General features: G+C 43.0%; 72 protein-coding genes (1 of these 72 only partly in view). 64 read left to right on the top strand and 8 right to left on the bottom strand.

Annotation, left to right across the window (positions count from 1 at the left end):
- From H8716_RS11320 to H8716_RS11275, 10 genes are all read left to right on the top strand, one after another.
- Nucleotides 1–149 carry the 3' end of a YmfQ family protein gene (locus tag H8716_RS11320; protein ID WP_249308945.1) on the top strand. 829 nt of this gene lie to the left of the window's left edge, so the window shows 149 of its 978 coding nt (coding positions 830–978); the start codon falls outside the window, past its left edge; it ends in the stop codon at nt 147–149.
- Nucleotides 149–529: a phage tail-collar fiber domain-containing protein gene (locus H8716_RS11315; RefSeq protein WP_249308944.1), complete on the top strand. Its 381-nt coding sequence runs from the start codon at nt 149–151 to the stop codon at nt 527–529. Before H8716_RS11320 ends, H8716_RS11315 begins: the two co-directional genes overlap by 1 nt.
- Before the next feature lie 17 nt (nt 530–546).
- Nucleotides 547–2235, top strand: coding sequence for a hypothetical protein (locus H8716_RS11310; RefSeq protein WP_249308943.1), 1689 nt, complete (start codon nt 547–549; stop codon nt 2233–2235).
- A gap of 310 nt (nt 2236–2545) precedes the next feature.
- A complete protein-coding gene (locus tag H8716_RS11305) occupies nt 2546–4144 on the top strand; it encodes a reverse transcriptase domain-containing protein (protein ID WP_249308942.1) in 1599 nt (532 codons plus the stop codon).
- The gene (locus tag H8716_RS11300; protein WP_249308941.1) at nt 4086–4724 is read left to right on the top strand and encodes a DUF4376 domain-containing protein; all 639 of its coding nucleotides are present in this window, start codon (nt 4086–4088) and stop codon (nt 4722–4724) included. The genes H8716_RS11305 and H8716_RS11300 overlap by 59 nt, the downstream gene beginning before the upstream one ends.
- Nucleotides 4721–5158: a putative ABC transporter permease gene (locus tag H8716_RS11295; RefSeq protein WP_249308940.1), complete on the top strand. Its 438-nt coding sequence runs from the start codon at nt 4721–4723 to the stop codon at nt 5156–5158. The genes H8716_RS11300 and H8716_RS11295 overlap by 4 nt, the downstream gene beginning before the upstream one ends.
- Nucleotides 5159–5338: 180 nt before the next feature.
- The gene (locus H8716_RS11290; RefSeq protein ID WP_249308939.1) at nt 5339–5719 is read left to right on the top strand and encodes a hypothetical protein; all 381 of its coding nucleotides are present in this window, start codon (nt 5339–5341) and stop codon (nt 5717–5719) included.
- A gap of 137 nt (nt 5720–5856) precedes the next feature.
- Nucleotides 5857–6060: a holin gene (locus H8716_RS11285; RefSeq protein ID WP_249308938.1), complete on the top strand. Its 204-nt coding sequence runs from the start codon at nt 5857–5859 to the stop codon at nt 6058–6060.
- 63 nt (nt 6061–6123) lie between these two features.
- Nucleotides 6124–6264 (top strand): hypothetical protein, encoded by a 141-nt coding sequence (locus H8716_RS11280; protein ID WP_249308937.1) that lies wholly within the window; start codon nt 6124–6126, stop codon nt 6262–6264.
- The gene (locus H8716_RS11275) at nt 6251–7816 is read left to right on the top strand and encodes a phage tail tip lysozyme (protein WP_249308936.1); all 1566 of its coding nucleotides are present in this window, start codon (nt 6251–6253) and stop codon (nt 7814–7816) included. Before H8716_RS11280 ends, H8716_RS11275 begins: the two co-directional genes overlap by 14 nt.
- Nucleotides 7817–7968: 152 nt before the next feature.
- Here H8716_RS11275 and H8716_RS11270 read toward each other — a convergent pair whose 3' ends face one another.
- From H8716_RS11270 to H8716_RS11260, 3 genes are all read right to left on the bottom strand, one after another.
- A complete protein-coding gene (locus tag H8716_RS11270) occupies nt 7969–8835 on the bottom strand; it encodes a DUF5655 domain-containing protein (protein ID WP_249308935.1) in 867 nt (288 codons plus the stop codon).
- Nucleotides 8836–8866: 31 nt separating this feature from the next.
- On the bottom strand, nt 8867–9331 hold the full coding sequence (locus tag H8716_RS11265; protein WP_249308934.1) for a hypothetical protein: 465 nt from the start codon (nt 9329–9331) through the stop codon (nt 8867–8869).
- A 256-nt stretch (nt 9332–9587) separates the two neighbouring features.
- The gene (locus H8716_RS11260; protein WP_249308933.1) at nt 9588–9815 is read right to left on the bottom strand and encodes a helix-turn-helix domain-containing protein; all 228 of its coding nucleotides are present in this window, start codon (nt 9813–9815) and stop codon (nt 9588–9590) included.
- Between the two features lie 184 nt (nt 9816–9999).
- Here H8716_RS11260 and H8716_RS11255 point away from each other — a divergent pair, with 184 nt between their 5' ends.
- The 34 genes from H8716_RS11255 to H8716_RS11095 all read left to right on the top strand — a co-directional run bounded on the left by H8716_RS11255 (nt 10000) and on the right by H8716_RS11095 (nt 24867).
- On the top strand, nt 10000–10353 hold the full coding sequence (locus H8716_RS11255) for a hypothetical protein (RefSeq protein WP_249308932.1): 354 nt from the start codon (nt 10000–10002) through the stop codon (nt 10351–10353).
- Nucleotides 10354–10355: 2 nt separating this feature from the next.
- Complete coding sequence (locus tag H8716_RS11250) at nt 10356–10550, top strand: hypothetical protein (protein ID WP_249308931.1); 195 nt, start codon at nt 10356–10358, stop codon at nt 10548–10550.
- An 18-nt stretch (nt 10551–10568) separates the two neighbouring features.
- On the top strand, nt 10569–10838 hold the full coding sequence (locus H8716_RS11245) for a hypothetical protein (protein ID WP_249308930.1): 270 nt from the start codon (nt 10569–10571) through the stop codon (nt 10836–10838).
- Nucleotides 10839–10855: 17 nt separating this feature from the next.
- Nucleotides 10856–11044 carry a hypothetical protein gene (locus tag H8716_RS11240; protein ID WP_249308929.1) on the top strand — a complete coding sequence of 63 codons (189 nt, stop codon included), beginning with the start codon at nt 10856–10858 and terminating at the stop codon, nt 11042–11044.
- Nucleotides 11044–11472: a DUF6291 domain-containing protein gene (locus tag H8716_RS11235; RefSeq protein ID WP_249308928.1), complete on the top strand. Its 429-nt coding sequence runs from the start codon at nt 11044–11046 to the stop codon at nt 11470–11472. Before H8716_RS11240 ends, H8716_RS11235 begins: the two co-directional genes overlap by 1 nt.
- A gap of 269 nt (nt 11473–11741) precedes the next feature.
- Nucleotides 11742–12035: a hypothetical protein gene (locus H8716_RS11230; protein ID WP_249308927.1), complete on the top strand. Its 294-nt coding sequence runs from the start codon at nt 11742–11744 to the stop codon at nt 12033–12035.
- Nucleotides 12032–12409 carry a hypothetical protein gene (locus H8716_RS11225; protein WP_249308926.1) on the top strand — a complete coding sequence of 126 codons (378 nt, stop codon included), beginning with the start codon at nt 12032–12034 and terminating at the stop codon, nt 12407–12409. Before H8716_RS11230 ends, H8716_RS11225 begins: the two co-directional genes overlap by 4 nt.
- Nucleotides 12375–12608, top strand: coding sequence for a hypothetical protein (locus tag H8716_RS11220; RefSeq protein WP_249308925.1), 234 nt, complete (start codon nt 12375–12377; stop codon nt 12606–12608). Before H8716_RS11225 ends, H8716_RS11220 begins: the two co-directional genes overlap by 35 nt.
- A 16-nt stretch (nt 12609–12624) precedes the next feature.
- Nucleotides 12625–12873: a hypothetical protein gene (locus H8716_RS11215; protein ID WP_249308924.1), complete on the top strand. Its 249-nt coding sequence runs from the start codon at nt 12625–12627 to the stop codon at nt 12871–12873.
- A gap of 158 nt (nt 12874–13031) precedes the next feature.
- Nucleotides 13032–13619 (top strand): hypothetical protein, encoded by a 588-nt coding sequence (locus tag H8716_RS11210; protein ID WP_249308923.1) that lies wholly within the window; start codon nt 13032–13034, stop codon nt 13617–13619.
- Between the two features lie 32 nt (nt 13620–13651).
- Nucleotides 13652–13897, top strand: coding sequence for a Lar family restriction alleviation protein (locus tag H8716_RS11205; RefSeq protein WP_249308922.1), 246 nt, complete (start codon nt 13652–13654; stop codon nt 13895–13897).
- Between the two features lie 12 nt (nt 13898–13909).
- Nucleotides 13910–14320: a hypothetical protein gene (locus H8716_RS11200; RefSeq protein WP_249308921.1), complete on the top strand. Its 411-nt coding sequence runs from the start codon at nt 13910–13912 to the stop codon at nt 14318–14320.
- Nucleotides 14321–14423: 103 nt separating this feature from the next.
- Nucleotides 14424–14627, top strand: a complete 204-nt coding sequence (locus H8716_RS11195) for a hypothetical protein (protein WP_249308920.1) — start codon at nt 14424–14426, stop codon at nt 14625–14627.
- Entirely contained in the window at nt 14628–15410 is a 783-nt protein-coding gene (locus tag H8716_RS11190; RefSeq protein WP_249308919.1) for a DUF1281 family ferredoxin-like fold protein, read from the top strand. It abuts the gene before it with no gap.
- Between the two features lie 43 nt (nt 15411–15453).
- On the top strand, nt 15454–16143 hold the full coding sequence (locus H8716_RS11185; RefSeq protein ID WP_249308918.1) for a hypothetical protein: 690 nt from the start codon (nt 15454–15456) through the stop codon (nt 16141–16143).
- Entirely contained in the window at nt 16136–16801 is a 666-nt protein-coding gene (locus H8716_RS11180; RefSeq protein ID WP_249308917.1) for a hypothetical protein, read from the top strand. Before H8716_RS11185 ends, H8716_RS11180 begins: the two co-directional genes overlap by 8 nt.
- Complete coding sequence (locus H8716_RS11175) at nt 16773–17495, top strand: hypothetical protein (RefSeq protein ID WP_249308916.1); 723 nt, start codon at nt 16773–16775, stop codon at nt 17493–17495. Before H8716_RS11180 ends, H8716_RS11175 begins: the two co-directional genes overlap by 29 nt.
- Nucleotide 17496: 1 nt before the next feature.
- On the top strand, nt 17497–17907 hold the full coding sequence (locus H8716_RS11170) for a hypothetical protein (protein WP_249308915.1): 411 nt from the start codon (nt 17497–17499) through the stop codon (nt 17905–17907).
- 10 nt (nt 17908–17917) lie between these two features.
- Nucleotides 17918–18286: a DUF551 domain-containing protein gene (locus tag H8716_RS11165; RefSeq protein WP_249308914.1), complete on the top strand. Its 369-nt coding sequence runs from the start codon at nt 17918–17920 to the stop codon at nt 18284–18286.
- Nucleotides 18283–18552: a hypothetical protein gene (locus H8716_RS11160; RefSeq protein WP_249308913.1), complete on the top strand. Its 270-nt coding sequence runs from the start codon at nt 18283–18285 to the stop codon at nt 18550–18552. The genes H8716_RS11165 and H8716_RS11160 overlap by 4 nt, the downstream gene beginning before the upstream one ends.
- Entirely contained in the window at nt 18545–18991 is a 447-nt protein-coding gene (locus tag H8716_RS11155) for a single-stranded DNA-binding protein (RefSeq protein WP_249308912.1), read from the top strand. The genes H8716_RS11160 and H8716_RS11155 overlap by 8 nt, the downstream gene beginning before the upstream one ends.
- 151 nt (nt 18992–19142) lie before the next feature.
- On the top strand, nt 19143–19442 hold the full coding sequence (locus tag H8716_RS11150; protein WP_249308911.1) for a hypothetical protein: 300 nt from the start codon (nt 19143–19145) through the stop codon (nt 19440–19442).
- 15 nt (nt 19443–19457) lie between these two features.
- Nucleotides 19458–20135 carry a DUF2786 domain-containing protein gene (locus H8716_RS11145; RefSeq protein ID WP_249308910.1) on the top strand — a complete coding sequence of 226 codons (678 nt, stop codon included), beginning with the start codon at nt 19458–19460 and terminating at the stop codon, nt 20133–20135.
- A 1-nt stretch (nt 20136) separates the two neighbouring features.
- Complete coding sequence (locus H8716_RS11140) at nt 20137–20406, top strand: hypothetical protein (protein ID WP_195978165.1); 270 nt, start codon at nt 20137–20139, stop codon at nt 20404–20406.
- Nucleotides 20396–20689 (top strand): hypothetical protein, encoded by a 294-nt coding sequence (locus H8716_RS11135; RefSeq protein ID WP_249308909.1) that lies wholly within the window; start codon nt 20396–20398, stop codon nt 20687–20689. The genes H8716_RS11140 and H8716_RS11135 overlap by 11 nt, the downstream gene beginning before the upstream one ends.
- Nucleotides 20686–21186 carry a hypothetical protein gene (locus tag H8716_RS11130; RefSeq protein ID WP_249308908.1) on the top strand — a complete coding sequence of 167 codons (501 nt, stop codon included), beginning with the start codon at nt 20686–20688 and terminating at the stop codon, nt 21184–21186. Before H8716_RS11135 ends, H8716_RS11130 begins: the two co-directional genes overlap by 4 nt.
- Before the next feature lie 2 nt (nt 21187–21188).
- Complete coding sequence (locus H8716_RS11125; RefSeq protein ID WP_249308907.1) at nt 21189–21428, top strand: hypothetical protein; 240 nt, start codon at nt 21189–21191, stop codon at nt 21426–21428.
- A 166-nt stretch (nt 21429–21594) separates the two neighbouring features.
- Nucleotides 21595–21861, top strand: a complete 267-nt coding sequence (locus H8716_RS11120; protein ID WP_249308906.1) for a hypothetical protein — start codon at nt 21595–21597, stop codon at nt 21859–21861.
- 20 nt (nt 21862–21881) lie between these two features.
- Nucleotides 21882–22907, top strand: coding sequence for a phosphoadenosine phosphosulfate reductase family protein (locus H8716_RS11115; RefSeq protein WP_249308905.1), 1026 nt, complete (start codon nt 21882–21884; stop codon nt 22905–22907).
- A gap of 13 nt (nt 22908–22920) precedes the next feature.
- Nucleotides 22921–23667, top strand: a complete 747-nt coding sequence (locus tag H8716_RS11110) for a hypothetical protein (protein ID WP_249308904.1) — start codon at nt 22921–22923, stop codon at nt 23665–23667.
- A complete protein-coding gene (locus H8716_RS11105; protein ID WP_249308903.1) occupies nt 23658–24017 on the top strand; it encodes a hypothetical protein in 360 nt (119 codons plus the stop codon). Before H8716_RS11110 ends, H8716_RS11105 begins: the two co-directional genes overlap by 10 nt.
- Complete coding sequence (locus H8716_RS18070) at nt 24008–24226, top strand: DUF551 domain-containing protein (RefSeq protein WP_408610892.1); 219 nt, start codon at nt 24008–24010, stop codon at nt 24224–24226. Before H8716_RS11105 ends, H8716_RS18070 begins: the two co-directional genes overlap by 10 nt.
- Nucleotides 24219–24428: a hypothetical protein gene (locus H8716_RS11100; protein ID WP_249308902.1), complete on the top strand. Its 210-nt coding sequence runs from the start codon at nt 24219–24221 to the stop codon at nt 24426–24428. Before H8716_RS18070 ends, H8716_RS11100 begins: the two co-directional genes overlap by 8 nt.
- 4 nt (nt 24429–24432) lie before the next feature.
- Nucleotides 24433–24867, top strand: coding sequence for a GIY-YIG nuclease family protein (locus H8716_RS11095; protein WP_249308901.1), 435 nt, complete (start codon nt 24433–24435; stop codon nt 24865–24867).
- A 782-nt stretch (nt 24868–25649) separates the two neighbouring features.
- Here H8716_RS11095 and aroA read toward each other — a convergent pair.
- On the bottom strand, nt 25650–26930 hold the full coding sequence (aroA, locus tag H8716_RS11090; protein ID WP_249308900.1) for a 3-phosphoshikimate 1-carboxyvinyltransferase: 1281 nt from the start codon (nt 26928–26930) through the stop codon (nt 25650–25652).
- Between the two features lie 58 nt (nt 26931–26988).
- Nucleotides 26989–28089 (bottom strand): prephenate dehydrogenase, encoded by a 1101-nt coding sequence (locus H8716_RS11085; protein ID WP_249308899.1) that lies wholly within the window; start codon nt 28087–28089, stop codon nt 26989–26991.
- A 439-nt stretch (nt 28090–28528) separates the two neighbouring features.
- Between H8716_RS11085 and H8716_RS11080 the strand changes: the two genes are divergently transcribed.
- The 14 genes from H8716_RS11080 (at nt 28529) to H8716_RS11015 (ending at nt 44203) form a co-directional block, all read left to right on the top strand.
- Nucleotides 28529–30619 (top strand): elongation factor G, encoded by a 2091-nt coding sequence (locus tag H8716_RS11080; RefSeq protein ID WP_249308898.1) that lies wholly within the window; start codon nt 28529–28531, stop codon nt 30617–30619.
- Nucleotides 30620–30805: 186 nt separating this feature from the next.
- The gene (locus tag H8716_RS11075) at nt 30806–31696 is read left to right on the top strand and encodes a L,D-transpeptidase family protein (protein WP_249308897.1); all 891 of its coding nucleotides are present in this window, start codon (nt 30806–30808) and stop codon (nt 31694–31696) included.
- 1 nt (nt 31697) lies between these two features.
- Nucleotides 31698–32666, top strand: a complete 969-nt coding sequence (locus H8716_RS11070; protein ID WP_249308896.1) for a tRNA dihydrouridine synthase — start codon at nt 31698–31700, stop codon at nt 32664–32666.
- Complete coding sequence (locus H8716_RS11065) at nt 32644–33132, top strand: DUF5721 family protein (protein ID WP_249308895.1); 489 nt, start codon at nt 32644–32646, stop codon at nt 33130–33132. Before H8716_RS11070 ends, H8716_RS11065 begins: the two co-directional genes overlap by 23 nt.
- A 160-nt stretch (nt 33133–33292) precedes the next feature.
- On the top strand, nt 33293–35362 hold the full coding sequence (htpG, locus tag H8716_RS11060) for a molecular chaperone HtpG (protein WP_249308894.1): 2070 nt from the start codon (nt 33293–33295) through the stop codon (nt 35360–35362).
- Nucleotides 35363–35561: 199 nt separating this feature from the next.
- Nucleotides 35562–36401 (top strand): DegV family protein, encoded by an 840-nt coding sequence (locus tag H8716_RS11055; RefSeq protein WP_249308893.1) that lies wholly within the window; start codon nt 35562–35564, stop codon nt 36399–36401.
- A 121-nt stretch (nt 36402–36522) separates the two neighbouring features.
- Nucleotides 36523–37290 carry a 5'-nucleotidase C-terminal domain-containing protein gene (locus tag H8716_RS11050; protein ID WP_249308892.1) on the top strand — a complete coding sequence of 256 codons (768 nt, stop codon included), beginning with the start codon at nt 36523–36525 and terminating at the stop codon, nt 37288–37290.
- A gap of 171 nt (nt 37291–37461) precedes the next feature.
- Nucleotides 37462–37698: a hypothetical protein gene (locus H8716_RS11045; protein WP_249308891.1), complete on the top strand. Its 237-nt coding sequence runs from the start codon at nt 37462–37464 to the stop codon at nt 37696–37698.
- Nucleotides 37699–37754: 56 nt separating this feature from the next.
- Nucleotides 37755–38660 (top strand): leucine-rich repeat protein, encoded by a 906-nt coding sequence (locus tag H8716_RS11040; protein ID WP_249308890.1) that lies wholly within the window; start codon nt 37755–37757, stop codon nt 38658–38660.
- Nucleotides 38661–38673: 13 nt separating this feature from the next.
- A complete protein-coding gene (locus H8716_RS11035; RefSeq protein ID WP_249308889.1) occupies nt 38674–40056 on the top strand; it encodes a vWA domain-containing protein in 1383 nt (460 codons plus the stop codon).
- A 12-nt stretch (nt 40057–40068) separates the two neighbouring features.
- A complete protein-coding gene (locus tag H8716_RS11030) occupies nt 40069–41580 on the top strand; it encodes an ATP-binding protein (protein WP_249308888.1) in 1512 nt (503 codons plus the stop codon).
- A gap of 128 nt (nt 41581–41708) precedes the next feature.
- Entirely contained in the window at nt 41709–42272 is a 564-nt protein-coding gene (locus H8716_RS11025) for a methylated-DNA--[protein]-cysteine S-methyltransferase (RefSeq protein ID WP_249308887.1), read from the top strand.
- 139 nt (nt 42273–42411) lie between these two features.
- Complete coding sequence (locus H8716_RS11020) at nt 42412–42903, top strand: RNA polymerase sigma factor (RefSeq protein WP_249308886.1); 492 nt, start codon at nt 42412–42414, stop codon at nt 42901–42903.
- Entirely contained in the window at nt 42893–44203 is a 1311-nt protein-coding gene (locus H8716_RS11015) for an anti sigma factor C-terminal domain-containing protein (RefSeq protein WP_249308885.1), read from the top strand. Before H8716_RS11020 ends, H8716_RS11015 begins: the two co-directional genes overlap by 11 nt.
- A 79-nt stretch (nt 44204–44282) precedes the next feature.
- Here the strand turns inward: H8716_RS11015 and pyk are convergent, their stop codons facing one another.
- The 3 genes from pyk to H8716_RS11000 all read right to left on the bottom strand — a co-directional run bounded on the left by pyk (nt 44283) and on the right by H8716_RS11000 (nt 47472).
- Nucleotides 44283–45713: a pyruvate kinase gene (gene pyk, locus H8716_RS11010; protein ID WP_249308884.1), complete on the bottom strand. Its 1431-nt coding sequence runs from the start codon at nt 45711–45713 to the stop codon at nt 44283–44285.
- A gap of 90 nt (nt 45714–45803) precedes the next feature.
- A complete protein-coding gene (locus H8716_RS11005) occupies nt 45804–46622 on the bottom strand; it encodes a Cof-type HAD-IIB family hydrolase (RefSeq protein WP_249308883.1) in 819 nt (272 codons plus the stop codon).
- Nucleotides 46612–47472: a PHP domain-containing protein gene (locus H8716_RS11000; protein WP_249308882.1), complete on the bottom strand. Its 861-nt coding sequence runs from the start codon at nt 47470–47472 to the stop codon at nt 46612–46614. Before H8716_RS11000 ends, H8716_RS11005 begins: the two co-directional genes overlap by 11 nt.
- Nucleotides 47473–47683: 211 nt before the next feature.
- Here H8716_RS11000 and H8716_RS10995 point away from each other — a divergent pair, with 211 nt between their 5' ends.
- From H8716_RS10995 to H8716_RS10970, 6 genes are all read left to right on the top strand, one after another.
- On the top strand, nt 47684–49537 hold the full coding sequence (locus tag H8716_RS10995; RefSeq protein ID WP_249308881.1) for a sensor histidine kinase: 1854 nt from the start codon (nt 47684–47686) through the stop codon (nt 49535–49537).
- On the top strand, nt 49497–51107 hold the full coding sequence (locus H8716_RS10990; protein WP_249308880.1) for an AraC family transcriptional regulator: 1611 nt from the start codon (nt 49497–49499) through the stop codon (nt 51105–51107). The genes H8716_RS10995 and H8716_RS10990 overlap by 41 nt, the downstream gene beginning before the upstream one ends.
- Before the next feature lie 112 nt (nt 51108–51219).
- The gene (locus tag H8716_RS10985) at nt 51220–52362 is read left to right on the top strand and encodes a sugar ABC transporter substrate-binding protein (protein WP_249308879.1); all 1143 of its coding nucleotides are present in this window, start codon (nt 51220–51222) and stop codon (nt 52360–52362) included.
- A 179-nt stretch (nt 52363–52541) separates the two neighbouring features.
- Nucleotides 52542–53480 carry an ABC transporter permease gene (locus H8716_RS10980; RefSeq protein ID WP_249308878.1) on the top strand — a complete coding sequence of 313 codons (939 nt, stop codon included), beginning with the start codon at nt 52542–52544 and terminating at the stop codon, nt 53478–53480.
- 12 nt (nt 53481–53492) lie between these two features.
- Entirely contained in the window at nt 53493–54989 is a 1497-nt protein-coding gene (locus H8716_RS10975) for a sugar ABC transporter ATP-binding protein (RefSeq protein ID WP_249308877.1), read from the top strand.
- 12 nt (nt 54990–55001) lie between these two features.
- Nucleotides 55002–55967 (top strand): ABC transporter permease, encoded by a 966-nt coding sequence (locus H8716_RS10970; protein WP_249308876.1) that lies wholly within the window; start codon nt 55002–55004, stop codon nt 55965–55967.
- Nucleotides 55968–56250 lie beyond the last annotated feature (283 nt).

Raw genomic sequence — 56250 nt, 5'->3', positions numbered from 1 at the left:
CGATTGTTAAGGAAACATATCGCATGGATATAGGCGCACAGGAAGATATCGGAGTAAATCTTTTTATTCCAGCGCACGCAAAGCCATTGAATGGAGATTTTGCGCTGGACGGAACTATAAATCTTAACTCTGGAAGGGAGGAACTGTAATGGCAGGAACAACCGTTACGACAAGAGCAAAGAAGAAAATGTTGGAAGCAAGAGCTGGTATCGCAGCGCTTCCCAAAATTGTAGGAATGGCATTTGGTACCGGCGGCGTAAATTCCGCCGGTGAAATTGTGACACACTCACCGGATCAGAATGCACTTCACAAGGAAGTTCTGAGAAAGGACATCGACGGCTATACCGTGGTGTCTGATACAAAAATCCGGTATAGCTGTACACTGACAGCCAGCGAGCTTGCCGGTGAATATATTTCCGAAGTTGGCCTGTATGACGCACAGGGCGACTTTGTTGCATTTAAGGCATTTATGAAAAAAGGCAAAGACGGCGATATGGAAGCAATCTTCGAATGCGACGATACATTCTAAAATAAGGAGGCTACAAAATGAGCTTTTTTGATGTGAACAATGCGGTATTCAACGAATATCTGCGAAAGCTGGAAACAACTGACCGTAACCATGCGGACGTTTTCAATGAACTGTTTGGACAGCTCATTCAGAATGATGTTGCTCTAAAAGAAGCGGTCACAAACTTTGCCGGTACAAAAAATGAGCAGGCGTTATTCCTGCTGAATCTGCATAAGGATGGCAAGAAGTACGGCGTACATTTCGACAATTACGATGTGACACCGGCAAGCACTGGAACCCGACTTTATGATGCGGTTGGCATGACAGCAGCTCCGTCTACGAATACCGTTCGTGCGAAAAATGATTTCGATGGACGCGGCTGTTTTGCATATCTGGAAGTTAATGGATCTGTTAATGAAAACGGAGATTTTCAGGTTCAGTATATCAAGGATATTGATAATGAATTCTCCCGAACAAAATATGATACATGGTGTCTGTATCTTACCCAGTATGTATATCGCAAATTTGATGCAAACGGCGAGGACACTGTTGTTTCTGATACCAGACACTCTGCAGAATGGCTGCCAGAGGGCGGCGCAATCAGACCGGACGGAACAATCCGACCATTTGTGGCGATTGCAAAATATATGTCTGGTGACAATGCGGACGGTGTTGCGTCCTCGATCAGTGGTGTATCTCCGAAAAACTACAGCTTCCAGAGTTCCTTGACAAAGTTCCGGGCAAAAGGCACACAGTATTGTGCTGAGACTTCTCAGGATTCAGAGAGAATGACACGACTTATGGAGATTGCCTTCGCTACCAGACATAGCCAGTCGGTGATGGCAGGTTGTAACTGGTGGTGGACACAGACAACTGCCACTGTGCAGGAAAACGATGTGGAAAGAATCATTATTTCTAAAAGTGCGGCCAAAGAGTTTGTTGTTGGAGGAACTGTTTCCATAGGAAATGCCAACAGCCTTACAAGTGAAGGAAAGGCGAATAACGACCGAGGATCGAGTGGACTTCACGCAAAAGCGAATAAAGTAAAGATCACAAAGATTGAAGATTATGACAGCAATAATGCGGCTGTATATGTTGATAATGGAGGACAGAAATTTTCTACAGCGCCGACTTCTGTATCTGGCGTGACGTGTGAAACAATTATCAGTACGATGCCGTGGAACACAGGCGGATGTGATGATGTGCTTGGTTCTTGCGGATCCCCTGTGAGCAACACCAGCGGAAAAGAGCCATACATTTTGTTCGGCGTGGAAATGTCTTCTGGATTCTGGGAACCGAAAGGAAATACAGTCATGAAGATTGAAAATCATGTGATGCGTCCATATATCTGCTATGACTGTACGAAAATGACTACCGCAGGAGCTACAACTGACGATTGGATTGCTCTTGGTTATGCAATTCCGGACAACAAAGGCAGCTGGAAATATATCAGCAAGCTTGGTTATTCCGCTGATGATCCAGAAGTGCGTTATCCAGTTGAGGTTGCAGCAACTTCCAGCACTGGTTATGCTGATGGGCTTTACACAGAGAACCTCGAGACGACTGGCGATAGCCAGCGAGAGGTTCTTGGCTCGGGCTACCTGGGCTGCGGTGCGTCGGGCGGCCGTCGGTTTGCGCTCCTGACCGATGGGCTTTCCTACTCGGACTGGACCTGTGCCGCTCGTCTTTCTGCCTGCGGGCGTTGCGGACGCAAAGCGGCTGCGTAACGCCGGGGGTGAATTGCGATAGCAAGAGGGGATCTCCCCTTTTAAGGCAACATAAGAAATTGTAACTATCAACGATATTTCAACAGGACTTACAGCACAGTGGCTTCCGTTCTTGGCTCGGGCAACCTGAACAACGGTGCGAATGACGGCCGTCGGAATGCGAACCTGAACAATGGGCTTTCCAACTCGAACTGGAACTATGCCGCTCGAATTTCTGCATAACTTAGAGGTGCTGTATTTCGTTCCCTTAAAGGGAACTCCGAAAGGGCTGGGGCGGAATGCCCGAAATTGACGAACCAGCACCGGAGGCATGGCAACATGTCTCTGGCTCTGTGGCGGAAGTGGACACAGATGGGGGCTAGTAGTAAACCCGAACGTCCTTGAAGCAGAAAGAAAGAGAAACATGAAAACATATTGCAAGAGACTTGTGGTTTCGGACACAGACAGGATTTATGATGTAATCACAGATTATATGCACGATAAATACAGAAAGAATAGCTCTGTGAGGTTCTTTGCCTGCTATACCGGGGAAAGCCGGGAGCATGTAAAACAGTATCTAAAGCCGCAACTGACGAACCTAGAGCCGGTAGACCGTAAAGAGTTTGCGGCACTTAGCGTTGGCAATCTCCCTGAGAATGATTTCTGGAGGGCGGCACATTACAAGCTGGCGTTGGAAATGGCATATCATATCCGTACCAGAACCGTTAGGGAACATTTGTTGGCGAACACTTACGGACAGCCGTTGATCCGCTATACAAAGATCAATGACCCGGGAAGTGGAAAGGAACGTATGCTTGGGCTGGAAACAATATTGTTTCGCTTATATGAGCAGGTTGCAGCAAAGGCGGCGGAACCGTTGTTCAAAGCAAAGCTGGGAACATATCAGTGCGCTTCCATCAAAGGAAGAGGCCAGAACTATGGCAAGAAAGCAGTCCTGCGTTGGCTCTCTAATGATGTTGAAGGTACAAGATATAGCGCAAAGGCTGACGTAAAGAAATGCTATCCGTCAATCCGGCATGGAAAACTGTTGGAACTGCTGAAAAGAGATCTGCACAAATCGGATGAGTTGCTATATCTGTTTACTGTATTTATAGAGCTATATGAGGAATGGCCGTCGCCGGAAGCGTTGGCACCGGACAGAGGTATTCTGATAGGCTCTCCTGTATCAAAGGATTTATGCAATTATTTTCTCTCATACGCTTATCATTATGCAAGCGAGCGACTGGTTAAAGAAACCTGCCGGAGAGGGCAGACGAAAATCAAAAGGTTAATAGCACATGTCATTTTCTATATGGATGATATAACGATGTATGCAGCGAATAAAACCCATTTGAAGCAGGCAGTCAAAATGATGATCGCCTATATGCTGGAATTTCTCGACTTGAGAATTAAGCCAGACTGGATTATGCAGAAAACCATGTATGAGGATCAGGTTGGAAAAACAAAGGGTTCCCTACTGGATTTCATGGGATTTCGGTTTCATGGTGGAGATGTAGAAATGAAGTCGTATTTTGGGAGACAGAAAAAGCACAAGAAAGTATGGGTAACAATCCGCAGGAACATTTTTCTTACCGCACGACGGAAGATGAATAAATTTCTGAAACTGGTAAAACACCATGTTGCTGTAAAAATCAAATTTGTGAGGTCGGTCATATCTGCATATGGCTGGTTCAAAAATACCAATATGGTGAAATATCGGATCAGAAACAAGGTAGATGAACTTATGCGGATTGCAAGGAAAATTGCAAGCGATCACGACAAAGGAAATGGCTATGTTGAGAAAAAATATTTCAATATGTGGAGGCGATATTATGTACAAGGTTCAAAGTCCCGAAAAAATGGAAAAGGTAGTGTACAAGGCAAAACCGAATGGCGTAGCAGATGTGTGGCTCAGGAACAACCAGCATGAAATTGTACAGGAAATAGAAGATGGCCCGACAGGATATGAGGCTGATGAGATTTTTTGCAGGGTAGACGTAGCAGTAATTTCAGAAAAGGAAATTGCTGCTGATTTTGGTTTCTGGTTTTCTATGTTGGAACAGATTCCTGACTTAGATGCAAATGAACTTGGGATTGAAGCAAGAAGAGCTGCAAAGTTGTCGGAAGTGTCTGCAGCGTGTGAAGAAAAAATTGTTTCCGGCATCGACGTTAAAATTGGAGAAGAAACGCAGCATTTCAGCCTGACTATTCACGATCAGCTCAATCTCTTTGGCAAACAGGCTCAGCTCAACGCCGGCGCTGAAAAATGCGAATACCACAATGACGGCAATCCATGCAAGTTCTATACTGCCGAAGAAATGGGGCTTGTCGTAAAGGCTGCGATGGAGCATGTGTCTGTCCAGACCACCTACTGCAATAGTATGTACGACTGGGTAAAATCATGTACGAAAGCTTCCGAGATTGAAGCAATCCAGTACGGTGATGAAATTCCGGTAGAGTATCAGTCGGAAGTTCTGAAAGAATATTTGAAGGAGGCGGAGGTAAAATGAAGTTATTCCTGAAGAAGTTGTATAAGACCATGTATCTGTGGGCAATAGGAGGACTTCTTTATTGCCTTTTTGAATTGATTTTCAGAGGGCATACGCACTGGACGATGTTTGCCGTCGGGGGCTTCTGTTTCGTTATGTGTGGGCTTTTGAATGAGCATATCGGATGGGATATGCCACTTCCGTTGCAGATGTTGATTGGCTGTCTGGTTATTACCGGTACAGAGCTGATTGCAGGTGTTGTTCTGAATATCTGGCTTGGTCTGAATATCTGGGACTACAGCAATATGCCGCTGAATTTGTGGGGGCAGATCTGCTTACCGTTTTCATTCCTGTGGTTTTTCCTGTCAGCCGTAGCAATCGCACTGGACGACGAATTGAGATATAACATGTTCGGAGAAGAGAAACCACATTATTATTTCTGGAGGAAGAAATGATTAAGATAATCTCCCGGCTCTGGTCGAGCATTTATGACCTCTTGCTTTTGGTAAAAGGACAGGGAAATAAGACACTCGAACAGATTGAGCAAGACCTTGATGTACTCGAAATGCTTTGCCGTCCATACGCAGGCGTTGACGAGTCTGAGGATATATTCTTAGGAGAGGAGGTAAAAGCCAATGAGCATGAAAGAGTTCGTAGAGACTGGCGGAAGTGTCCTGCTGATTGTCCTCACGCTGGTACAGGTTGCTCCCATTAGAATCAACCCTTGGAGCGCAATCGCGAGGACGATTGGGAAAGCGCTGAATGCGGATCTCAACGAAAAAATGGATGCAAACGAGGCGAAAACTGCCCGGTATCGCATCCTTCGGTTTGATGATGAAATACGTCATAAGATGCGGCATTCAAAAGAACATTTCGATCAGATTATCGAAGATGTTGATACCTACGAGCGCTACTGTCAGGATCACCCCAGATTTCCAAACGGAAAGGCAGTATCTGCGACAGACAATGTGAAAAGGACTTACGAAAAATGCAAAGATGAGAACTCATTTCTGTAAAACTTACAGGAACGTGCAGAATAGCTCAAATTCGTTAGTTTTATTGTAGGTGATAATTTATGCACCAAAAGGAAAAAGAACTGCGCTGTGGGCTGTGACAAGCTCACGGCAGCATTATAAACAGGAGGAACATATCTATGAAGAATTTTAAAGTATGGATCAAAGCAGCAGGCATTCGCGCAGCGAAAACAATGGCGCAGACCGCAGTAGCATTACTGCCGGCGTCAGCGACCATTTCTGCCGTAGACTGGAAAGTTGTTGTGGGAACAGCGGCACTGGCAGGCGTGGCATCAGTGCTGACATCTCTTGCGGGACTTCCGGAAATTGAGGAAACTAAATAACGAGTTGAATAAACTCATAGATCAACTGAGGGGCGAGTAATCGCCCCTTTTTGGAGCAAAAACATGAAAACATTTGCGACGATTATTCTGGTGGGGCTGGTCTGCGTGGGCGGCTTCACTTTTTTATTAGCCCGGGAGCTCGGACGATTTATAGATGATGTGTGTCCTTATGGACGGAAAGGAGAACATGATGGCGACGATTAACATTGAAGCAGAGAAAAAGGCTTATAAGAAATTTATTGCTGCTGGCATGACACCTGCCGGAGCCTGTGGTTTGCTTGGCAATCTGGAAGCAGAAAGTGACGGATTTTATCCGAACAGGGTAGAGTACCTGTGCATTAAGCGGCTGAAAGAAAATGGGAAAACATATACACACGAGAGCTATACCACTGCGATTGATACCGGAAAAATCTCATGCGAAGAGTTCCTTCACCCATTAGCTGGGAAACAGTATGGTTACGGTCTGGCACAGTGGACAAGCCCGGGAAGAAAATCAAGACTGTGGAACTATGCGAAACAGAATGGAACGTCCATTGCGGATCTTGAAATGCAGCTTGAGTTCCTGCTGAAAGAACTGCGAGAAAGCTACAGCCCTGTGCTTGCGATTCTGAAAACTGCAACAACAATCCGGCAGGCATCTGATGTTGTCCTGAAGAAATTTGAGATTCCGGCAAATACTGGCGAAAGCGTATGCGCCGGCAGAGCGGCAAGAGGACAGAAGTTTTATGACACCTATGTGAAAGGAGCAAAGGAAATGACAGTACAGCAGAGAATTGAAAAGGCGATTTCATGGATGGAGCAGACTGCGAATGATGATAGCCATGGATATTGTCAGGATCACAGATGGGGAAGTGATGGAGATTATGACTGTTCTTCCGCAGTTATTACTGCATGGGAAAATGCAGGCGTTCCGGTCAAAACAAAAGGAGCAACTTACACAGGAAATATGCCCGGCGTATTTACGGCAAACGGATTTGAAGTTGTTACCAATGCTGTAAACCTTGCGACAGGATCCGGGCTGAAACGTGGTGATGTGCTTCTGAATACCACGTATCATGCCGCTATGTACTGTGGAAATGGAAAAGAGGTCGAGGCATCTATCAACGAGAAAGGCACTGCACATGGAGGCAAGCCGGGAGATCAGACTGGAAAAGAATTCTTGATCCGCAGCTACAGAAATTATCCATGGACACATGTTCTGAGATATACCGGCGGAGAAACCGCACAGGCTACCAAAAGAAATTATCTGATGAAAGGTGACACAGGGGTGGCAGTCAAAACCATGCAGCTCATGTTAATTGATCTTGGATACTCTTGCGGTTCCAGTGGCGCAGATGGCGATTTTGGAACCAATACAGATAAAGCACTCAAAAAGTTCCAGAAAGTAAACGGCCTTGAAGTTGATGGAAAATATGGCTCTGCTTCAAAGGCAAAACTGGTTGCATTACACAATGCAAAGGCTGCCGGAACAGGAAATTCAGCCAGCAAGACCCCTACATATACGGTTGGAAAGATTTATACTACCGCGGTAGATAATCTGAGAGTTCGGAAGGGCGCAGGTACAGATTACTCCGCAAAGAAATGGCAGGACCTCACCAAAAATGCGAGAGAACACGCTTACACGTCTGGCGAACTGAAAAAAGGAACCGAAGTTTCTTGTCTTGAAATCAAAAATGACAGCGCAGGAAATATCTGGATGCGGATTCCGTCCGGCTGGATCGCAGCGTATTACAAAAAGAAAAAATATGTCCAGTGAGAAAAATGTACCCCGGAGGCAATGTGCTTCCGGGGGCTTTTGACGTTGTGATAACCGTTCGGTTTTCTTGGATAATTCAAAAAACCCAAAAAACCCGATACAGATACGGATACAGAAAAGGATACAGACAAAGATACAGATACAGAAAGCAATTATTGCGCTGCATTATATGCAAGATTTAAAAGTGGCTTTGCCTTTTCATAGTCTTTTGCCGTTCTGATCGTAACCTGCAGGTCACCGGTTCCATAATGTCCAATGTTTCTCATATCTCTGGTAAATCCTTCTTCCAGCTCTATATCATCTGGATTTATTTTAAGGTGCAGCAGGATCATTTTCCTAAAAATCTCAATGCAGATAATGTTCTTTGTCTTGCGGTACGCGAGATATAATTTTAACTGGTTCGGAACAATATCGTCCCCAAGAGATTCTATGTAGTCACAAAGAGAGCGGTATATATCCTGCAATTCGCGCGGCGCAGCAGACAGCTTTTCCAGATGTGTTTTCTGATCGCCTGACTTCTTGGCAGCGGAACTGTTCGGAAAATCCGAATTGTTGAGCGGAATAGGCGGCACAGCAGGAGCGTTCAGATGTTCAAACAAAACCAGATCATTTCCGTATTTCTGATATCGCACCAATTTGATATTGCGCTGCATTTGATTTACGGCGTGGAGATCATATTTTGTGAAGCCACTTGCAATACAGATCACACATGGCATTGACCAGTCTATGGAAGTGGCAGTATCCTGTCCGAGAATATCCGCAACAAGGAGTTGAAAATCTGCCTTGTGATCCAGCAACCAGTCCAAATAGAAAAGCCCCTGATTTATGACATTTTCATTACTACTTCGCTTATATTCAAATATGACCGGGCAATTATTTTCATCTATGCCTATACTATCCATTCTGCCATTTGTAATGACGTATTCACTTTTTAGAAAACGCACACCAAAGAATGTGTCCATGTTATTTTCAATCAAAGTCTGCAATTCTCTTTCAAGAAGCACTTCTGAAGCAACCATTTGCCGGACCTCAGGGTTGACGGAAAAGAGTTTAATATCCGACATATCCATCACCGGCTTTCTGCAATTCTCTATCAATATCAATTTCGTGGAATTTCTCCAAACTTTCCGAAAACAGATCTATTATGGATTCATCATTCTGGAAGTACAAGAGTCCTAACATTTCTGAGACAAGAATCACATTCTGGCTATCGTCAATCCACATAGAGCAGCCGCCCCAACCGGTTGACGACTTCTCAATATCTGGATTTCCATACTTTTCCGAGATTCCATCGCATATATCCTCATAATTGGAATCGTCAATATCCATATCATATCCGCCCGACACCAGCTTATCGTTCAGAAACAGATATTCAACGTTGGTATCGTATGTATCCACAGAACCATTGCATATACACAGGTCTGTAAGTCCATCCACACTTCCTACTTCATCAATTCTATAATCTCTGTATTCCAGCATATCTGATGTGATTTCTTTGCTCTTTATATCGTCCAATGTTGTTCCCCAGTCATACCCTCGAAAGGAATCAATCTGGGATATTTCAGCGGCGGGTTCAGCCAATACCGTTGAACAGCCAGCAAAACAGAGACACAGGGAAATTTTTGCTATATTCAGAGAATTGTGCAAAAATTTCCGGGGGGGGGGTAAAATAAAATGTGATATTTTTTTCATACACTCTCTCCTTTGTGAGTTCACTTTTTTCTATCATCATATCCCAAAAACAGAAACTCTACAAGGAGAAAAGCACATATTATTCTGAATCAGATTCGCTGCCTTCGTCTGGAATATATTCCATAAGGTCCCCAGGCTGGCAATTAAATGTCCGACAGATTTTATTCAGAGTCTTGCTGTCAAGTCCGCCGGACTGATTCCGCAGGCGAGTAAGAGTTCCCTGCCCGATCAGTTTCTCTTGGCGCACCCGGTAGAAAGACCAGCCTTCTTCTCTCAATTTATCAAAAAGTTTCTGATAGCTTATCATGGCGATTTTCTCCCTTCAATCTGAATGAATGACTTTTCTATAATACAGATTCTAACACAAAATATGCACTCAAACAAGTGTATAATTTTGACAAGTTTAGACACTTAACTTTGTGCATGTCACCTATGGACTCGGCACTCAATCTAGTGTAGAGTAGAGATATAAAGAACAGGAGGACATGAACATGAAATTAAGAATTTATGATTGCTACTTAAATATTACAAACCGTGAGGACGTGCAGGAATGCACAGAAGAAAAGCTGGAGAAATTAGATGAAATGCTCAATGAGTTTGGAGTGTCACATTGCTTTTCACTGACCGGTACGCAGGAGGTTGAAGCCATCGAGAAATCAGGCAGAGAGTATTGCGTTACTGTAATGTATGAAGGAAGCGACGAAACAGTATTTGAAATGGTATACATGCTTTGGAGCAAAATTCATAGAGACGTAAGCGACGAGATGATTTACAAGGCTATGAAGAAAGTAAGTGCAAGAAAGGTTGGAGAGGCAGGTAAGAGCTGCTTCTCAGAAAGGAGTTAGCAATGGCAGTTATGACAATGAGACGGGTTATTGCAGCGGTCAATGATAAAACGGAGATTAAGATTTACAAAGATGGCACATTACTGGCTAAAGGTAATTGGTTTCAGGATCAGATTCTTGAGTACGTTGCGGAAAAAATGGTAGAAGCGGATTTAGATGGAGCTTGCAACAAGTGCAAGGTAACAATTTTGCGATAAAGAAAGGGGCTGCGAACAATGAAAAAGCCAGAATCACTGAATACAATTACAGTAGCACAGACAAGAGAAAAATACAGAAACAACCAAAAGTCACTTGACAACATGATGTACCTTGTGGCGACAGGGATTTACGAGGAGATTAAGGGAATTGCTGGCGAAAGCATTATAAATCAGGTAATGACAGAAATTTTAGTGCAGCAGGAATATATTCGTGAAAGAGAAAAAGCGAATTGGGGATGGGATAAAGAAAGCGTTGACTTTAGCAAACATAAAGACAGAATTGCTTGATTGAAAGGAGACAAAGGATGCTGGAAATGTTGATGAAGAGCCCGGAGGGCGCAGAGTGTGTGCTGGGGGCTATGGTAAAAATGTTTGGTGTACAGGATCTGGTTTGGTGCATTTATGATACGTTCTGCGAATCAGATCAGCAGGAATTTGTGACAGCAGCGGTACAGGCCTACGAGAAAACGCATAGCGGAAAGGAGAATGGCTGATGGTAGATAAGAAAAGTGCTTTCAAGATTTATGGTAGCTATGCAGAACAGGTTAACGCACTGACCGACAGCGAGGCAGGCAGATTGTTTAAGGCATTGGTGAATTATAAGAACGGCGAGGAGCCAAAGAACCTCAGCGGCATGGAACAGATTGCGTTCCTGTTTATCAGGCAGCAGATGGATTATGATTGTGAGAAATATGAGCGCCGCTGCGAGCAGAACAGAAAGAACGGCATGAAAGGCGGCAGACCACGCAAGGGAGCGAAAAAGATTGAAGGGGTATTAGAGACCACAAATGCAGAAAAGAGCGTTCCTGTGGACTGTGGCGCAACTACAGCGCAGATGGCAACTGACAGTGGCAACGATATACCGAAAGCAGTAAATATACCAGAGAAAAGCTATTTGCTGACCTTGCAGGAAGTTGGATAAGAAAAACCGGACGGTATGATTTATACGGCTGAAAAACCACTCGGTTTTCTGGGATATTTCCGAAAACCCAAAAAACCCGATACGGATACGGAAACAGATACAGACACGGTGACAGATAAAGATACAGATACCGAAACGGATAAGGAGATCAACTTACCTGTGTAAGCTATAAATCAAAAATAAATCACAAAAGTAAGTTATTTCTATTTACAAACTTACAAATGTATGCTAGAGTAGAGATAGAAATAAACGGAAGGAGGATATAGGAAATGGCACTGGTATCAATGCAGTTTTATGAAGACCACCGAGTTGTTGGACGGTGTGTATCAAGCACAAAGGCTGCACAGGCGATTCTTGTGGAAAGAGGGAAAAGAGCGGCAAAGCTATTAAGAGAAACCGGCGCACAGCACGTTCTCTATGGCTGCAAAATTTATTCTGGCGATACGCTGGTAGCTGTGCAGCTCTACATGATACCAATGGACGATGCAGAATTTGAAAGAGTTACCGGAAAAGCAAATCAGGTTATTGTTTATGCTATTCACAGACATGGGGAGGCAGTATGACGGAAGTAGGAAGAAAGAAAAGAAAGCAGCAGAAGAAAATTGAGATGCTGCATGAGAAAAAGCAGCAGGGCTTTAATGTTGATGCGGATCTTGAAATTGCTTACGACGAGCTGACGAGATTGGAGTGCATGGAATCTATGGGAATCCAGTGCGAATCCGAGGTGCCGATAACAGAAGATGAAGCGGAAAAGCAAGGGATGTCGGATCATGACATTGCTTTGGGCTTTATGGATGGAACTATAATTCCGACAAAAGATCATAAAACACCTGCAGAAAAATTGCATGGTGAAATCGTAGGATGGCGAACTGAACCGTACCATGATGTAGCAATTTATGAAGATGGCTACGAAGAATACAACTATATTGGAGATTAGAAAGGGAAAAGCCATGGCGTATAAGCGGAAGACCAAGGACAGATGGGACATTATGACAAACTGGGGATATGGCTGGGAGTGTGAAAACAGCGAATATACCCGGGAGGATGCAAAGAGAAGTCTGCGTGAATATCGAGAAAATTTGGCAGGAAGAGCAGATGTTAGAATGGAAAAGCATAGAGAGCCAATAATGGCATAACAAGGAGGAAAAGACTATGGCAGAAGAAAAGAAAAAAATTAATGAACAGGAAATGGAAGCACTGTGCAAGGATCTGTGGCCTCACATTGCAGAGATTCGCGAGCTGCTGGTAAAGCATGGCGTGGAAAAGACAATTTCATTGTCGGTATCGGCGGACGGCTATGTTAGTTTCGATCCGAGCGATTGTGACTGGGAGTTGGTTCAGATTTCGCCGGAAGATGGCCCTGATCTTCGCTGCACGATAAGAAGGAAATTGCTGGCATAAATGCAGGCTGTATTTGCTATGCTTGTACGACCAACAAATGTAAGTAAATTCACAAAAATAACTTAAAAAAGTATGTGAAAAGTATTGACAAACTTACATATGTAAGCTAGAATAGAGACAGATAAAAACAAGAGAGCTTTTACAAGGAGGATACGAGCATGGCAAATACAACATTAAGATTTAAGGATATGACTTTTGAAAAGGTTGAAAACTATGATCCTGAAAACACAGCAGCGGACAAGAACGGCATTGTTTCTTACTGGGCAGCAAAAACGCCGGATGGCGAGCAGGTGGTTACTGGCGAGAACAAGAAGAAATGTATTTCAGCAGCCAGAGCTTATGTGCATGAAGTCAATGAAGCTACTGAAACGGCAGAAACCAGCGAAGTTGTCGAAGAACAGGCAGCGGAACAGCAGGTGACAGAGCAGCCGGAAGTCATTGAGGAAGAAACGCAGGAAGTTGTTTCCGAAGAGGAAAAGGAAGAAATTACTGAAGCGGAAACCAGCGAGGCGGCAGCAGAAGAATCTGCTGAAGAGCCGGAGATCAATATGTGGCTTATGGGATATATCCCAAAGAAAAAGCAGCCGGCAATCTTAATGCTCCGAAAGGACGACGAGGGCTACTGGTGCAGAATTGGTAATGGCTTCATTGTAGAAACCGGAAAAGGTGAGGATGACGATATTATCCATGAAGCAAAGTGGAAAGAATTTCTGAAATCATTAAGAAATGTTGTCAAGGCGGCGTAAGCTGCATTGACAACAGAAAGAGGTGCTGATATATGAGTTGCGGTCACTTCAAACGAATCATTTTTGACGATTCAAAATTACATCGGTGCGAATTCTGCGGAGGAGCTGCACATTTTGAAATTAAACCCGATGGCAATTTTATGATTGGGTGTGAAAGTTGCAGTTATCATTTAGAAGAAGTGGAAGTGCTGGACGACAAGACTATTGATGAAAGAATAGAACATATTGCAAAGGTATGGAACCGAGGTTACTTTTATACTTTAAACAATACATTTTAGGAGGCAGAACAGATGGAAACAAGCAGAAAGAAGATGAAAGAGGAAGCGGTCCGCAGACTGCTGAAATGGGGACTGCACCCGAATGTGGTGCGTGAGTTCAAAGAGGAAGGCAAGCTGAACAGATCCGAAGGACCGGGACTGCTTTACTGGCTGACGGACGAAGAACAGCAGATTGTAAAAAGGTTTGAAAAAGACCATAACAAGATAGTGTATCACTTGATTAAAACTCCGACGAGCATAGGAATGTTGTACAATATCCTGTATGTTGGAGCTGATGTGGGCGAATGGACACTGGATAATGATGATTTGATGGCAGGCCAGCAGTTGGTGTATGTAAAAAATATGGACGCAGACGATTGCAGCGAATTTGGCAGCATTGGAATAAAAAGAACAGTAGCCGGAGGGCTTGAAAGAACATGGTAATACCGAAGTAATGCAGCGGTCTATTTTTTTACGGCAATGACTTACAAATGTAAGCTGAAATAGCTGTATAAGCATACAAAAACGAGCAGAAGGGAGGGCGAACATGTTCAGAATGGAGATTGAAACCGACGGTGCTGCATTTAAAGATCCAGAAACCGGCGGCGAAGATAAGGCTTTTGAAGGAATTGAAATTTCAAGAATCATGAGAAAAGTAGCGGCAGAGCTGCGAGAAGGAAAAGAGTCTGGATCAATTATGGATCTCAATGGAAATAAAGTTGGATATTGGACAAGGGAGGATGAAGAATAAATGCCAAATCATGTAAGAAATGTAATTAAAATGCAGGGAATAACAGAGTTTCCATTATTCCGAACATATGACGACGGAAGCAAGGGATTTGATTTCAATAAAATGATTCCAATGCCAGAGAGTCTGAATATGGATAGTGGGTCTATGGTAGACGACTATGCAATCTATTATTTAACTGATAGATGTACAGTGCCAGTAAGCAGAGTTTCAGCAGAGAAGAAAGCTGTGATCGCAAAAATAATCGCAAACAACATGTTTGGAAGCGAAGAATGGATTCAGAGGATGTTCAACAGGGTTATGGAGCAAGCGTTTGATGAAACAGAGTCAAAGCGCAAGAAAATGTATGAGGATGGAAAAACCTATGTGGAAAATCTCGAAAATTATGGCTACGCCTCATGGTATGACTGGTGCATTGCAAACTGGGATACAAAATGGAACGCTTACGACAACGAGACAGAAGGAACGGACTGTATTAAGTTCAGCACAGCATGGGCGAATCCAGAACCGGTAATCAGAAAGCTGGCAGAAATGTATCCGGGAATAAAGATTGAGCATTGGTGGGCTGATGAAGATACCGGAAACAATACCGGGTACAGAATTTTTGAGAACGGCAAAGAGGCAGAGGAATCAGTTGGATATTATGAAAATTGCTCAAAAGAAGCCTATAGCTGCTATGAGTTGTGCTGGGGTGAAATGTCAAAATGCTACCACAAGGACGAGAACGGTAACTGGGTACAGCATGACTGTAAAGGTTGCACAGGGTGCAGTTTGGGTACAGTATGATTGCAAAGATCACGCAGGAGGCAATTAAAGAAAGGAGAAAACTATGGGACAGTATTATAAGCTGGTAAATTTTGATAAAAGAGAATTTGTAGAGCCTTGGCCGCTGGATTGCGGCGCAAAGTTGATGGAATGGTCGTATTGCAGAGCTGGCATGGCCTGCGCTCTTATGAACTTGATCGCTGGAAGCTGGAAGGGCGACAGGGTGTATGTGGTTGGAGATTATGCGGATCTGGAATATAGCAATGAAAATTGGTTCGCTGAATACAAGGAAATGGCGGATAAACTTGGAACTGATAATGTATATGGCTATGCAACAGAGAATTTCAAGGATATTACAGAGGAAGTGGACGCAGAGTTCCATGACTGGAAGAGAATTTATAACCACCGCAAGAAGCAGTTTATTGATCTGAGTAAATGCCCGGTTGAATGGGTGTGGTGGGACGACGAAGCAAAGAAACCTGTTCTTTCAAGCGTTGCGCCGCTGGGCTTGCTGCTGGCAATGGGAAATGACAGAGGTGGCGGCGATTACAGTAGAAGAAATGGAGAGAATTTTAATCTGGTTGGAAGCTGGTGCAGCTCTACGAGATACATAGAGGTTTCCAATGATGAATGTACACCGACAGGATATGAAGAGTTTGCACCAGACTTTACAGAGAATGATCCGCTGATTCCATATACCAAAGCAGAGGAACTGATGGAAAAACTGAGAAAAGAGAAAATGAAAGATGATTGATGATCTGAGAAAAAATGGCTCTGGCTATTATGATGAAACTGCTTATAAGGCAATCAAAAATACAATGAAAAATCCAACAGGGGGGGGCTACACCATGAACAAGGGAGAATTTTTAGAGAAAGACATCGTAACTGTTGAATGCACAAATGGCGCACAGGACTTCTTGCTGTTGAAATGCCATGAAGATTATGCTACCGCTTTGCTGCTGAGAGACAAGAAGTACAAGGAAAATAACATCAAGGTTATTGGCAGATCTGTAATGTATGCGGACGCTGGCAGACCGGCATATGTTTACTATGACAAGATCAGCGGTTATGTGAAAACTATTAAGGATCAGGAATTTACAGATATTCAGGCCAGCATTGCAAAAGCTATGGGATTGGTAATTGACCGGGAAACAGCACCGACACCAGAATATGTTCCACAGGGCAGCGAATCTACGGTGCCGGAAGAACTGGAAATGTTGTGCAAGCAGGTTGCGAATTGCTGCAAGAAACTGGACGATATGCAGCCGGAAGTGCCGCAGGAGAATGTAGAAAAGTTGAAGACCAGCATTATCCGACTGGAAGCAGAACGTGATGTTTACAAGGAACTGTTTATGATGGCAAATGGTACGAAAGGAGATAACGATGGATCTGAAAATAAGTCCGAGAAATAAAAATGACCGAGGCGGGGTGGCGTGTATGCCGCTCCGTAGAAACGTCCCAGAGGGGCGAGAAGGTTGGAAGTTAACCACATGTCCTAATTGTGGAAGGGAGTGCTGGGAAATGCCCCTGCTGGACGTGGTAAAGGCACAGGGGGCTTCTGCATTGTGTACAGAGTGTGCATTGAAACAGGGAGCAGAAAAAACTATTGAGAAGAATATTGGAGCGTATGCGGTGTATCTGGCAAAAAAAGAAAACATCGTGAACATGAAAAGCAAATGCGGCAGTATGAAAGAATTGAATCGTGACCTGCAGGAATTTTTTGTGAAGTGCGGTGTCACAGATGAAGATGTTGCTGTTGTCAAGAAAAATGGCGAAGAATATATTGTGATCGAGGAGACTGTCGGGCAAAATATAATGCACATCATTACTGAAAAAATGACAGCACAGGGTCATATGACGTATGCGGTGGCGGAAGATTATCTGAAAAACGGAAGTGATCCGCTGGGAAAAGTGGATGTAAAGACGAATGCCGACCGAATCAGATCCATGACAGATGAAGAGCTGGCAGACTGGCTGAGTAATATGTGCTGCTTTGAGAAAGACGATGAACCGTATAAATCAATTTACAATATTGACAGAAATGAAGAAGAGGAAATCTATGATAGCTATGGCGATTTACTGAAATGGCTGCGAGAGGAGGCATAGCATGGGACTGACAATCAGAATTCCGGGAATGCGAGATACTTATAATTGCGGATATATTACATATGGCGTATTTCTTATGAAATTGGCAACAGCATACAATCAAGAAATGGGAGAGATATATGAAAAATATTTCAAATCAGCGATACCGCTTTATCCGAAATTAACAGATACGGAAATTGCAAGATACAATGAGCTGTGCAATCCGGATTTAGACATATTGCTGTTTCATTCGGACTGTGACGGAAAACTGACACCGAAGGAATGCAAAAGAATCTATAAGGCAATCAAAGATCTGAAAATGGATATGCCGGGACATAACTATGGCGACATGAAACCGTACAATATGCTGGAGCGATTCAAAATGATGTTCCTGCATTGCTGGAAATTCCGAGTGAATATGTACTTTGAGTGAGGTGGTTGGTATGTGCGACGGAATCAAATTGGTATGCAATGAAGCTGGGGAATGGGAGAAATACGACGATACTTGGGACATTACAATTCATTGCAGAGATGAACAGGAAAACGAAAAGATAAGAGCAATTCTCACAAATCTAAATCTTTCTGGGTGGATTGCGACAAAAGATAAGCTGCCAGAGAAATTTAAGACGGTTTTATGCTGGGCCAGAGACAAGACCATTGCAGGAGGCGAAACCTATATTCTTGGATCGCAGGATAATGGGTGCTGGTTCCTGAAGACTTATGATATTGCCACACAGAGCTATCCCGTGAAAGATTATGAGGTAGTTGCATGGCGAGAATTGCCGGAACCGTATGTGGAGGTAGAAAAGTGAATAAGCAGAGAAGAAAGAGATTAGGTAAAGCATTTGATCTTGTAACGGAAGCAATGGATATTTTGGAAGAGGTAAAATCTGAGGAAGAGGAAAGCTATGACAATCTTCCAGATAATTTCCGAGATGGTGACAAGGGAGAAGAAATGCAGAATTACATAGAAATGCTGGAAGAGGCCAGTGGCTATCTGGGCGACGCAAATAGCGTGATCGAACAGATCGGATGGACGAAAGAAGATTTTAACAGGAGGAATTTCAAAGATGAATAAGGTTATTTTGATGGGACGACTTACCAGAGATCCAGAGGTCCGGTATTCTTCCGGCGAAAATGCGCTTGCGATAGCGAGATATACTTTGGCGGTTGATCGAAGATTTCATAAGGACAATGAAGCGTCTGCGGACTTCATTGGCTGTGTTGCGTTTGGAAAAGGCGGAGAATTTGCGGAAAAGTATCTGAGACAGGGAACCAAAATCGTAGTCACAGGTAGAATCCAGACCGGAAGCTACACCAATCGGGAAGGACAGAAGGTATATACGACGGAGGTTGTTGTGGAAGATCAGGAGTTTGCAGAGAGCAAAGCAGCGAGTCAGAATAATTCGCAGACCAGCGCCGGAAACCGGCAGCAGCCACCGCCACCAATGCCCACTGATAAAGATGGATTTATGCAGATCCCGGATGGAATTGATGAAGAACTGCCTTTTAATTAAACATGAAGAAATCATAGCCGTTGTGTATGCAGCGGCTTTTGATTTACTCACAAATGTTTGTAAATAACTCACAAAAATGCGTTTTATCTATTTACAAACTTACATATGTATGCTAGAGTAGATACAGATAAAACAAAGGAGGGTACAAGGCATGAGAAAGAAATCTGGTATCTACAAGTATAACGGTAAGTGCTTCAGATATGATTACGAACATGCAATCGTAGAGTATGTGGCCAAGGCAACAGCACAGGAAAAGAAAGACAATGAGGAATGGATAGCAAAATTCGGTAAGCCTTTATGGGACATTGATGAAAGCGGCTACCTGCTGATCGACAGCATTGGACTTTCAAGAGAAAACTGGAAAGACAAAGAAGCCAGAAATGAGTATCTGGAAGAGTATTGCTACCAGCTTGAAGATTTTGTTGCAAGTGAACTGGCTGGAATGTTTTGAGAGAGGGGAACTGGCATGGAAAAAGATTACAGAGAGAAGATTAAGAAACTACTGGCACTGGCAGAAAGCCCGAATGAGCATGAAGCCAAAGCAGCATTGTTGAAAGCAAAAGAGCTGATGGCAGAGCACAAACTTTCTGAACTGGACGTAAAGGACGTAGGAAAGAAAGAAGTTAAAGAAGTCCTGCTGGAAGGTATGCAGGCAAGCACGAGACACAATCCTTGGATCATTCCACTGAGTACAGTTATCGGAGAAAATTATTGTTGCAAAGCCTTTAATAACAAATACAGTGGAAAACAGCTCAGAACAATCGGGTTCGTTGGATTCGAGGAAGACGTGCAGATCTGCGAGCAGGTGTTTCGATACGCTGTGAACTGCGTGGAATCAAAGCTGAAAGAAATCAAGAAAGAGAATGGCTGCTATAGCGCTCAATACCGCAAGAAGCTGTGCGACGGTTATGGTTACGGATTTATGGTCGGCGCACAGGAAGCCTTTGAAAAACAGAAGAAAGAAAACGAGGAAAAAGGCTGGGGACTGGTAATGGTTACGCCACAAGAAGTTACAGAACATATAAAAGATTTCAAGCACGAAAACTTCAACAAAAATGCCGGCAGCAAACTTGACGCTAACGCTTTTGGCATTGGGTACACGGATGGAAAGAAATTTGATCCGACAAAAAAGCTGGAGGCATAGCATGGACAAAGAAATGATAAAAGCCCTGCGGTGTCTCGGAAGCCAGAGCTGTATGGGAGACTGCTATGCTGATGTATATAACTACAAAAACAGATTCGACGTGAAAGCTGCATACATGTGCTGCGGAGAAGCAAACAAGGAAAATAACTGGATCGGCTGTCCGTATTATCAGAGTAAATATGAGACTTGCATTGATGATGGCTGCGAATGGTTGGATAAGGTAGCTGATATTTTGGAGGGAAAGACAGGAGGCAACGAAGATGGAAGGTAAAACTTTAAGGTTTGGCATAGAGGGCGCATGGCTGACTGCGTTTGTTCGGCAGCAGGTCTTTTCTGAGGGAAAAGATCCGAAACACATTGTTGAACTTATGCGTGGTTTTATGTGTGGAACAGATCAGGCAGAGGCAGAGATTGACAGGCAGGCGGAAGACGTGCTGCTTGGCAGGGCAGAGTTTAGAGGAAATCCCAGAGACGGTTCATGTGCCTTGCTATTTTTCCAGCCGGGGAAGAGCCTGGCGATTGGGATATGTTCGGAAAAATTGCGGAAATTATGAAGAAAAATAAACTTCTGGAAGATCAAGTGGCTGCTTATAAGGGAAAATATTCTGCGGCACTGGAAGCAATGTATGATTCTCAGAGAAACAATTTTCTGCAATCAATAGGAGAAGCACCAAAAGATACGATGCCGACAATTCTGCGAGAATTTTTGGATAGAGCCACTGACAACGAATCACACGAAACGGCTGACTATGGTTGGCTGGAGCCGGACGGCACATTCCATGAAGTGGAGTGGGGAGAACATACCAAATGGGCTGATGATTATATGCGCGAGCATATGACTGATGATGAGTGGCTGGAAAGCGAGTTTTATAATTCGGGAGATTATTTGACGCAGAGAGGCTGGGTGCTGCTTCATAACCCGGCACAGGGTATCGCTATTCCAACTAAAGACCCAACGAAACGATACACGAAAGCACAGCAGGACTTTCTGTATGGATATTATATTGACCGAAACCAAAGCGATAGAGCAAATGAGATTATGGAGGAATGAAAATGAATGAGAGCGAAAAAAGAGATGTGCAAGAATACGGAATAACCATAGGGAAGGCGTGCGCTGTTTTCCAGCAGATCAAGAGTGACAAGTACAGCGAGGACGAAAAGCTTCGGGCGATTTGGGCTGTGCTGGATATGCCGACACATAATGGCATTACAAAAGCTACGATTTTGGAAGCGTTCCGCTGGCTCTTTGATTATGCAATAGAGATTGATCCAGAAAGCGAGATAGAGAAATGACAGGAAAATGCGCTTTACCATCGGAGTTTTGCGGACATGATGATTGCTGCATATGCTGCCCGGAGAATGAAAGCTGCAATAGTCAGTGTGGAGAAAAAGATGGGCACGAATATGCAGAGGACTGTCCTTATTACTGGATACCAGAAACAGAAAAGGAGAATGAAGCATGACAGAGCCAATGATGATTACAAAAAATATGAGAAATGACAGAGCGGAAAAAGTCAGCAAAATTATTGAAAATATCAACAGGAATATTAAGAGAGCTTCAGAACAGGGACTGCATGAATGCTATTTTGCTTGTTCAAAAGATAGCTACTCCGAGGCTCCTTTTTACAAGGAGGTCAGAGAAAGATTTGAAAGCTACGGATACAGAATCAAACCTACCGGATATATTGATGGTGTATGGCAGAGAACAGAGCATATCGAGTGGTAAAGCAGAGACAGGAGAAAAAGATGTTCATACAGGAAGACGATCTGAAATTAAATGATTGGCAGTTTGCACAGAGAAAATATCTGCCCTATGAAACTAAGTTGCGTCTCTCACGAAAGCGCATTGAGGAATGGTATGACAACTGGGGCGGTCAAGTGTATTTGAGCTATTCTGGCGGTTTGGACAGCACAGCATTACTGCATATGATAAGAAAAACCGTAGGGCAGGAAGTTCCGGCAGTATTCTCAAATACTGGTTTGGAATTTCCTGAGATAGTAAGATTTGCACGTCGGGCCAGCGGAGAATTTGCCGAAATCTATCCCAAATGGAAAGATGGAAGCAGAGTTACATTTAAACAGGTAGTTGAGAAATACGGATTTCCTTTAATCAGCAAAGAGACCGCGCCAAAGATAAGAAAACTGCGGCATGGGAATCTATCAGACAGATACAGAAACTATTTGCTGAATGGCGATGAAAGAGGAAAGTTCGGTATGCTCCCTAAAAAGTGGAGATTTTTACTGGATACAAAATTTGACATTAGCGAACAGTGCTGTGACATTACCAAGAAAGGACCATTTAAAGATTATGTGAAAAGAACCGGGCGGGTGCCATATATAGGGACAACACAGGACGAGGGTTTCAGACGTGAACACCAATATGCTCATACTGGCTGCAATGTATATGATGGAAAAACAATCAAGAGCCAGCCCCTCGGTCCATGGACAAGGCAGGACGTACTTAGATACATAGTGGAAAATGATGTTGAGATATGTTCTGTATATGGCGATATAAAGCAAACACCAAGCGGCATATACTACACCACAGGCGAACAGCGTACTGGCTGCATGTTCTGTGCTTTTGGCGCACATATAGAAAAGTGTCCGAATAGATTCCAGCGAATGGCAATGACGCACCCAAAACATTATAAGATCTGCATGGAACTGAAAAATAACGGAGTAAGGTATCAGGATGCATTGGAAACATGCGGAATAGAGACCGAAACGTGGGAACAGAACGGACAAATGAATATAATGGATTTTTTAGCATAGGAGGAAAGACTATATGTACGATTGGGAAGATCAGGAGTTTTACGAAAGCAGCCAATATGCAGATGAAATTGAAGCGTTGCAATCAGCGATTCGTAGCTCGATAAGAAAAGAAGTTCTGGAAGAAATGAACCGGTTGCAGGAGGAAAATAAGAAGCTTCAGGGGATTAAGGAACATTTTGAGAGCGTAAAGAGAGATTATGAAAGAAAAAAATCAGAATGTGATCGGATTATTGCAAACGCAGAATATGATGCAAGAATAGCCAGATTTAGCGATTTGATGAAAGATCACAAAGTAATACGCTGGAAAGTGGACTGGGAATTGGCATATGGAGTTAAATGCGATATGTGCGATGATTCCAGACACATAAAGATAACACTTCCGTCTGGGAGAGTGGTTGAAGATAGCTGCAAGTGCAATACAAAAAGCCGACGGTTGTTTTTCCCGGCTCCGCGTGCATTGTATGAAATTTCTGATAGGAATGGGCTGATGGGATGGTATAAACAGTGCACTTCTTCCGATGGAGAAAAATATTATACTATTTCAGATGGATATTTCACAATATGTGACGGAAATAATAAAAAGGTAATGGAGAAATTAAAACGGCATGAAGAGGAATGGATTGACTATGCCTTATATGACAGCAAAGAAGAGTGCCAGAATATTTGCGACGAACTGAATGAAAAAGCAGGGCATCCTGAATGGATTTATAAGATGGATGGTACGCCGATAGTTGGAGAAGGGGGAATATTATGCGACTAATTGATGCGGACAAACTAATTTTGCATTTGAACGATTATGCACTGACAGAAGCACCGGACGAAAGAGAAAGTGCAGGTGAAAGAAGAATATCAAGCGCAGTATATTCTACGATTCAGTGTTGCATGAAAGCAGTAGAAGAACAGCCAACAGCATTTGATACTGATAAGATTATAGACCAATTAGAAGAACTGAAAGAGGAAGATATTTGCAAGAATATGTCATGTTTATTGTGCAAATATACTTCACAATGTGAAACTGGAGAAATGGGTGAAAAAGTTGCAATCGACAGAGCGATTGAAATTGTAAACGAGGCAGAACAGCTAGAGCAAAAAATCATTGGATTCTGGTAACAGAAAGACTGCCAGAGCCAGATAAGCTTATTTTAGTATCATTCAAAAACTGCTCATTTCCGATGATCGGAAGATATAAAGTTGATGGAGATGGCGGTGGCACGTTTAGAATCGGTGACGAGGACGAGAGTTTTATTGAGTACGATTTATATGTGAACGCTTGGATGCCACTGCCGGAATGCTACAAGGAGGAAAAAGAAAATGGATAAGCAGGAAGAAAAATGTGACGGTATTTGCTATGCGCCTGATAAAATGTGCCCATGTGTTGAATGGTGCGAAAAGACCAGAAAAGGAGAATTCTTGGCAACTATTATGGCAGCGTTTTTCGTGTTTGTGATAACAATGATGCTGCTACCGGGAATATTGATGCTGAATTTAGCTGATTGGATTTATGATCGGCTGTGGAGGTAGAGATATGGCAAGCCCTAAAGGCTTTATATTGTACCGGATATGGTATGGCGAATGTATGGCATATCTCGGGAGAACAAAGCAGCCGCTTCAAGCAAGGATCAGGGGACATATGTTCCAGAAACCTATGCACAGAGCAATCAGCATACATAATGTCACAAAGATAGAATATGCAGAGTTTCAGACGGAAGCAGATATGTTCCTGTATGAGATATATTTTATCAATAAGTATAAGCCACCACTGAATGTTGACGATAAAGCACACGATGATCTGACAATAACACTTCCAGAAGCAGACTGGAAAGAATTTGTTCCAGCGAACTGGGAAGAATGGAAGCGAGAGATAAGTGTGCCGGGCACAAAAGATACGGAAGTATGGAACAGGATAAGAAATCAGCGAGCAGCAGAGGCAGGCGGAATTACAGATCTGTTTTGTGAATGAGGTGACAAAATGAATATAAATGGCGAAAGAGTAGATATTTTAAAAGTCAAACATTGTGGATACGAAATGGAATATAGGTGTTATGTGGCACGAACACTGCGTGAGAGAAGTGGAACAGAACGACTTAAAAGCTGTTCTATAGTGATTGATGATTTGTATGATATTGAGAGAATCATAAGTGTGTTACAGGACATGCGGAACGAAATTATACGCAATACGGGCTGGCAAAAAATGAAATAAAACATTGAAAAAATTCCCTGCTGTGATAAAATAGCATTACACAACAGGGAATTTTAATAGGCATCGGCATTAAGCCGATATTTTTTGATCGAGAACCTACCTTATATAAGTAAGTTTTTGATTGTAAAAAGAATCATGCCGGATGCCATGCTGATATTGTAATGGAATTCTTGGATTGACAAATATAGCCGACAAGAATATAATAATAACACAAGACAGTCGGAACGATAGCTGAAACCTATCCGTTTCTGGCATTAATAGAAATTAGAGAAATAGCATCCTACTTTGTCAGAGCGGGGATGCTATTTCTTACTTTTCAGATTTAGAATTTCGATGATGAATAATCCTGTTGTCAAAATAACCATGAATTCTTCATATGTACTCATAAGCCCCACTCTTTTCTGCAAGACTCAGAAACGAGTGGTATCGCATCCTTCCAACTGTTTGAATAGAATATCACAAAGTGAAAAATGATGCAACAAAACATCGGGATTAAACATGGAAAAAGCCGAGGAACATGATCACTTGGATTTTATAATTATCTATTGTTGTATCAGACTTTTCAGTGATTCATAGAATTCCGGATAGCTGATTTTTACGCAATCAGCTCCTTCTATGGTGGTTTCGCCATCTGCACCCAGTGCCCCGACAGCGAAGCTCATGGCAATACGGTGATCCAGATGACTGTCGATCACTGCGCCGTGAAGAGGATATCCGCCTTCAATGATCATGCCATCATCGGTAGCTTCGATATGGGCACCCATAGCTTTTAGGTTCGTGACAACCGTGTCAATACGGTTGCTTTCTTTTACCTTCAGTTCCTGCGCATCTTTGATGATGGTAGTACCTTCTGCGAAGCAGGCCATTACAGCAATCATTGGGATCTCATCAATTAACGTCGGGATAATTTCTCCGCCAACGGTAACACCCTTCAAAGAACTGCTTCGAACTAGTAGATCGCAGGTGGGTTCCCCGCCACTGATCTTTTCATTCAGAATTGTAATGTCACCGCCCATTTCTTTTGCAACTCTTAAAATACCATCTCTGGTTGGGTTGATGCCTACATTTTTGACCAGAATTTCAGAATTCGGGATGATCAGTCCTGCAGCAATAAAATAGGCAGCAGAAGAGATGTCACCTGGGATTTCAATCTTCATGCCTTTTAAGTCTGGTTCTGGTTCGATGGTTGCGGTTGTACCAGATGAAGTAACCTTTGCACCGAATCCAGTGAGCATCAGTTCTGTGTGATTGCGGGAAAGAATCGGTTCTGCCACGCTGGTAGGTGCATCAGCATACAGCCCGGCAAGGAGTACACAGGATTTTACCTGGGCGGAAGCAACCGGAGACTGGTAGGTAATACCGTGAAGCTGGCTGCCGCAGATACGAAGAGGTGCACAGTCGTTTCCTTTTAGACTGGTAATATCTGCGCCCATCATAGATAACGGTGTTATGATTCGTTTCATTGGTCTGGTCTGAATGGAAGCATCTCCATTCAGGACAGTGGTAAAAGGCTGACCGGCCAGAATACCAGAGATCAGGCGAGTGGTAGTACCACTGTTTCCGGTATCCAGTGTATCCGTGGGTTCGCTCAGACCATGGAGTCCTTTGCCGTGAATCAGAATTCGGTCTGGGGTATTTTCAATCTCGATACCCAGCTTGCGGAAACAGGAGATAGTAGAGAGACAATCTGCTCCCTGTAAAAAGTTGGTTACCTCTGTGGTACCTTCAGCCAGAGAACCAAACATGACTGCCCGGTGGGAGATAGATTTGTCTCCCGGGATTGTCACTTCGCCTTTTAAAGATGTTACTTTATGAAAAATCATAATAGACCCTCGATTCAAAATATAATTAATATGGTAATTTCAAAACAGATATAAAAATCTAAACCTCATACACCGTATATCGGTATCTGCGCAGTTCTTCTGCAGCCCGTATTTTAGATTCGGCATCATAGAATTCCACCAACAGAACCGCATCTTCAAATTCTCTGTTATGGACGATTCCGATATTTTTCAACGTAATGCCTCTGCTTGCAAGAATCGTAGACAAAATAGCGATACCACCTGCCTCGTCAACTAGATCGCAATAAAGACGGTGATTTTTCTTGATTGGTCCGGCGGACAGATCAGAGAAAGAATTACGGTAATCTCTGGATTCGCGGAAGAGGGTGTTGATGGCAGAACCGTTTTTCTGCGCCAGAGCAACACGGATATCTTCCAGATTACGGATATAATCATCCAGTACTTTCAGGATATTTTCTGAGTTTGTCATACAGATCTGTTCCCACATCTCAGGGGATGAGGAAGCAATTCGGGTAATATCCTTAAAGCCACCGGCTGCTACCATACGCATAGTCTCAGAAGGAGTATCCTCATTGTGCACCAGATTCACCAGAGCGGCGGCAATCAGATGTGGCAGGTGGCTGATGGCGCCTGTTACAAAATCATGTTCATGATAGTCCAGAACCAGTGGAAGTGCTTTCAGGCTTCGAACCAGTTCTACATAAGCTTCCACGGATTCCTGTGAGACCTGGGAAGTAGGTGTAATAATATAGTAAGCATTCTCCAGAAGATGACGTTTGGCATTGTTAATGCCGGTTTTTTCAGATCCAGCCATTGGATGACCTCCAATAAACTGGGATTCCAGACCAAGTTCGGCTACATGAGTATGAATATCCGTCTTGGTGCTGCCTGCATCAGTAATGATACATCCTGGTCTGATCAGAGTTTTCAGAGTCTGGAGATAGGATGCATTGGCTTCCACCGGCGCACATAAAAAGATATAATCACAGTCTGAAAAACGTTCATCCACCTGCTCACAGGCAATATCAATGATCTGCTCTTTGATAGCATAATCAAGAGTGATATGGCTTCTGGTATGGGCAAGAATCGTAGTGTCCGGGTAATAGTATCTGATGGCTTTTGCGATGGAACCGCCGATCAGTCCCAGTCCGATAAAGCCAATGGTAAGTGGTTGTTTCATGGAATGGTTCGTTCCTTTCTGTAATATAAATGTAATATTCCGGGAGGTATTCTGAACCCGGTAGTATTCATTCTACTATTGGCAGGAATGGATGTCAACGATTTTACGCTTTAAAGTGTAAAAATATTAAAATAATAAATCGTGAATGTTCATATCGGGGTGTGTCACAAGGTCATCCCACATCATTGTGCAGGTATAGGCAGGATCAGACCTTTTGAAACAGTAATCATATATATTAAATTGTATGAATTGAACACAAAATTTGGAAAATACTAACATAGTTGTTGAAAAAATGAAAAAATAATATGGTAAAAATGAATAAATTGCTTGAAAGTTTTAAAAATATTTAGTAAAATATACCCATGGTGCTGAAAAGCATAATTAATTCTTCATAGTGAGATGATTCGCATCTCAATAAACTAGAACTGGAGGAAGGCATATGAAGGTTTATACAACAGACAGGATTCGTAACGTGGTAATCTTAGGACATGGCGGATCAGGAAAAACAAGTTTGGTAGAAGCAATGGCTTATTTATCAGGTGTTACCAGCAGAATGGGAAGTGTTTCTGAGGGAAATACTGTAAGCGATTATGATAAAGAAGAGATTAAGAGGAAATTCTCAATTAATACAACCGTAATGCCGATTATCTGGGGTGACATCAAAGTAAATGTGCTGGATACACCAGGCTACTTTGATTTCGTTGGAGAAGCAGAAGAAGCGGCAGCAGCAGCAGATGCAGCAGTAATCGTAATCAATGGCAAGAACGGAGTTGAAGTTGGTACACAGAAGGCATGGGATTTATGTGAGAAGTATAAGCTGCCTCGTATGTTCTTCGTATCCAATATGGATGTGGACAATGCAAGCTTCCGTCAGGTAGTAGAGGATCTGACGGAGTTATATGGAAAGAAGATCGCACCAATCCATCTCCCGATTCGTGAGAATGAGAAGTTTGTCGGTTACGTTAACGTAGTAAGACAGGAAGGAAGACGCTGGCTGGAGAAGGGCGAGAAGGAGCCGTGTGATATTCCGGATTATTCTATGGAATATCTGGAGAAGTACAGAGAGAATCTTCTGGAAGCAGTAGCAGAGACATCAGAAGAATTCATGGACCGTTATTTTGCTGGAGAAGAATTCTCACCGGCAGAGATCATGGCTGCACTGACCATGAACGTTGATGACGGGTCTATCGTACCGGTAGCAATGGGTTCACCTGTGAATTTCCAGGGTGTTATTAATCTGTTGGATGATATCGTACAGTATTTCCCAAGCCCGGATAAGAGAAAGATCGCAGGTATCAATATGAAGACCAGCGAGATCTATGAAGCAAATTATGACTTTGCAAAAGCAAAATCTGCATTTGTATTCAAGACCATTGTGGATCCGTTTATTGGAAAATATTCACTGGTAAAAGTAGCGTCCGGTGTTATCAAGAATGATGACCTCCTTTATAATGTAAACAGAAACGAAGAAGTGAAGTTAAACAAGCTGTATGTAATGGAAGGCAGCAAGCCAATCGAGATCGCGGAATTACATGCAGGTGATATCGGTGCTATCGGCAAGCTGAATGTTACCAGAACAGGCGATTCTCTGGCAACTAAGAATACACCGATTCAGTATGCAGGAATTGATACTTCCACACCGTATACATATAAGAGATATTTCGCAAAGAATAAAGGTGAAGAAGATAAAGTGGCACAGGCACTGGCTAAGATGATGCTGGAAGACCTGACTATGAAAGCTGTCAATGATGCTGAGAACAGACAGACACTGATCTACGGTATGGGAGATCAGCATATTGATATTATTGCAAGTAAACTTCTTACCAAGTATAAGGTGGAAATTGAACTGGCAAGACCAAAGGTAGCATTCCGTGAGACCATTCGTAAGAACTCAGATGTAGAAGCTAAGTATAAGAAACAGTCTGGTGGTCATGGACAGTATGGTCATGTTAAGATGAGATTTGCCAATTCCGGAGATATGGAGACTCCATATGTCTTCGAACAGGTAGTAGTCGGCGGTGCAGTTCCGAAGAACTACTTCCCGGCAGTAGAAAAGGGTATCCAGGAATCAGTACAGAGAGGACCTCTGGCAGCATATCCGGTAGTAGGTGTGAAGGCAACTCTTTATGATGGATCTTACCATCCGGTAGACTCTTCTGAAATGGCATTCAAGACAGCTGCTATGCAGGCGTTCAAGAAGGGCTTCATGGAAGCATCACCGGTACTTCTTGAGCCGATCGCGTCCCTGAAAGTTACCGTTCCGGATAAATTCACAGGTGATGTTATGGGTGATCTGAATAAGCGCAGAGGCCGTGTACTTGGTATGAATCCGGATCATAAAGGCAGTCAGATTATTGAAGCAGATATTCCTATGATGGAACTGTATGGATATTCTACACAGCTTCGTTCTATGACAGGAGGAGCAGGAATATTTGCATATGAATTTGCAAGATATGAACAGGCACCTTCTGATATTCAGGCAAAAGAAGTGGAAGCAAGAGCGAGCAAAGTAAATACACTGGAGGATTAAGTTCTGTATTATTTGATAATGAGATCTTGAGAATAAAGCAAAAACTTCGCGGCAGTTATTTGACCGCGGAGTTTTTGTATGCTCAGACATAAGTATTTGGCGACACAATTTGAAAAGAAATAGATAGCTTTTCCCAACGGGATAGGATAGAATAGAAAAAGAGTAAAAAAGAAGGGTGACATCAGAATGTTTCATTTAGTGATGGCAGCGGCTGTTGCGGTCGTGCTGACGGCCGGTACGGTGGCAACAGGCGGTAATACTTTGTATGAACAGAGACAACAACTTGAGACAGAACAGAAGAAAACAGTGAATCCCTATGAACTTGGGGGCACCTATGAAAATATGAAGATTATTTATAAATTTGGGAAGAGCAGAGTGGTTCTGACTGCACAGGATGTTGTAGACTGGGTGCGATACTGGCCGGATGGACACTGGGATATAGATGACGCCAGGATTGCAGAATACATAGAGAGCCTTCAGAAGCATTTTGACACCTGGGACCGCACAAAGGTGTTTGAGACAACAGGAAAGAAAATCATTCACTTGACGGGTGATTATGGATGGAGACTGGATCGGGACAAAGAGGTGAAAGAGATCTCAAAGCTCCTGCGAAGAAATGGAACAACGGTACATCCGCTTCATTTTCTGACAGAAGCAGCAGTGCGTTATAATCCTGCAAGAGACTATGGGGATTCTTATGTGGAGATAGATCTGAGCCGTCAGGTACTATGGCTGTATGAAGAAGGCAAAGTGACGGTACGTACGGATATAGTTTCTGGGTTAATGAACACAGACCGACAGACGCCAGGAGGAATTTTCTGTGTAAAATATAAGCAGTCACCAGCGGTACTCAGGGGAGCTGACTATGCTTCGCCGGTTACCTACTGGATGCCGTTTAACGGTGGAATCGGACTGCATGATGCCACCTGGCAGCCAGCTTTTGGAGGGGATCTCTGTTATACCCGCGGGTCACATGGCTGCATTAATCTGCCTCTGGATAAAGCAGAGAAGATATACGAAAAGATAGAGAAAGGATTTCCGGTGATCTGTTATTATTCAGATTCGGAAGATGAGTAATATGAATCAATATGATGTTGCTCCGCTGGAAGGAATCACAGGATATGTGTTTCGAGGTGTACACCACAGGCATTTTCCAGGGGTGAGAAAATATTATATTCCTTTTATTGAGCCTAAGCCAAATGCAAAAAAGATCTTTACAGGAAGAGAACTGGGAGATATTCTGCCGGAGCATAATGAAGGCATTCCGGTGGTGCCACAGATTCTGACCAACAAGTGGGAAGATTTTTTATGGACCGCAGGGCATTTGCAGGAATATGGCTATACAGAGATCAACTGGAACGTGGGATGTCCGGCAAAGACGGTGGTATCCAAGAACCGTGGTTCTGGGTTTCTGGCATTTCCGGAGGAGATCGATGAATTCCTGTATCGGGTATTTGAAAAGACAGATCTGAAGATCTCTGTAAAGACACGAATCGGCAGAGATGCAGCAGAGGAATTTGATCAGCTTTTAGAAATCTATGAGAAGTATCCGCTGGAAGAACTGGTAGTCCATCCGAGAACTCAGAAGGACTTTTATGGCAATACGCCAGATCTGGACGCGTTTGAGAAAGCTGCAAAATGCCGGAAGTTCCCGATTATTTATAACGGGGATATCCAGACAGCAGAAGATCTGAAACGGATTCAAACGCGTTTCCCGGATATCACGCGCTACATGATGGGAAGAGGTGTGCTTCGTAATCCACAACTGATAGAGAATCTGCAGCAGAGTACGTTGCCGGATAAGCAGAGAATATGGAATTTCCTGGATGATCTGGAAGAAGTCTACAGCAGGGAACTGTCAGGAGAGACAGTTGTACTCTTTAAATTAAAAGAGATCTGGTGCTATATGATAAAACTGTTTGATAACCCGGGAAAACAGGCTGGGAAACTGAAAAAAGCAAAACATCTGTCGGATTATAAACAGGCCGCCAGATTAATATTTGAAGAATGTGAGATCAAAGAAAATGATATCTATTCAAATTGCTGATATAAAATTATTTATGAATAAGCTGTTTCTATCAGAGTATTTTGACGCATTTTTGCTGTCTGAAGCAAACTTTGTGACGTTTAATACTTTTCATATCGATGGCATATTACAGCATGCCTATTATTCCGGAGAGGAATTGAAAGAATCCGGTATGGGAGAACAGCGTTTTTCCCTGTGGAAACAGATCCGGCCATTTGCGCTGAGTCTGATAAAGGGAACGCACACACCGCTGGAGTTTAAAATTATCTTTCGCCTCTCAGATTCAAATGTGGAAAAACTCCTTCTGCAGACAGGAATTACAGCGTTTTCCCCGGCAGATGTAGATGGTCTGTTTCTGAACCTGAATTTTTCCAGAGGGGACTTATATTGTATTTCAGGAACATCACTGACCTTGTTTTCTATGGATAAAACTGTAGAGCATGCCTGGGATGATGCAGTGAAAAAGTATCTGAACGCTTTTTTATAAAAAGAAGATAAAGTATTTTATAAAAAGTTTATTAGCACTCGCCATAGATGAGTGCTAATTTTCTCTTGACATCTCATTTTCCTGGTATTATACTCTTGTTAAATGGTGAGGGGAAGAGACCCCGTAAGAATACAACCAAATTTTACGAGAGGTGATTACTATGAACAAAACAGGAAGTCTTTCTATTAACAGTGAGAATATTTTTCCGATTATTAAAAAGTGGCTTTATTCCGATCATGATATTTTCATGCGTGAGCTGGTATCTAACGGATGTGATGCCATTACGAAACTGAAGAAGCTGGCACTGATCGGTGATTACACTATGCCGGATGATTACAAGGGAAAAGTGGAAGTGGTCATCAGCGCAAAGAATAAGACCATGAAGTTCATCGATAATGGCCTTGGTATGACACCGGAAGAAGTAGAAGAATACATTACACAGATAGCTTTTTCAGGTGCCACAGATTTTATTGAAAAATACAAAGATAATGCCAATGGAGATGAGATCATCGGTCATTTCGGACTGGGATTCTATTCCGCATTCATGGTAGCAGATGAAGTACATATTGATACTTTATCTTATAAGGAAGGTGCAGAGCCGGTACACTGGGAATGTGATGGTGGTACAAGCTATCAGATGGAGACTGGCAGCCGTACTACAGTCGGTACTGAGATTACCCTGTTTCTGAATGAAGAGAGTCTGGAGTTTGCCAATGAATATCGTGCACGTGAGGTACTGGAAAAGTATTGCTCCTTCATGCCGACCGAGATTTTCCTGACCAATGCAGATGCAGAACCACAGTACGAGACAGTTCTGAAAGAAGAAGTACTGGATACGGACGAAGTAGTGGAATATATTCATGAAGACGCCAAGACAGAAGAAAAAGAAAACGAGAATGGTGAGAAAGAAGTCGTAGAAGTATCTCCGGCACAGGAAAAGGCGAAGATTAAGAAGCGTCCGGTTTCCATCAGCGATACGCATCCACTCTGGACCAAGCATCCAAATGATTGTACAGATGAAGAGTATCTGGAATTCTATCGTAAGGTATTCCTGGATTACAAGGAGCCGCTGTTCTGGATTCATCTGAATATGGATTATCCGTTTAACCTGAAAGGTATTCTGTATTTCCCGAAGATCAATACTGAGTACGATTCCATCGAAGGAACCATTAAGCTGTACAATAATCAGGTATTTATTGCAGATAACATCAAAGAAGTAATTCCGGAATTCCTGATGCTTCTGAAAGGTGTGATCGATTGCCCGGATCTGCCACTGAATGTATCCAGAAGCGCACTGCAGAATGACGGATTTGTAAAGAAGATCTCTGATTATATCAGCAAGAAGGTAGCTGACAAGCTGAGTGGTATGTGCAAGACAGATCGTGAATCTTATGAAAAATACTGGGATGATATCAGCCCGTTCATTAAATATGGTTGTATCAAGGACAGCAAGTTCAGTGACCGTATGATGGACTACATTCTGGTTAAGAATATCGAAGGCAAGTATCTGACTCTGGATGATTTTATTGCAGAGAATAAGAAAGAAGATAGCACAGAAAACGCAGAGACTGCAGACAAGAAGGACGATGCAGAATTTGAAGAAGATCTGGATAAGAAAGAAGATGCACCGAAGACCACACTGTTTTATGTGACAGATGAAGTACAGCAGAGCCAGTACATCAATATGTTCAAAGAAGAAGGACTGGATGCGGTGATTCTGAAACATAATATTGATTCCCCGTTTATTTCGCTGGTAGAACAGAAGAAGGAAAATGTACAGTTTAAGCGCATTGACGCTGATGTAAATGATACCTTAAAGGCAGAAGATGCAGAAGAAATAACGAAGGAAACAGTAGATACTCTTATTGATGTATTCCGTAAAGCATTGGATAAAGAAAATCTGGATGTGAAAGTAGAGAACCTGAAGAATGAATCTGTTGCATCCATGATTACCCTCTCAGAAGAGAGCAGACGTATGCAGGATATGATGAAGATGTACAATATGGGTGGCATGGATCCTGCTATGTTCGGTGGAGCGGAGACACTGGTGCTGAATGCGAAGAACCATCTGGTACAGTACATTCTGGAACATAAAGATGGAGAATATGTACCGATGATCTGTGAACAGTTGTATGATCTGGCTATGCTCAGCCATGCACCACTTTCACCAGAAGCCATGACTAAATTCATCGCAAGAAGTAATGAGATCATGACAAAACTGGTACAGTAAGAAGATATCAGGAGAATATCTGAATAAGGACAGCAAATCAGGAAGACCATTCAGTTGGAACTCATCATCCGACTGAATGGTCTGTTTGCTTTTAAAGAGTTAAAAAGATTAGCAGGAATTCCCCCTTTTCAAATGGGAATATATGTGTTACTATAATGTAGTATTAAAAACTAGGTCTTAGAGCCGGAGGATGAAATAAATGAGTTATAAGATTATTATTGACAGTTGCGGTGAATTGACAGAGAAGATGAAAGAAGATGGTCATTTCGCATCCGCAGCTTTAACATTATACGTAGATGAACATACGATAGTAGACGATGAGACATTCCGGCAGTCAGAGTTCCTGAGACTGGTAGCAGAGAGCCCGAACTGTCCGAAGTCGGCATGCCCGTCACCGGAGAGTTTTCGTGATAAGTTTGACTGTGGCGCAGAACACGTTTATGCAGTGACACTTTCTTCTGAACTGAGTGGTTCTTACAACAGTGCAGAACTTGGAAAGAACCTGTTTCTGGAGGAACATCCTGAGAAGAAAGCGTATGTATTCAATTCCCGTTCCGCATCTGTGGGAGAGACATTGATTGGTCTGAAGATTCAGGAATGTGAAGAAGCGGGCATGAGTTTTGAAGAGGTGGTAGAGCATGTGGAAGCTTATATTGCGAAGCAGAAAACCTGGTTTGTGCTGGAGAACCTGGATACTCTTCGCAAGAACGGTCGCCTCAGCCATATGAAGGCAATTCTGGCAACGGCTCTGAAGATCAAGCCGGTTATGACTTCCACACCAGAAGGCACCATTGAACAGCTTGCTCAGGCGAGAGGCATGAACAAAGCACTGGTGAAGATGGTAGATTCTATTGTGGAATATGTGGGACATGATCAGGATCGGATTCTGGCAATTTCTCACTGCAACTGTCCACAACGTGCAGAAATGATGAAAGAAGAATTGAGCAAAAGACTGCATCTGAAGGATATTATTGTAGTAGATACTGCGGGAGTCAGCAGCATGTATGCCAACGACGGAGGAATTATTGCCGTAGTATAAAACAATAAATATGCATTATAAAACAGAAAAATATTGACATTTTTTAGCAAAATTCTATAATGAATTTATGAATAGTTTTGGCAGGTTTGACTATTTAATAAATTCGGAGGGAGAAAAGAATATGAAAAAAATGTTAAAGAAACTTTCAAGTGTATTATTGGCAGTTGCAATGCTGGTTACCATGATGCCGGCTGTTGTCGGTGCATCAGGTGGATTGAGTTATGAAAAAAAACAGGTGCTTTATCTTAGCTCAAAAGATAAATATGCGTCAACCTGGGGAAATATCTATGTGAGCGGACTTTCAGCAAAGCAGAAAATTGCCAAGTCCAGTGTAAAGACCAGTAATTCTTCTGTAGTTGCATTAGAATCTCTTAATCATTCGATTTATAATTCTCAGAGCGAGTCTTTTATAAAAGGAATGAAGGGATATAAGAATAGCGGTAAATCAGCAAATATATCTTTTAATGCAAGGAAGACCGGAACAGCAAAAATATCTTTCAAAGTAGGAAATAAGACTTATGCATCTACAGTGAAAGTATTGCCATACTCTAATCCGCTTTCCAGTCTGACAGTAACAGGATTAAAAGGCAATAAGAGTACTAATTTTGCAACGGGAATGAAGAAACAGGCATATGTTTCCGGCGCAAAAGTAGTAAAAGCAACAAAGGGTGCAAAGATCACTTGCAAAGCGGCAAAAGGCTGGGCAGTATCAGGTGTATCTGTGAGCTTCAATAATGAAAACGAAAGCAGATTATACTGCACATTAAAACCAGTATCTTCTATTACACTTCCGATAGGCAATATTTCAGCCAAAGCGCATGGATATATTAATGTGTATATGAAAAACACAAAGACCGGTGGAGCGTTGAATTGCAGTGTTAGTTTTTAAATCTGATATTTTGTAATTGTATTCCACAAAAGAATAAGAGAACCTGCAAATAGATTCTGATTCTGAAAAAAAGGGATGAAAAGTCAGTGACACTGTGATATAATAAAAAAAGGAACTGAGATTTCCGAGTCTGGTCTGTAAAGTGCAGACAATGATAACAGGAGTAATAGTATGAGTCAGGCAAAGGTTGATAAATATAAGCAGGAAAAGGCGAACAGACAGAAGATCATGCGTAAGAAGAAGAGAGAGCGTTTCGCATGGAAGATTGGTGGCTATGTGGTATGTGCACTGGTTGTCTGCTGGATTGGATTTTCTGCATATAACAGGTTTCATGTACCGGTAGCAAAGAGCTATGAGGTATCCACAGGTGTCATTGATGATTATCTGGATGGACTGGATGAAGAATAAGAGAACAAGAAGGCGGGGAGAATGGTTCCCCGCCTTTCGTAGTGAGTGGAGCAGCTATGGAATTTGAATATGACGTAAAAGAAAATGAGATTTTGTTAAAAAGATGTTATGGGACAGAGGAACGGATTGAAGTGCCGGCGCAGATCGAAGGTATGCCGGTAACAGTACTGGCACCGTATATTTTTTCACAGGCAAGGAGGAAACCGGATCAGAAAGCAGCAATTTGTGGCAATCAGGTAAAAGAAATTGTACTCCCGGATACAGTACGGGAGATTGGGAATTATGCTTTTTATGGATGCTATTATCTGGAAGCATTGACTCTCAGTCATCGTACCCATGATATTGCAGGAGGAGCATTCACAGGATGTCGTCATCTGAAAAATCTGACCTTCCGGATGGAGCAGGCAGAAGGGTATTGCATGAAGGATGTGCTCAGTGAAGTACATCATGAAATGAAAGTAAAACTAGTTTATCCCAATGCGGTCTGCACACTGCTGTTCCCGGAATATTATGAAGAAGCAGTAGAAAATACCCCGGCACGTCAGCTGGAGACTCAGTTTCATGGCTCTGGATACAGTTACCGCCAGTGCTTTCAAGATGGTGTATTCCAGTTTGGAGAATATGACCGGCTTTTTCAGGAAGCACAGAATCTGGAGAGTGAGGATTTCTGTATCGAACTGGCAGTGACCAGACTGATGGAAAAAGCGAGATTATCTCAGGATGCAGAAGGCGTCTATCAGTCGTATCTTATGGAGCATCGGATGTCGGCAGCAGGCTGGTGTATTGAGTTCGAACAGAATGAGACGCTGGAGTTCCTTACCGGATTTATCGACTGGCAGGAAGAGGAACTGTCAGACCTGATTGAAGAAGCCAATGCAAAGGGACGGCTGGAGATCCAGAGCGTTTTGATGGATTACAAGCATCATCATTTTGGAAAAAAGAAGAAAACATTTGATCTGTAAAAGGAAAGCGGATATGAAAAAAGAAAACGAAGTAAATATCCACAAACGTCAGTCGGTGGAAGAATGGGAAGAGGCGCAAAAAGAATTCACTCGGCGTATGGAAGCTGTTGGACGGCATATTCTGTTTACCGCACGAAATGAACTATATCTGCATATGCGTTTTCTGGATGTGGCGCTGTCTTCTCTGGATTATGCTATGGACAGCACGGTGGATACCATTGCCACAGACGGGAACGTGATCTATTATAATGCCAGATATCTTGGGAGCTATTACAAAGATGACCGAAAGCGTGTGAACCGTGCTTATCTGCATATGGTACTGCATTGTTTGTTCTGTCATGTATTTACGCCACCTAAGGAAGAAGAGATTTATTGGAATCTGGCATGTGATATTGCTATGGAGTCAATTATTGACGGTATGCAGATCCGTTGTGTCACGGTACCCATTTCCTGGCTGAGAGAGAGTACCTATAAGGAACTGCGAAAGAAACTGAATGTGCTGACGGCAGAAGGCATCTATCATGTGCTGACTACAGAACTGCCTGGAGATAAGAAACTGCAACAGTTGGTGCGGGAGTTTACTGTGGATGATCACCGTTACTGGGTGAATCATCAGGATCAGCAGCCAAAGACCGAACAGCAGCGGGACAAGTGGAAAGATATCAGCGAGAAAATGGAGACGGATCTGAATTCCTTTTCCAAAGAGGCAGTGGATGCAGAAGGGAATCTGAGGGATCAGCTGAAGGTGGCAAACCGTGAAACCATCGATTACCGGACATTTCTGCGGAAGTTTGCTGTGCTGCGGGAAGAGATGCAAATTGATCCGGACAATTTTGATTATATTTTTTATAGTTACGGCTTGTCCATGTATGGCAATATGCCACTGATCGAGCCACAGGAATCCAGAGAAGTGATGAAGGTGGAAGAGTTTGCCATTGTCATCGATACTTCCATGTCCTGTTCCGGGGATCTGGTAAAGGCATTTCTGGAAGAAACCTACAGCATTTTAAAAGAGCAGGAAAGCTTCTTCCGGAAGATCAATATCCACATTATTCAGTGTGATGAAAAAGTGCAGGCAGATGTGAAGATTACTTCCGAGGAAGAATTAAAAGACTATATGGAGCATTTTGAAGTAGCAGGAGGAGGCGGAACCGATTTCCGTCCGGCATTTACTTACGTACAGGAATTATGCAGAAAAAAAGAGTTTTCCAACCTGAAAGGACTGTTGTATTTTACCGACGGATTCGGTACTTACCCAAAGCGGATGCCGCCATTTCAGACGGCATTTATCTTTATGGATGAGGAACAGTCGGAGACAGATGTGCCGCCGTGGGCAATGAAGGTTGTGTTAGACAGAGATGTACTGGAAAAAGCTGCCATGAAACAGAAGCTATAGAGGAGTCAGATTATGAATATCAAGAGAGCAAAAGAAGAGATCAAGCATTCTATTTGTGCTTATTTAAATAAAAATGAATATGGAGAATACCGTATACCGGCGATCCGTCAGAGACCGCTTCTGCTGATCGGTCCTCCTGGAATTGGAAAAACTCAGATCATGGAGCAGGTGGCACGGGAATGTAAAGTGGCTCTGGTATCTTATACTATCACGCACCATACCAGACAGAGTGCCGTGGGACTGCCATTTATCCGGGAAAAAGAATTTGGTGGAAAAACATATTCCGTGACAGAATATACCATGAGCGAGATTATCGCATCTGTGTATGATAAGATCGAACAGACCGGGTTAAAAGAAGGAATTCTTTTTATCGATGAAATCAACTGTGTATCCGAGACACTGGCACCGACCATGCTGCAGTTCCTGCAGTGCAAGACCTTCGGCAATCAGAAAGTGCCGGAAGGCTGGGTGATTGTAGCAGCAGGAAATCCACCGGAATATAACCGTTCGGTACGGGAATTTGATGTGGTGACGCTGGATCGTATCAAGAAAATCGATGTGGAAGCAGATTTTTCTGTCTGGAAGGAATATGCATATCAGGCAGGGGTTCATCAGGCGGTGATCTCTTATCTGGAATTGAAGAAAGAGAACTTCTATCGGGTGGAGACCACAGTAGATGGTAAGATGTTTGCCACTGCCCGTGGATGGGAGGATTTGTCCCAGATGATCAGTGTCTATGAAGAACTGGGGCTGTCGATGGACAGAGAGGTGATCTATCAGTATATTCAGCACTGGAAGATTGCAAAAGATTTTGCCAATTATCTGGAGCTGTATTACAAGTACCAGAGGGACTATAAGGTAGAAGAGATCCTGCAGGGACATATCACCGAAGAAGCCTGCGATAAGATCCGCAGAGCTGCTTTTGATGAAAAGCTCAGCGTTATTGGTCTGTTGATCGCAAGACTCCATGAATACTTCCGAAAGTCCTCTGAGGTGGATGCGTTGGTAACAGAATTATATGAGAAAATGAAGCAGGTAAAGAGCCGGATGGAGGCGGAGCAGGTATTCGGCATTTTGGAAGACCTGTGCCAGCAGTATGATTCAGAAACGGAGCAGCTGAAAAAGGCAGAACAGCTGGATAAAGACAGCCTTCACAGGAGGATACAGATTCAGCAGAGACTGGAAACATACCGGGATGAAGTAAAGACTGCACACCGGGATGGCGAAGATGCCTTTGTATGTATCAAAGAAAAATTCGTAGCAGAGACACAGCAGAGAGAACAGATCATCGAAGCTACCGATCAGATTCTGAATTACGCTTTCGATTTTATGGAAAAAACCTTTGGAGACAGCCAGGAAATGGTTATTTTCCTGACCGAATTAAATACCGACTACTATGCAGTCTGGTACGTGGATCAGAACGGCTGCGACCGCTACTATCAGTATAACAAAAGCCTGCTGTTCAGCGAACGCCAGAAGGGAATTATGCAGGAACTGAATGAGATCGAAGAGATGATAGAGTAAATACAGAACCTTATTTCCGGGAGATTGCACTGGTGATGAAGGACAGAAAAACTGGCACCGGCAGCAGAAAAATTTACCGAATATTTGAAATACCGGAAAAGTATTCAATGAAGCGGAAAGGGGGAAATATGGTATATATATGCAAATATAAGTCACCATTAGGGGATGTTCTATTGGCTGCGGATGAAATCGGGCTTACCGGTTTGTGGTTTGAAGGACAGAATTATTTTGCAGACACACTTCCGGATGAGCATATCCAACAGGAGACAGAGATTCTCACAGAGACAAAAAAATGGCTGGATATGTATTTCGCCGGGGAAGAACCGAAATTTACTCCGCATCTTCATCCTGCCGGATCAGAATTCAGACAGGAGGTGTGGGAAATCTTATTACAGATACCCTACGGTCAGACGATTTCCTACGGAGAAATTGCCCGAAAAATAGCTGAGATGAAAAAAATCAGCCATATGTCTGCACAGGCAGTTGGTGGTGCTGTTGGCCATAATGAAATAGCCATTATCATACCTTGCCATCGCGTAGTGGGAGCAAATGGAAATCTGACAGGATATGCAGGAGGAATTGATAAAAAAATTTCACTGCTTGAACTGGAACATGCGGATATGAGGCGCTTATTTCTTCCTCAAAAAGTAACAGCCGGTGAGATGGTTTCTTTCTTAACAGAAAATTTATGATATTCGTTGGAGGTGTATATATCATTTACATTTGGATTGTAAAAATACGAAATAAGACAGAATGATAAAAATATTGTAACAAACTCCATCTTGGTGTGTTATATCTATAGAAGAACCAAAAGAGGAGGGAGGAGTGCTTATGGACAGTGAGATGCTGCGGCAGTTTTACGGACGCTATGCATCGGAGATCTATCTGTATCTGTATTCTCTGTGTAAGAGCAGGGAGCTGGCAGAAGATCTGATGCAGGATGTATTCTTAAAAGCGCTTCTCTCTCTTTCAGATTCTCATACCAACATACGAGCCTGGCTTTATAAAGTAGCCAGAAATACCTGTTTGAATGAATTACGAAAACGAAACCGGGAGACAGAACTGGATGAGCAACTGGCGATATCGGAAGAGACCATTCTTGGAAATGTCATACAGAATGAGCAGAAAAAGCAACTGTATCAGGCAATGATGAAACTGCCGGACAGACAGAGGGAGATACTGGAATTGTTTTATTTTTCAGAAATGAGTATTAAAGAGATTGCAGCAGTTCTGTCATTGACATCTGAAAATGTACGAGTGCTGGCATATCGGGCGAAAAAGCAGTTACGAAATGAGATGGAGGGTGATGGATATGAGCTATAGAGAAAAGATAGAACGATATAAGAAACAGCAGCTGACGGAAGAAGAAACAAAAGAAGTAGAAGCAGAGATTGAAAAGACAGAAGCCATCAGTGATTATCTGGCAGACCGGCTGATGGACGATCTGGATGAGGATTTTTTCGCGAAAGATGGTGATGAACAGGCAGATACAAAAGAGAAGATGGAACAGAGCACAGCTTCGGCAAAAGAGTTTGAAGCCTATGTAAAAAAATCCATTCACAGAAGCTTTCGAAGAATGGGAATGGTGGTAGGTGGAGCGGTGCTGGCAGTAGTTCTCTTTGTACAGTTTGGCATGTCACCGCTGATGTCTTCTCTTTACTATAATCCGACGAAAACTGATATGGTAGAAACAAAATCTGGAGATATCACTTATGAGACTTCCTATTCTCAGATCGGTATGGATTTTCATGTGTATGCAGAGCTTGGGCTTCCGTGCAAGGGAAGTGATAATTTACAGGCATTTTCCAATGGATACGGAAATTATCAGATTCTGATTACGCCGTCCATCAGTTTTGGAACGAAGCGGGGAACTGCTACAGCCGGACAGATTCGAAAGGGCAAACTGGAGCTGTATAATCCGAATTATCTTCAAGGACCACCAGTCAATTATTTTGCAGGATACGGTCTGGACCGGGATCGAGATTTTGTATCCCAGATGAAAGAAAATGTGGTCGAAGAAGATGGAGAATTGACGATTTACAACCAGTGGTTTTACGGAACATTGGAGGACGGACAGGAGGCCATTGCTGAGTTGGAGGATGATAATACCATGTATCAGGCTTATGTATCCTTTGACCGGCCAAAGACATTTACAGAGGTAAATGAGATCTTGAATTCCCTGAAAGAACAGGATGCCTGGCCATCGCTTGTATGGATTGCTGTCTATGGCAGTGAGGACGGGGGAGTAACGGTTGGATATGACTATGATACACCGCAGTCCATGACACCGGTATCATTGAACGAAAAATATCCGGAACTGAGCTTATATGAAAAAGAAGGATACGATGATGCGGACTATGAAAATGTAAAGAAAAAAATGCAGGATGAATCGGTGATGACTCAGCATCTGGTCAGCATGCTGCGGTATATGGGAGACCAGCACAAATTTGTCAATATGATGGAGGAATATACAAGTGGCATATTTGACAAGAGTATAGCGGATTATATTGAGGAGAATGGCATCAGCTCTTATGGATTTTCCTGCATTGCAACAAAGGCAGATATGCAGAAAATGCTGGAGATGGATGATATCATAGGAATCGTGCCAGAGAGTTGGAATTAAACAGAAATCTGAAATTAAACAGAAAATATTTAATAAAAAGCCGGGTGCATCTGATGGTGCACCCGGTAAAATTTAGAAATTAGTATTCTTCCCCAACTACATGTACGTTGATCAGGTTAGTGGTTCCAGGACATCCAAGAGGAACACCTGCGGTGATAACTGCCACATCCCCTTCTTTTAACAGTCCTGCGCGGGTTGCTTCATCAATGGAGTGTTCAAACAGTTCGAAGGTATCCTGTTCTTCCTTGGTCTGGATTGGGATCACGCCCCAGCACAGACTTAACTGTCTACATACATGTGGGTGCGTCGCACATCCGATAATTGGGCTGTCCGGACGGAATTTGGCAATCATCTGTGCAGTGCTTCCTGATTTTGTTACTGTTACGATAGCTGCTGCATTTAAGTCATGAGCTGTGGAGCAGGTGGCATAGGAGATGGCTTCTGTCACGCTGTCATGGTTGGCTTCTGTAGAACGATGATTAAAACGGTTGACATAGTTAATGGAACTTTCTGTTCTTTCTGCAATACGAACCATGGTCTGCAAAGTCTCTACCGGATATTTACCGGCAGCAGTTTCGCCTGATAACATGATAGCACTGGTGCCGTCGTAGATAGCATTGGCAACGTCGGTGGTTTCTGCTCTGGTCGGACGAGGATTGTTGATCATGGAATCCAGCATCTGTGTAGCAGTGATTGCGATCTTTCCTGCAAACATGGCTTTTTTGATCAGACGTTTCTGAATGGCAGGAAGATCTTCCAGAGGAATCTCCACACCCATATCTCCACGGGCAACCATGATACCGTCGGCAACCTTCAGGATCTCATCAATATTATCTACACCTTCTTTGTTTTCGATCTTGGCAATGATGCGAATGGTATCACAGCCTTCTTCTTCCAGAATCTTGCGGATCTCCAGAATATCGTTGGCATTTCTGGTGAAAGATGCGGCAATAAAATCATATCCCATTTTGATGCCGAACAGGATATCGTCGTGATCCTTCGGACTGATAAACGGCATAGTCAGGGATACATTTGGAACATTAACACCTTTGTGATTGGATACAGGTCCCGGGTTTTCTACAGTACAGACAATATCGGTATCGGTAATCTCTTTAACGGTCAGCCCGATCAGACCGTCATCGATCAGGATGCTGTCACCTGGCTTCACATCGTGAAGAAGATTGGTGTAAGTAATGGCTACAGCAGAAGAATCTCCTTCGATCTCACGTGTGGTAAGAGAGAAGGTCTGACCCTTTTCCAGAACAACTTTTCCTTCTTTGAAATCTTTCAGACGGATCTCTGGTCCCTTGGTATCCAGAAGGGCTGCAATCGGTTTTTTTGCTTTATTTCGTGCTCGTTTCAGTTCCAGAAAACGTTTTTTCTGTTCTTCATGATCTCCGTGGGAAAAGTTAAATCTTGCAACGTCCATACCGGAATCAATGAGGGCATCCAGAACACCCGGTTTATCGGTAGACGGTCCAAGAGTACAGATAATTTTTGTTTTTTTCATAAATACATCCTCGCTTTCTTGTAAATGAAATAGATATTAACGGATAACAGATGCTGCGCAGACTGCCTCATACTTCGTACTCTTACAATCTTACAGCATAAATTTATAGATAGCTTCTGCAACTCCGTCATGATTATTATCCTGTTCGGTAATATAAGTGGCGTAAGCATGCATATGCGGATCTGCGTTTTTCATAACTACGCTGGTATGGGTAGTCTGTAACATGGAGATATCATTATCTGCATCACCTGCTGAGATGGTAGCCTCCAGTGGAATCTGAAGCTGCTCACACAGACGGATGATCGCATTGCCCTTTGAGATATCAGGTGCGACAATCTCCAACAGTTCATTACAGGAAAAATAAAAATCAATTTTTCCTTCAGCCCAGGTGCGTATTTGTTCCTGGAACTGAACCAGAGGTTCGTGATGCTGATAGTCAATCACCAGTACTTTGTAAGGGGAAAAAATCAGTTCGCTACGGACAGAGGATATGACTTTATATTCCATGCCGGTGTTGTGACAGTAACGGAACAGGTCGTCATTTTCAGATTCAGTGAGAACCTGTGTGTCATCATAAGTCTGAATATGAATATTCAGCTTGTGAGCCTCTTCAAAAAGATGGTACACATAATCCAAAGGGATTGTTTCTGAGAAAATAATTTTTTTCTCATGAATGTCATAGATGCAGGCACCGTTAAATGCGATAATATAGCATCCTGGCATGATAAGTCCCAGAGTCTCAGCCTGTTTCTTTGCGCTTGCAAGAGCGCGGCCTGTGGAGATGACAATTTTATGTCCATTTTCCAGAGCCATATGAATGGCAGTCAGATTTCCCGCGGAGATCTGCTTCTGGTCATTCAACAGAGTGCCATCCAGATCGGTAAAGAGAATTTTTGTGTCAGTATTCATGGTGTCTCCTTCTTTCTCGCAGTCTATCTAAGAAATCATATGGAACAGACAGATGCCCATAGCCACAGCCCAGATCAAGTCCGGGTTTATTGGCTCCGTGAAAATCAGAACCTCCGGACTGACAAAGACCAGTATCAGATGCCAGATCCTGGATATAGGCAGTTTCTTCTTCGGAATAAGTCGAGTATACAGTTTCGATTCCAATCAGACCACATGGTTTTAATGTATGAATCAAATCTTTAAGCTGTGCGTCGCTGAGATGATACAGCATTGGATGTGCCAGTACAGGAATTCCACCGATAGAAGCAATCAGGGATACAGCCATCTGTGGAGTGACCTTTTCTCTTTCGATATAATAAGGACAGCCGGGACTTAAGTAACGGTCGAATGCCTCTGACATCTGTGCTACGTAGCCATGTTCCATGAGAAAACGGGCAATGTGTGCACGGGTCAGGACCGTATCACCGAAACGTTCCTGCATCTGTTCCATAGAGATCCCAATGCTGTCCTTTTGCATTTTTTCAATCATTCGGACATTCCGTGTATCTCTGGAAGAAAGAAAGTGTTCCAGATGTGATTTGAAAACTGGGTGTTCTGGATCAATGTCCAGCCCTACGATATGGATGTCTCTGCCCTTCCAGACAGTGGAAAATTCAATGCCCTTTATCACTTCCAGAGAAGTGCCACAGGCGGCCTCCAGAGCCTCTTCCAGACCGGCAACACTGTCATGATCCGTCAGTGCAAATGCAGACAGTCCTTTGGAAAGTGCATATCTGACCAGTTCGGATGGGGAAAAAGTCCCGTCAGAAGCAGTAGAATGCACATGTAAATCAATCAGTTTTTGTTTCATAAATGTCTCCAGATATGTAAAGATACCATCAGGTTTGCTTCGTACTCTCACAAGCCTGTCCAACATTCGCATATCGTGTTTTCTGGCTTATGACTCTGGTATCATCATAAACGAAAAAGTGATCAAATACAAGTAATTAAAAAATTGACAAAGTAAAGCAGGAACGATACCATAGAAAGAGAAATGAAGTAGGGAATGAGGGGGGAAGAGGTTGAAAAATAGTGGATGGACCATGCGCAAGGCGATTATGATATTTTGCGTAGGCTGTGTCATGGCAGCACTTCTGATGCAGACCTTTCTGTTTCAGCAGTCTCTGAAGAGACAGATCCGAACGGAAAGTATTGCGGATAATGAAAATACGCTGACTAAGATGCAGGCCGAGCTGATGACCTTTGTCCGTAATATCAGGACAGAGATGCTGACTATATACAGCGAGTATGATCTGATTGAGGAATTACGGTCAGTTGCAAAAGGAAGTCAGGAAAAGGTGCCGGCAGATGGCTACTGGTGGAGAAACTGGTATCTTGGAAGAAAGCGTTTTTCTTCGGAAGACCGACTGATGGCCATGTATCTGTATGATGCAAATAATCAGCTGGTAAGTGCCTATCGTTATAACTGTCAGATGTTTCCGCGGGATATTTACAAAAGTGAATATGATGCCAATACGGAAAGGGTGCTGGAATATGTCAATGGGGAACGGACGGATCTGATGATCTCCGGATATTATAATCCATTGGAAGAAAAAGATATTATACGGTTTGTGTTAAAACTGCATAATTATGATGAGGAACGGCAGAAGATTGGTTATCTGGTATGTGAAATTGACAGCATGGCATTTGCGTCCATTATGAATAAATACGTGGATTTGTCTCATGTATATCTCTGGATGCAGCCTGTAAATGATCGAACTATTGTGACTACGGGAGACGCAAATGACGATCAGAAACGGATCCAAAAGCAGTTATCCCGTGTAATCCAGAATTACTATGACAGCAATACACTGGAGCAGGAATACGAAGATTATTATCTAATCCATGTGGGACAGACAGAAAACAATCTGGAGGCATGTGCACTGGTTTCCCAGTCACTGCTGACAGCCACACAGAGATCTCTGACCCGTTCCCTGATGGTAATTATGGGCATGATGCTAGTGGTAGTGTGTGTTTTTGTGATGTTTTTGTCCCAATGGCTGACCAGACCGACAGAGCAGATGCTGGAGACAATTGAACGTATCAAAAATGGGGAGACACAGCTTCGTGTACAGCCTGTAGGCTGGTCGGAAGAACTGAAGGTGCTGGGAACGGAATTTAATGATATGCTGGACCGGGTACAAGCCATGGCGCAGGAAGAGTACAAATACCGTCTTCTGGTGGAGCGGACAGAATACAAGATGCTACAGGCGCAGATTAACCCGCATTTTTTGTATAATACCTTAAATACCATGAGTGGGATAGCTACTGCACAGAATTGTCCTCTGGTCAGTGGGCTGTGTCATTCCCTGTCAGCGGTATTTCGGTACAGTCTGAATATGACAGATGAGTTTTCCACAGTTCAGAAAGAAATGGAACACGTAAAAAATTATCTGTATGTGATGGATGTACGCAGTGGATCAGATGTGTCATATGAATATCAGATTGCAGAAGAGACCCTGCAGGATCAGCTCCCACGCATCTGTCTGCAGCCAATCGTAGAAAATGCCATCACCCACGGACTTCGCAATGTGCGCAGAAAAGATAAGAAACTGACCATTTCTGCAGTTCATGAAAACGGACTTCTGTTGATTTGTGTGGAAGATAACGGAACAGGAATGGACGCAGAGGAGATGAATCATCTTCTGGAAAAGAATGATCCGAAGAGGGTGGAGACCGGTGTATCAATTGGTATTTTAAACGTAAATGCAAGGCTGAAAAGAGTTTTTGGAGAGGAATATGGAATTCTGATTGACAGCAGGATGGGAGAAGGCACAAAGGTAAGTATCCGAGTTCCGATATTGAAGAAAAAAGAAGAACAAGAAGGAGAAAATTATGAGCCATATGGAAAAAATCAGAGTACTGGTTGCAGATGATGAGTACTGGAGCCGGGAGAATTTAAGAAACCTTTTGCCGTGGGGAGACTACGGAATGGAATTCCTGGAACCTGCATGTGACGGGGAAGAAGTATTGGAACGTATGGCACAGGAGCATCCGGATATCCTTCTGACAGATATTAATATGCCATTTATGGACGGGCTGGAGCTGCTGTCGAGAATGCAGACAGAGTATTCTGAGGTGGTGACGGTTGCAGTCAGTGGATATGATGATTTTGAAAAAGTAAAAGGGACTTTTTTGTCTGGAGGAATTGACTATCTTCTGAAACCGGTAGGGAGAGAAGATCTGGAACAGGTGATCCGCAAGATTATGGATATCCTTGAGAAACGTAGGAAGCAGAAAGAACGGGAAGACAGGACAGCTTCTGTTCTGTCAGACGGAGCTTTTTCTGCACTTCTGAACAATCAGCTATACGGAAGAGAATATACGGTGGACGGTTTTGACAGCCAGATGTCTGGGAATACAGTAGCACTGATAAAATATTATGACATAGCAGATATTACGGAGAAATCAGACCATGATATTTTGCAGGCTGCCTGGGATATTAAGCAGAAGCTGTTACAGGAATGCCTTGAAAAAGAAAAAATTCAGGTTTTTCATTATACTCAGAAGATGAGTGAATTTATTATGGTTGGAAACAGTGACCATCAGAGGGTACAGGAGTTCGCCCATCGGGTAGAAGAGGCATTTCCGGTGGAACAGTATGGTCCGGTTTCAGTGGTTCTATATCAGAATGACAGGCAGTCTGAGGAGAACATCTGGAAGAATCTTGGAAAAATCTATCGGGAACTGATTTCGGTGCTGGTGCTTCGCCCATTCCGGCGAGTACACAGTATCCAGTTCTGCACAGAGACAGATGCGATAAATCAGCGTATGACTCCGAAAAGCATGCATTCCAGAATGGATGAAGAAATGCTGCGCTACTTGCGGGAAGGACAGAACGGCAGCATACAGAAACTGATCTTTGAAACGATGGGACTGGAGAAATGCGTGGAAGCAGGCTGGACTTATCTGGAAGTAAAACAGTTAATAGGAAGAATTAATAATGTGTTTTATGCCTATGTCCGGAAGGAACGGCCTCAGTTTCAGAATCTGATGGAAGAATCTATGGAGACGGCAGACTATTATCTGAAGTGTCTCAATGCCAGAGAACTGATGGTCACTTTGAACATTATGCTGGAAAGTATGAGTGAAAAGGAAGACCAGAGACAGTCCGATTCGGTACCGGATCTTATGGATCAGATTCACCGTCATATTGAGGAAAATTATCCAGAGAATATTACACTGACTGAACTTGCAGAAAAGTATCATTTGGATGCCAGCCATCTGTCCAGAACCTTCAGCCGCACTTACGGAGAATCCGTGATTGCCTTCCTGACAAGAATCCGCATGGAAAAAGCGGCAGAGCTGATGAAAGAGGCAGATCGGAAGCTGGAAGCAATTGCTTTCCTGGTGGGATACGACGATTACCACTATTTCAGCAGAGTCTTCCGCAAAAAGATGGGAATCAGTCCCAGTGAATACCGTAACAAAAATGTGCAACATTAGAAACGCAAATATGTCCTAACAGATCCAGCCGGATTGTGATTTAATAAAACCATACTTAGTCGGGTAGATAAATCACAGTCCGGCTGAAAAAATAAGGGAGGGTTTTTGAAAAATGAGAAAATCAATGAAAAAAGTCACAGCAGCTATGATGACAGCAGCTATGGTAGCATCCTTTGCTGGATCCGCAGCAGTTCCTGTAGCAGCAGAAGATGACATCACAATCGGTGTTTCTATCTGGAGTTCTACAGACGTTCTGGGAAGCCAGTGTAAGAAGATCATCGATAAAGCCGCTGATGCACTTGGCGTAAACGTAATGTACGTAGACCAGGGACATGTATCTGAGCAGGTTACCGCTTCTGTAGAACAGTTATGTGCAGCAGGATGTGATGGTATCATCATCTGTAACTCAGCAGACTCCGAGATGACATCTGCAATTCAGACATGTGATGCTAACAGCGTATACCTGACACAGTTCTTCCGTATTATCTCTGAAGAGAACAGCCCGGAAGTATATCAGACAGCATGCAATTCTCCATATTACCTTGGAGCAGTTCATGAAGACGAAGTAACCAATGGTTACACATTGGTAAATCTTCTTCTGGAAAACGGCGACCGTAACATCGGTCTGGAAGCATGGACCGTTGGTGATGCTACATTCCAGCAGAGATGGACAGGTTACAAGAAAGCCGTTGATGAATGGAACGAAGCAAATCCAGATGATCAGGCAACTTTAACTGAGCCGGTATATGCAAATACTTCTTCAGAAGAAGGCGCAGCAGCAGCATTATCTCTCTATAACTCTAATCCAGATATGGACGCTCTGATCGTTGCTGGCGGCGGCGGAGATCCACTGGTAGGATCTATTGGTGCATTTGCTAACGAAGGACTGACAGGTAAGATCGACGTTGTATCTACAGACTTCCTGGATGACCTGGCTGCACAGCTTGAAAGCGGCGGAATGTTTGCTGAATCAGGCGGACATTTCTGTGACCCTCTGTTTGCATTCCTTACCACATACAATGCAATCAAAGGCAACTATGTTAAAGATGAAGGAACATTCGGTTATGAGATCCTCTTCCCATACCTGTATGTATCTTCCCCAGAAGATTATGCAAACTATGAACAGTACTTCGTAGATGCTGATCCTTATACAGATGAAGAAATCGTAGAAATGGCAGGTTACAGCTTTGATGATCTGAACAAAGCAGCAACATCACTGTCTATCGACGACGTAATCTCAAGACACAGCAACTAGTATGGCCTGATGAGGTTGTCCTCATAGCCAGGCAGAATTCAAAACGAGCCACCGGATGACCGGCTGTATAGTGGCAGCGGCCCGTGTGGCTCGTGTTGTGTCCTTCTCTGAACACAGAGAGGAAAAAGTTCCGCGTAGATCCCTGCGTCGGATCACCAGAAAGGAGAAAGAGAACAGATATGAAAAAACTGAAACAAAACCAGTATTTCGGTATTATACTTTTGCTGGTGATGCTGGTGGCTTTTTGGGCCATATTTAAACTTCTGGCTCCGGCGACATTCGGATCACCGGACAAGCTGGCAACTTATATGAAGTCGGCACTGATTTATGCAGTAGGCGGCTGCGGTCTGTATTTCATTTGCGTAATGGGACCTTTTGATATGAGTGTGGGTGCGAACATTGTACTTTCCTCAATTATTGCATGTAATGCAAGTGTACGTTTTGGATACCTGGGACTGATTATTGCACCGATCCTCTGTGGTACCCTGATCGGACTGATCAATGGTCTGGTTTATATTAAGTTACATATTTCTTCCCTGATCGTTACCGTTGCACTGTCTCTGATCTATGAGGCATTGAGTGTATATGCTACAAATGGTAAGAATGTAATTCTGGATATTGGTTTCCGTGCTTTCGGTGATTATCCGGCAAACCTGATTCTGGCTGTGTTTGCATATCTGCTCTGTGCATTTATTCTGAAGTACACAAAGGTTGGTACTTATACTTACGCAATTGGAAGCAACGAAGTTATTGCTAAGAACATGGGTGTAAATGTACCAAAGTACAAAGTAGTGGCGTTCACTCTGGCAGGTCTGTTCTTCGGACTTCAGGCAATCCTGACCATCAGCTTCGGAACATCCATGACATCTGCATCCAACCTGTCATCCATGAGCCGAAACTTCACACCTCTGATGGGAACTTTCTTCGGACTGGCATTTAAGAAGTATGGTCATCCGGTAATCGCCATTGTCATCGGTGAAATGATCATTCAGTTGATGTTTAACGGATTCGTAGCACTGGGAGCACCAACCACTATTCAGAATGTGGTAACCGGTGCAGCACTGCTTCTGATTGTAGCACTTACTACCAAGCCGGTTAAAGGCGCGGTTGTGAAATAGGAGGGAGACAGTATGGGTGAAGTATTATTAAAAGCAGAAAAAATTGATAAACATTTTGGAATCACACATGCTCTGGATCATGTCTCCATTACCTTTAATAAAGGTGAGATTCATGCACTGATCGGAGAAAACGGATCTGGAAAGTCCACTCTGACTTCTTGTCTGACTGGTATTTATAAAAAAGATTCCGGCACCTTTATTCTGGATGGCAAAGAAGTCTCAGCAGCAAATCAGGTTGACGGTAATCATCAGGGTGTGGCAATTATTGTACAGGAGATCGGAACCTTGTCCGGTCTGACCGTAGCAGAAAATATTTTCCTTGGCAATGAGGATCAGTTTACGAAATTTGGTATCAAAAATACCGCAGCTATGAACAAAAAGGCTCAGGAATATCTGGACAGCTATGGATTCAACTATATCGATGCGGCTAAGACCATTGATGATTATAATTTTGAAGACCGTAAGCTGATTGAAATTGTAAAATCTACTTATTTCAATCCTAAGATACTGGTTGTTGATGAGACTACCACAGCACTTGGACAGAAAGGCCGTGAAGAACTTTTCAAGGTAATGCACAAGATGCGTGATATGGGAAGTTGTGTTATTTTTATTTCCCATGACCTGGAAGAAGTAATTGAACAGTCAGACCAGATCAGCGTACTGCGAGACGGTGTTTATATTGGAACAATTACCAAAGAAGAAGCAACAACTGACCGTTTGAAACAGCTCATGGTAGGACGTGAGATCGGTAACAATTATTATCGTACCGATTACGGCGAGAAGATCTCAGATGAAGTAGTTATCTCCGTAAAAAATGTAAGCGTAAAGGGGCAGATTGACAACTTATCTCTGGAACTTCACAAGGGCGAGATTCTTGGTATCGGCGGACTTTCCGAATGCGGTATGCATGAAGTTGGAAAAGCTATTTTTGGAGCGTCTTACTTCCGTGAGGGAAGTGTAACTTTGGGTGATGGAACACCGATCAATTCCATTCCGGATGCCATCAAACACAGTATGGCTTATGCATCCAAGGACAGAGATAATGAATCTCTGGTCATTAATGATACCATTTGTGAAAATATCTGCCTGCCGTCACTGGAGGATTTGAAAAAGGGCGGCGTTTTAAGTGGCAAAACAATGAAGGAATTTGCAGACAAATTTGCAAAACAGATGAGTACCAAGATGACTGGTGTAGACCAGTTCGTTTCCGCACTTTCCGGTGGTAACAAACAGAAGGTTGTTCTGGCAAGATGGATCGGTAAAGATTCAGACCTGATTATTCTGGATTCCCCGACCCGTGGTATCGATGTCAAAGTAAAAGCAGATATTTATGCGATGATGAACCGTATGCGTAAAGAAGGAAAGTCCATTATCATGATTTCAGAAGAGATCATGGAGCTGCTGGGTATGGCAGACCGTATTCTGATTATGAAAGATGGTAAGATAAATGGCGAATTCCTGCGTTCCGAAGAACTTCGGGATACGGATTTGATTGATAATATGATTTAGGGGGTACATAGAATGGAATCAACAGTAAAAAAAGAGTCGGCAGAAAAGATTCCTTTTCTGGAACGGCCCATAGTAAGAACAATTCTTCCGATCGCGGGATTTGTAATCATCTGTGTATTGTTTGCAATTCTGACAGATGGAAAGCTGTTTAAACCGAAAAATATTTCTCTGCTGCTGAGTCAGTCCTATATGCTCCTGATTTCATCCATTGGAGTATTCATGGTCATGACCATGGGTGGACTGGATTTCTCGCAGGGATCCATGCTGGGCGTATGCTCCATCGTAGTATGCTGGCTGTCACATTATAATATTATTCTTGCTATTATCGGTGGCGTGGTGACCGGTGGACTGATCGGTCTGATGAACGGATATTTTAATGTAAAACGTAAAATCACCAGCTTCATTGTAACAATCTGTAATATGTATCTGTTCCGTGGAGTGTGTGCATATGCGACTACTAACTCCCCTGTATATGGTGTCAGTGATATTTCCAAATATAATACACTGCCATTTATGCTGACATTTACGATTGTAATCTTTGTAGTAGCTTATCTGGCATTTACTTATACAGGACTTGGATCCAGACTAAAAGCCATCGGAGCAGGAGAGACTGCAGCAAGATTTGCAGGTATTCGCGTAGAGCGCACCAAGATGCTGATCTATATGACAGCAGGATGCATTACCGGACTGGCAGCATTTATCAACTCAATAAAAGTAGGATCTGTAACATCTACAGCGGGTAATCAGCTTGAGACACAGATTATGATCGCATTGGTACTTGGCGGAATGCCGGTAAACGGTGGTGCAAAAGTAAGATTCTATAACATCATCCTTGGTGTTATGACCTACAAAGTACTTTCCAGTGGTCTGGTTATGCTGATGATCCCGACACAGTTACAGCAGCTGATCCTTGGTATCATCTTCCTGATCGAAGTGGCACTGTTCAGCGACAGAAAGACAGGAATGATTGTAAAATAAGCTATTGAGGACGGAGTTTTCTGGCTTTTTTCAAGAATGCCTCGGCATTCTTGCTGCGAGATGCGCGTCATGCAAAGCATGACATATTTCTTTTGCGCATCTCTGCAATCCTGCCGGAGGCTATATCAGATGGGGATTGACTCCCACCACTGATACTAATTTGTTCCTCGCCACCTAAAGGACGCCACTGAAAAAGTGGTCGTAAAATCATATATCTGATATAATTAAGGTATCATAATTGTCGGAGGTTGAAATGTTATCATCCCAACTTAAACTTAGCCTT

The organism is Jingyaoa shaoxingensis, assembly GCF_014385005.1.
Taxonomy (GTDB): domain Bacteria; phylum Bacillota; class Clostridia; order Lachnospirales; family Lachnospiraceae; genus Marvinbryantia; species Marvinbryantia shaoxingensis.
The sequence above is the reverse complement of the archived record's forward strand: the minus strand, read 5'-3'. Positions and strand labels throughout refer to the sequence as shown.

Bases quoted from the DNA above. Each gene is read 5' to 3' on its own strand.
- H8716_RS11275 (WP_249308936.1), top strand. From the start codon at position 6,251: ATGGCGACGATTAACATTGAAGCAGAGAAAAAGGCTTATAAGAAATTT.
- H8716_RS11215 (WP_249308924.1), top strand. From the start codon at position 12,625: ATGGCAGAAGAAAAGAAAAAAATTAATGAACAGGAAATGGAAGCACTG.
- H8716_RS11175 (WP_249308916.1), top strand. From the start codon at position 16,773: ATGGATCTGAAAATAAGTCCGAGAAATAAAAATGACCGAGGCGGGGTG.
- H8716_RS11270 (WP_249308935.1), bottom strand. From the start codon at position 8,835: ATGGTTGCTTCAGAAGTGCTTCTTGAAAGAGAATTGCAGACTTTGATT.
- H8716_RS11025 (WP_249308887.1), top strand. From the start codon at position 41,709: ATGGTATATATATGCAAATATAAGTCACCATTAGGGGATGTTCTATTG.
- H8716_RS11085 (WP_249308899.1), bottom strand. From the start codon at position 28,089: ATGAAACAACCACTTACCATTGGCTTTATCGGACTGGGACTGATCGGC.
- H8716_RS11130 (WP_249308908.1), top strand. From the start codon at position 20,686: ATGAAGAAAAATAAACTTCTGGAAGATCAAGTGGCTGCTTATAAGGGA.
- H8716_RS11185 (WP_249308918.1), top strand. From the start codon at position 15,454: ATGGGACAGTATTATAAGCTGGTAAATTTTGATAAAAGAGAATTTGTA.
- H8716_RS10985 (WP_249308879.1), top strand. From the start codon at position 51,220: ATGAGAAAATCAATGAAAAAAGTCACAGCAGCTATGATGACAGCAGCT.
- H8716_RS11285 (WP_249308938.1), top strand. From the start codon at position 5,857: ATGAAGAATTTTAAAGTATGGATCAAAGCAGCAGGCATTCGCGCAGCG.
- H8716_RS10975 (WP_249308877.1), top strand. From the start codon at position 53,493: ATGGGTGAAGTATTATTAAAAGCAGAAAAAATTGATAAACATTTTGGA.
- H8716_RS11080 (WP_249308898.1), top strand. From the start codon at position 28,529: ATGAAGGTTTATACAACAGACAGGATTCGTAACGTGGTAATCTTAGGA.
- H8716_RS11040 (WP_249308890.1), top strand. From the start codon at position 37,755: ATGGAATTTGAATATGACGTAAAAGAAAATGAGATTTTGTTAAAAAGA.
- H8716_RS11295 (WP_249308940.1), top strand. From the start codon at position 4,721: ATGAAGTTATTCCTGAAGAAGTTGTATAAGACCATGTATCTGTGGGCA.
- H8716_RS11225 (WP_249308926.1), top strand. From the start codon at position 12,032: ATGACGGAAGTAGGAAGAAAGAAAAGAAAGCAGCAGAAGAAAATTGAG.
- H8716_RS11100 (WP_249308902.1), top strand. From the start codon at position 24,219: ATGGATAAGCAGGAAGAAAAATGTGACGGTATTTGCTATGCGCCTGAT.
- H8716_RS11165 (WP_249308914.1), top strand. From the start codon at position 17,918: ATGTGCGACGGAATCAAATTGGTATGCAATGAAGCTGGGGAATGGGAG.
- H8716_RS11245 (WP_249308930.1), top strand. From the start codon at position 10,569: ATGAAAAAGCCAGAATCACTGAATACAATTACAGTAGCACAGACAAGA.
- pyk (WP_249308884.1), bottom strand. From the start codon at position 45,713: ATGAAAAAAACAAAAATTATCTGTACTCTTGGACCGTCTACCGATAAA.
- H8716_RS11070 (WP_249308896.1), top strand. From the start codon at position 31,698: ATGAATCAATATGATGTTGCTCCGCTGGAAGGAATCACAGGATATGTG.
- H8716_RS11115 (WP_249308905.1), top strand. From the start codon at position 21,882: ATGTTCATACAGGAAGACGATCTGAAATTAAATGATTGGCAGTTTGCA.
- H8716_RS11135 (WP_249308909.1), top strand. From the start codon at position 20,396: ATGGAAGGTAAAACTTTAAGGTTTGGCATAGAGGGCGCATGGCTGACT.
- H8716_RS10980 (WP_249308878.1), top strand. From the start codon at position 52,542: ATGAAAAAACTGAAACAAAACCAGTATTTCGGTATTATACTTTTGCTG.
- H8716_RS11050 (WP_249308892.1), top strand. From the start codon at position 36,523: ATGAAAAAAATGTTAAAGAAACTTTCAAGTGTATTATTGGCAGTTGCA.
- H8716_RS11290 (WP_249308939.1), top strand. From the start codon at position 5,339: ATGAGCATGAAAGAGTTCGTAGAGACTGGCGGAAGTGTCCTGCTGATT.
- H8716_RS11120 (WP_249308906.1), top strand. From the start codon at position 21,595: ATGACAGAGCCAATGATGATTACAAAAAATATGAGAAATGACAGAGCG.
- H8716_RS11095 (WP_249308901.1), top strand. From the start codon at position 24,433: ATGGCAAGCCCTAAAGGCTTTATATTGTACCGGATATGGTATGGCGAA.
- H8716_RS11250 (WP_249308931.1), top strand. From the start codon at position 10,356: ATGGCAGTTATGACAATGAGACGGGTTATTGCAGCGGTCAATGATAAA.
- H8716_RS11140 (WP_195978165.1), top strand. From the start codon at position 20,137: ATGGACAAAGAAATGATAAAAGCCCTGCGGTGTCTCGGAAGCCAGAGC.
- H8716_RS11145 (WP_249308910.1), top strand. From the start codon at position 19,458: ATGGAAAAAGATTACAGAGAGAAGATTAAGAAACTACTGGCACTGGCA.
- H8716_RS11315 (WP_249308944.1), top strand. From the start codon at position 149: ATGGCAGGAACAACCGTTACGACAAGAGCAAAGAAGAAAATGTTGGAA.
- H8716_RS10990 (WP_249308880.1), top strand. From the start codon at position 49,497: ATGAGCCATATGGAAAAAATCAGAGTACTGGTTGCAGATGATGAGTAC.
- H8716_RS11195 (WP_249308920.1), top strand. From the start codon at position 14,424: ATGTTCAGAATGGAGATTGAAACCGACGGTGCTGCATTTAAAGATCCA.
- H8716_RS11075 (WP_249308897.1), top strand. From the start codon at position 30,806: ATGTTTCATTTAGTGATGGCAGCGGCTGTTGCGGTCGTGCTGACGGCC.
- H8716_RS11125 (WP_249308907.1), top strand. From the start codon at position 21,189: ATGAATGAGAGCGAAAAAAGAGATGTGCAAGAATACGGAATAACCATA.
- H8716_RS11150 (WP_249308911.1), top strand. From the start codon at position 19,143: ATGAGAAAGAAATCTGGTATCTACAAGTATAACGGTAAGTGCTTCAGA.
- H8716_RS11240 (WP_249308929.1), top strand. From the start codon at position 10,856: ATGCTGGAAATGTTGATGAAGAGCCCGGAGGGCGCAGAGTGTGTGCTG.
- H8716_RS11310 (WP_249308943.1), top strand. From the start codon at position 547: ATGAGCTTTTTTGATGTGAACAATGCGGTATTCAACGAATATCTGCGA.
- H8716_RS11020 (WP_249308886.1), top strand. From the start codon at position 42,412: ATGGACAGTGAGATGCTGCGGCAGTTTTACGGACGCTATGCATCGGAG.
- H8716_RS11260 (WP_249308933.1), bottom strand. From the start codon at position 9,815: ATGATAAGCTATCAGAAACTTTTTGATAAATTGAGAGAAGAAGGCTGG.
- H8716_RS11205 (WP_249308922.1), top strand. From the start codon at position 13,652: ATGAGTTGCGGTCACTTCAAACGAATCATTTTTGACGATTCAAAATTA.
- H8716_RS11170 (WP_249308915.1), top strand. From the start codon at position 17,497: ATGGGACTGACAATCAGAATTCCGGGAATGCGAGATACTTATAATTGC.
- H8716_RS11220 (WP_249308925.1), top strand. From the start codon at position 12,375: ATGGCTACGAAGAATACAACTATATTGGAGATTAGAAAGGGAAAAGCC.
- H8716_RS11190 (WP_249308919.1), top strand. From the start codon at position 14,628: ATGCCAAATCATGTAAGAAATGTAATTAAAATGCAGGGAATAACAGAG.
- H8716_RS11065 (WP_249308895.1), top strand. From the start codon at position 32,644: ATGATATCTATTCAAATTGCTGATATAAAATTATTTATGAATAAGCTG.
- H8716_RS11045 (WP_249308891.1), top strand. From the start codon at position 37,462: ATGAGTCAGGCAAAGGTTGATAAATATAAGCAGGAAAAGGCGAACAGA.
- htpG (WP_249308894.1), top strand. From the start codon at position 33,293: ATGAACAAAACAGGAAGTCTTTCTATTAACAGTGAGAATATTTTTCCG.
- H8716_RS11105 (WP_249308903.1), top strand. From the start codon at position 23,658: ATGCGACTAATTGATGCGGACAAACTAATTTTGCATTTGAACGATTAT.
- H8716_RS11305 (WP_249308942.1), top strand. From the start codon at position 2,546: ATGGCAACATGTCTCTGGCTCTGTGGCGGAAGTGGACACAGATGGGGG.
- H8716_RS11055 (WP_249308893.1), top strand. From the start codon at position 35,562: ATGAGTTATAAGATTATTATTGACAGTTGCGGTGAATTGACAGAGAAG.
- H8716_RS11005 (WP_249308883.1), bottom strand. From the start codon at position 46,622: ATGAATACTGACACAAAAATTCTCTTTACCGATCTGGATGGCACTCTG.
- H8716_RS11110 (WP_249308904.1), top strand. From the start codon at position 22,921: ATGTACGATTGGGAAGATCAGGAGTTTTACGAAAGCAGCCAATATGCA.
- H8716_RS11180 (WP_249308917.1), top strand. From the start codon at position 16,136: ATGATTGATGATCTGAGAAAAAATGGCTCTGGCTATTATGATGAAACT.
- H8716_RS11200 (WP_249308921.1), top strand. From the start codon at position 13,910: ATGGAAACAAGCAGAAAGAAGATGAAAGAGGAAGCGGTCCGCAGACTG.
- H8716_RS11015 (WP_249308885.1), top strand. From the start codon at position 42,893: ATGAGCTATAGAGAAAAGATAGAACGATATAAGAAACAGCAGCTGACG.
- H8716_RS10970 (WP_249308876.1), top strand. From the start codon at position 55,002: ATGGAATCAACAGTAAAAAAAGAGTCGGCAGAAAAGATTCCTTTTCTG.
- H8716_RS11030 (WP_249308888.1), top strand. From the start codon at position 40,069: ATGAATATCAAGAGAGCAAAAGAAGAGATCAAGCATTCTATTTGTGCT.
- aroA (WP_249308900.1), bottom strand. From the start codon at position 26,930: ATGATTTTTCATAAAGTAACATCTTTAAAAGGCGAAGTGACAATCCCG.
- H8716_RS11280 (WP_249308937.1), top strand. From the start codon at position 6,124: ATGAAAACATTTGCGACGATTATTCTGGTGGGGCTGGTCTGCGTGGGC.
- H8716_RS11000 (WP_249308882.1), bottom strand. From the start codon at position 47,472: ATGAAACAAAAACTGATTGATTTACATGTGCATTCTACTGCTTCTGAC.
- H8716_RS11230 (WP_249308927.1), top strand. From the start codon at position 11,742: ATGGCACTGGTATCAATGCAGTTTTATGAAGACCACCGAGTTGTTGGA.
- H8716_RS11035 (WP_249308889.1), top strand. From the start codon at position 38,674: ATGAAAAAAGAAAACGAAGTAAATATCCACAAACGTCAGTCGGTGGAA.
- H8716_RS11255 (WP_249308932.1), top strand. From the start codon at position 10,000: ATGAAATTAAGAATTTATGATTGCTACTTAAATATTACAAACCGTGAG.
- H8716_RS11210 (WP_249308923.1), top strand. From the start codon at position 13,032: ATGGCAAATACAACATTAAGATTTAAGGATATGACTTTTGAAAAGGTT.
- H8716_RS11155 (WP_249308912.1), top strand. From the start codon at position 18,545: ATGAATAAGGTTATTTTGATGGGACGACTTACCAGAGATCCAGAGGTC.
- H8716_RS11235 (WP_249308928.1), top strand. From the start codon at position 11,044: ATGGTAGATAAGAAAAGTGCTTTCAAGATTTATGGTAGCTATGCAGAA.